The 42642-nt window shown below is 46.5% G+C and carries 33 protein-coding genes; 14 read left to right on the top strand and 19 right to left on the bottom strand.

Features of this window, described 5'->3' with window-relative positions:
• Nucleotides 1-331: 331 nt before the first annotated feature.
• Complete coding sequence (dacB, locus tag QN395_RS17205) at nucleotides 332-1765, top strand: D-alanyl-D-alanine carboxypeptidase/D-alanyl-D-alanine-endopeptidase (protein WP_322119741.1); 1434 nt, start codon at nucleotides 332-334, stop codon at nucleotides 1763-1765.
• Nucleotides 1766-1869: 104 nt separating this feature from the next.
• Here dacB and QN395_RS17200 read toward each other — a convergent pair whose 3' ends face one another.
• Nucleotides 1870-3408, bottom strand: coding sequence for a M48 family metalloprotease (locus tag QN395_RS17200; RefSeq protein ID WP_322119742.1), 1539 nt, complete (start codon nucleotides 3406-3408; stop codon nucleotides 1870-1872).
• Nucleotides 3409-3513: 105 nt separating this feature from the next.
• Between QN395_RS17200 and moaC the strand changes: the two genes are divergently transcribed.
• From moaC to QN395_RS17180, 4 genes are all read left to right on the top strand, one after another.
• A complete protein-coding gene (moaC, locus tag QN395_RS17195) occupies nucleotides 3514-4056 on the top strand; it encodes a cyclic pyranopterin monophosphate synthase MoaC (protein ID WP_322119743.1) in 543 nt (180 codons plus the stop codon).
• 624 nt (nucleotides 4057-4680) lie between these two features.
• The gene (locus QN395_RS17190; RefSeq protein WP_322119744.1) at nucleotides 4681-5433 is read left to right on the top strand and encodes a TonB-dependent receptor plug domain-containing protein; all 753 of its coding nucleotides are present in this window, start codon (nucleotides 4681-4683) and stop codon (nucleotides 5431-5433) included.
• A gap of 21 nt (nucleotides 5434-5454) precedes the next feature.
• Complete coding sequence (locus QN395_RS17185) at nucleotides 5455-6825, top strand: TonB-dependent receptor (protein ID WP_322119745.1); 1371 nt, start codon at nucleotides 5455-5457, stop codon at nucleotides 6823-6825.
• Nucleotides 6826-6834: 9 nt separating this feature from the next.
• On the top strand, nucleotides 6835-8397 hold the full coding sequence (locus QN395_RS17180; protein ID WP_323492848.1) for a histidine-type phosphatase: 1563 nt from the start codon (nucleotides 6835-6837) through the stop codon (nucleotides 8395-8397).
• Nucleotides 8398-8885: 488 nt separating this feature from the next.
• Here QN395_RS17180 and QN395_RS17175 read toward each other — a convergent pair whose 3' ends face one another.
• The 12 genes from QN395_RS17175 to recA all read right to left on the bottom strand — a co-directional run bounded on the left by QN395_RS17175 (nucleotide 8886) and on the right by recA (nucleotide 20504).
• Nucleotides 8886-10601, bottom strand: a complete 1716-nt coding sequence (locus QN395_RS17175; protein ID WP_322119747.1) for a PglL family O-oligosaccharyltransferase — start codon at nucleotides 10599-10601, stop codon at nucleotides 8886-8888.
• A 283-nt stretch (nucleotides 10602-10884) separates the two neighbouring features.
• Nucleotides 10885-11646 (bottom strand): TfpX/TfpZ family type IV pilin accessory protein, encoded by a 762-nt coding sequence (gene tfpZ / locus QN395_RS17170; protein ID WP_323492847.1) that lies wholly within the window; start codon nucleotides 11644-11646, stop codon nucleotides 10885-10887.
• A 200-nt stretch (nucleotides 11647-11846) separates the two neighbouring features.
• Nucleotides 11847-12293 (bottom strand): pilin, encoded by a 447-nt coding sequence (locus tag QN395_RS17165; RefSeq protein WP_323493113.1) that lies wholly within the window; start codon nucleotides 12291-12293, stop codon nucleotides 11847-11849.
• Between the two features lie 139 nt (nucleotides 12294-12432).
• The gene (locus tag QN395_RS17160; protein ID WP_322119749.1) at nucleotides 12433-12873 is read right to left on the bottom strand and encodes a prepilin-type N-terminal cleavage/methylation domain-containing protein; all 441 of its coding nucleotides are present in this window, start codon (nucleotides 12871-12873) and stop codon (nucleotides 12433-12435) included.
• A gap of 103 nt (nucleotides 12874-12976) precedes the next feature.
• Nucleotides 12977-13426 (bottom strand): pilin, encoded by a 450-nt coding sequence (locus tag QN395_RS17155; RefSeq protein WP_322119750.1) that lies wholly within the window; start codon nucleotides 13424-13426, stop codon nucleotides 12977-12979.
• A gap of 179 nt (nucleotides 13427-13605) precedes the next feature.
• Nucleotides 13606-14229, bottom strand: coding sequence for an FHA domain-containing protein (locus tag QN395_RS17150; protein ID WP_322119751.1), 624 nt, complete (start codon nucleotides 14227-14229; stop codon nucleotides 13606-13608).
• Between the two features lie 153 nt (nucleotides 14230-14382).
• Complete coding sequence (locus tag QN395_RS17145; RefSeq protein ID WP_322119752.1) at nucleotides 14383-15198, bottom strand: Stp1/IreP family PP2C-type Ser/Thr phosphatase; 816 nt, start codon at nucleotides 15196-15198, stop codon at nucleotides 14383-14385.
• 217 nt (nucleotides 15199-15415) lie between these two features.
• Complete coding sequence (gene sucD / locus QN395_RS17140) at nucleotides 15416-16297, bottom strand: succinate--CoA ligase subunit alpha (protein WP_322119753.1); 882 nt, start codon at nucleotides 16295-16297, stop codon at nucleotides 15416-15418.
• Nucleotides 16298-16315: 18 nt separating this feature from the next.
• Entirely contained in the window at nucleotides 16316-17500 is a 1185-nt protein-coding gene (sucC, locus tag QN395_RS17135; protein WP_322121623.1) for an ADP-forming succinate--CoA ligase subunit beta, read from the bottom strand.
• A gap of 66 nt (nucleotides 17501-17566) precedes the next feature.
• Complete coding sequence (locus QN395_RS17130) at nucleotides 17567-18169, bottom strand: DUF2889 domain-containing protein (protein ID WP_322119754.1); 603 nt, start codon at nucleotides 18167-18169, stop codon at nucleotides 17567-17569.
• A gap of 546 nt (nucleotides 18170-18715) precedes the next feature.
• Complete coding sequence (gene recX, locus QN395_RS17125; protein WP_322119755.1) at nucleotides 18716-19177, bottom strand: recombination regulator RecX; 462 nt, start codon at nucleotides 19175-19177, stop codon at nucleotides 18716-18718.
• A gap of 223 nt (nucleotides 19178-19400) precedes the next feature.
• A complete protein-coding gene (gene recA / locus QN395_RS17120; RefSeq protein ID WP_322119756.1) occupies nucleotides 19401-20504 on the bottom strand; it encodes a recombinase RecA in 1104 nt (367 codons plus the stop codon).
• 655 nt (nucleotides 20505-21159) lie between these two features.
• On the opposite strand from recA, the gene QN395_RS21660 reads away from it, so the two are divergent.
• Together QN395_RS21660 and QN395_RS21655 are read left to right on the top strand one after the other, a co-directional pair.
• Nucleotides 21160-21750: a DUF2252 family protein gene (locus tag QN395_RS21660; RefSeq protein ID WP_416200117.1), complete on the top strand. Its 591-nt coding sequence runs from the start codon at nucleotides 21160-21162 to the stop codon at nucleotides 21748-21750.
• Between the two features lie 21 nt (nucleotides 21751-21771).
• Nucleotides 21772-22368: a DUF2252 family protein gene (locus tag QN395_RS21655; protein ID WP_416200118.1), complete on the top strand. Its 597-nt coding sequence runs from the start codon at nucleotides 21772-21774 to the stop codon at nucleotides 22366-22368.
• 159 nt (nucleotides 22369-22527) lie between these two features.
• Here QN395_RS21655 and QN395_RS17110 read toward each other — a convergent pair whose 3' ends face one another.
• A complete protein-coding gene (locus tag QN395_RS17110) occupies nucleotides 22528-23139 on the bottom strand; it encodes a hypothetical protein (RefSeq protein ID WP_322119757.1) in 612 nt (203 codons plus the stop codon).
• A 186-nt stretch (nucleotides 23140-23325) separates the two neighbouring features.
• The gene (locus QN395_RS17105; RefSeq protein ID WP_322119758.1) at nucleotides 23326-24570 is read right to left on the bottom strand and encodes a diguanylate cyclase; all 1245 of its coding nucleotides are present in this window, start codon (nucleotides 24568-24570) and stop codon (nucleotides 23326-23328) included.
• A 249-nt stretch (nucleotides 24571-24819) separates the two neighbouring features.
• On the opposite strand from QN395_RS17105, the gene QN395_RS17100 reads away from it, so the two are divergent.
• Nucleotides 24820-27060, top strand: a complete 2241-nt coding sequence (locus tag QN395_RS17100; protein WP_322119759.1) for a S9 family peptidase — start codon at nucleotides 24820-24822, stop codon at nucleotides 27058-27060.
• A 117-nt stretch (nucleotides 27061-27177) separates the two neighbouring features.
• Here QN395_RS17100 and QN395_RS17095 read toward each other — a convergent pair whose 3' ends face one another.
• On the bottom strand, nucleotides 27178-28272 hold the full coding sequence (locus QN395_RS17095) for a DUF5694 domain-containing protein (protein WP_322119760.1): 1095 nt from the start codon (nucleotides 28270-28272) through the stop codon (nucleotides 27178-27180).
• Nucleotides 28273-28598: 326 nt separating this feature from the next.
• On the opposite strand from QN395_RS17095, the gene QN395_RS17090 reads away from it, so the two are divergent.
• Entirely contained in the window at nucleotides 28599-30356 is a 1758-nt protein-coding gene (locus tag QN395_RS17090; protein WP_322119761.1) for an alkaline phosphatase family protein, read from the top strand.
• Between the two features lie 254 nt (nucleotides 30357-30610).
• Entirely contained in the window at nucleotides 30611-31153 is a 543-nt protein-coding gene (locus tag QN395_RS17085) for a DUF3016 domain-containing protein (protein WP_322119762.1), read from the top strand.
• A gap of 322 nt (nucleotides 31154-31475) precedes the next feature.
• Here QN395_RS17085 and QN395_RS17080 read toward each other — a convergent pair whose 3' ends face one another.
• Together QN395_RS17080 and QN395_RS17075 are read right to left on the bottom strand one after the other, a co-directional pair.
• Entirely contained in the window at nucleotides 31476-34682 is a 3207-nt protein-coding gene (locus QN395_RS17080) for an efflux RND transporter permease subunit (RefSeq protein WP_323492600.1), read from the bottom strand.
• 1 nt (nucleotide 34683) lies between these two features.
• Nucleotides 34684-35937, bottom strand: a complete 1254-nt coding sequence (locus tag QN395_RS17075) for an efflux RND transporter periplasmic adaptor subunit (RefSeq protein ID WP_322119764.1) — start codon at nucleotides 35935-35937, stop codon at nucleotides 34684-34686.
• 419 nt (nucleotides 35938-36356) lie between these two features.
• On the opposite strand from QN395_RS17075, the gene QN395_RS17070 reads away from it, so the two are divergent.
• Complete coding sequence (locus QN395_RS17070; protein WP_323492601.1) at nucleotides 36357-37046, top strand: dienelactone hydrolase family protein; 690 nt, start codon at nucleotides 36357-36359, stop codon at nucleotides 37044-37046.
• 44 nt (nucleotides 37047-37090) lie between these two features.
• Here QN395_RS17070 and QN395_RS17065 read toward each other — a convergent pair whose 3' ends face one another.
• Nucleotides 37091-37789, bottom strand: a complete 699-nt coding sequence (locus tag QN395_RS17065; protein ID WP_322119766.1) for a 3'-5' exonuclease — start codon at nucleotides 37787-37789, stop codon at nucleotides 37091-37093.
• Nucleotides 37790-38005: 216 nt separating this feature from the next.
• On the opposite strand from QN395_RS17065, the gene cas9 reads away from it, so the two are divergent.
• The 3 genes from cas9 to cas2 are packed head-to-tail and all read left to right on the top strand — an operon-like array spanning nucleotide 38006 to nucleotide 42327.
• Nucleotides 38006-41059 carry a type II CRISPR RNA-guided endonuclease Cas9 gene (gene cas9, locus QN395_RS17060; protein ID WP_322119767.1) on the top strand — a complete coding sequence of 1018 codons (3054 nt, stop codon included), beginning with the start codon at nucleotides 38006-38008 and terminating at the stop codon, nucleotides 41057-41059.
• Nucleotides 41060-41064: 5 nt separating this feature from the next.
• Entirely contained in the window at nucleotides 41065-41994 is a 930-nt protein-coding gene (gene cas1 / locus QN395_RS17055) for a type II CRISPR-associated endonuclease Cas1 (protein ID WP_322119768.1), read from the top strand.
• Nucleotides 41995-42000: 6 nt separating this feature from the next.
• Nucleotides 42001-42327, top strand: a complete 327-nt coding sequence (cas2, locus tag QN395_RS17050) for a CRISPR-associated endonuclease Cas2 (protein WP_262835340.1) — start codon at nucleotides 42001-42003, stop codon at nucleotides 42325-42327.
• Nucleotides 42328-42642: the final 315 nt, after the last annotated feature.

Here is a 42642-nt window from a genome sequence, read left to right as displayed (position 1 = left end):
TCGCAACAGTGGCCACACACATGCTCGACTTTACTGGTTTGGGTATTTTGCAAGAAGCTCAAGTGTCACTAATTAAAATATTTTAAAACTTTTAAGTAATAAAATAACAAAATAATGGCACTACGATAAAGCAAAAAAGCCTTGGTATATCCAAGGCTTTTTTATTTTTTTTGATATAGCAATTAAACTTCTTTATTGCCAGCAAATGTAGATAGTAGCGCCGCCTAAATAAACTGTGACTCAAAAACAGTAAGACGTCAAACCCATTTCACCTATCCTAATGCGATACTTTTTCAATTCCATAGCAACAAACTCATTGATATTGCTCAGCTTGATAGCCACACATGCATTTGCGCAGAATGCTCTGCCGTCTTCCTTGGAGTTAGCTTTTAAAAAAGTCGGGGTACCTGCCAACGGCTTGAGTATGGTGGTCATGCCGGCAGATGGCGGACCTGCGACGCTACTACTATCACCCGATATCGCGGTCAGTCCAGCGTCTACCATCAAACTGGTAACAACATTAGTAGCGATGGAAGAATTGGGGCCGACGTTTCGTTGGAAAACGCAAATATTGAGTACAACCGCCATCAAGCAAACGGGTCTGCCATCAGATCTGAATGGTGGACAAAATGGTGAGCTACTCGGGGATATCTATCTACGTGGTGGTGGTGATCCAAACTTAACATGGGATAAACTTGGTTTAATGCTACGTACCTTACGTGGTCAGGGTATACGCAACATCATTGGCGACATTGTGCTTGATCGGCATTATTTCCAGCCGGATCGATTAGATGCGGACATCGTTCAGTTTGATGAAAAGCCGGATACCTACTACAACGTGATACCAGACGCCTTGCTGATTAACGCCAACTTATCTGGCTTTGAGTTTGAATCTACGTCCGATAACATCAAAATTCTTAGCTTTCCGCCGATGGCCCAAGTCATCATCAAAAATCAGCTTAGACTAAATAACAGCCCGTGTGCTAGTTGGGAAAATATCTGGATACCGCCTACGGTAGAAGTAGATAACAACCGCACTACGGTGACGTTGATCGGCAATTTCCCCCGAAACTGTAAGGCCATCAAATACACTAATATATTCGACCGAAACAGGTACATAGAACATCTGATACAGCAGCTATGGCAAGAAATAGGTGGTACTTGGATTGGTCATGTTAAAGATGGTTTTACGCCAGCGACTGCCAGCATCTTGGTGGAGCGCCAGTCGGACACCTTGGCCGACACCATCAAAATAATCAATAAGCAATCTGATAACGTCATGGCGCGCTTGCTCTATTTAAGTTTAGGGGCAGAATTCTCTGAAGCTAAAAATTACGCCACTACCCTGCAAGCCGCAGATGCGCATGTACGGCAATGGTTTAGCAAAAAAGGGATTACTGATGAAGGCTTGATTCTCGAAAACGGATCAGGCTTGTCTCGCACAGAAAAAATTACGGCAAGACAACTAGGCAAGGTATTACAATTAGCCAGCCATAGCAACTGGTTTCCTGAATTTGCCAGCAGTATGCCGATTGTCGCAGTAGATGGGACGATGCGAAAACGGCTCAAGGATAGTCCTGTGGAAGGACGCGCGAGGATCAAAACAGGCAGCTTAAAAAACACCCTGTCGATCGCAGGCTACATCAAAGACAGTCATGAAAAGCTATGGATCGTCGTCGCCATAATCAATGATGAAAAAGCCGGAAAAGCGCGACCGGCGATGGATGAATTGATCTTATGGATATCTGGAGACCAAGGCAAATAAGCGTTAATCCAGATTTTCCGTTTTACGGACAACAAATGTAGCTTAGGAGAGCTGATTGGCTAAATGAGAAACTGTCGTAAGCCAAATAAAGCCATCAGATATCTCTACCTTTTTTTCTCATCTTTTAATTCTTGCTTATGCTTCTCTTGCCATTCACGTTCGCGGGCATCGATTACCGACTGTTCGTAATATTGCGCATCGGGTGAGCGACGGGCGATGTCTAGCTGCTGCAAGGCTGGCGCTAAACTTCCCTCTAATGCATAACCTTCCGCCAGCGCAATATGTTGCAGCGCCTGCTTACCTTGCTCTGCATAGACTTTGCCCAACAAATTTTGCACCTTAATATCTTGTCGATACAGCTGCGCCTGATCGCGTAAAAACCGTGCTGCATCTTCCTCTTTGCCCGCAGCCAGCAATGCATCAACATACTGATAGGCCAAACCACGCGATAAAGGGAATTGCTGCATTGCCGCCTCAGCTGCCTTGACTGCGGCGTCGGCTTGCTTGTTGGCGATTTTAATATCGATATCCAGGCTGACAAACATACTGGTTTTATTGAGTGCCGTTTTTTGCGTTGGAGATTGATCTATCTGTTTGATCAAGCTAGCCAATAAGCTGGCGGCTTTAGAAAACTCTTTTTGTTTGTGGGCAATAAAAGCGAGTCCATATTGTGCGGCTAGTTTTTCATCTTTTTGATCGGCTTTTAATTGCGTATCAAAAAAAGTAGCCGCATCAATATAACCTTGAGTCGTATCATTTTGCAGCACTCTGACTCTGGCTTTGGTGAGCAAAAATTCTAAGCTGTCTAAATGCTGTTTATAACGCTGATCGACCATGCGCGACTGGATATCCGCCATGCGCTCGCTGGTGAGTGGATGGCTACGCAAAAAAGGGGGCGCATTGTCGTTGTAATTGCGCGTTGCGACTTGCAAACGTCCAAAGAAAGAGACCATGCCACCGGTATCAAAGCCAGCATCACGTAAGATCTGAAATCCAATACGGTCGGCCTCCCGCTCGGCCTCACGACTAAAGGTCAATTGGCGCTGGATCGCAACCCCCTGCCCGCCAACCACTAGCGCCATTGCTGCATCGGGACTGGACTTGGCGGCCAATGCTGCCAAAATAACCGATGCCAGAGGGATCAAGTAATCCAACCGCTGGCTGCCTATCATCCTGGCGATATGTCGCTGTGCTACGTGGCCAATTTCATGTCCCATGACAGACGCTAATTCTGATTCTGTTTGCGAGGCCAAAATCAAGCCGGAATGGAATCCGATAAAACCACCCGGCAAGGCAAACGCGTTCAGAACCGGATCGCGTACGACAAAAAACTGAAAATCAAACATTGTCTCGCCACGTGCATCAGGACGAGTTTCTAACATCAGATTACCTAGCTTATTGAGGTACTCTGCTACCGGTCCATCATCCATATAATCCGGATCACGGCGCACACTCTGCATAATTTGCTCGCCCAATTTACGCTCTAGCGAAGGGGATAAATCTTCCCTTTCGGTATCTCCTAAAGTGGGCAAATTTTGCGCAAAACTGGTATTTGATGAGCTGGATACCGAAAACAAACAGACGGCGGCCAAGATGGCGGCGTATAAGGTTTTAGGTCGGAATGATGGGCGTTTTAGTTTCACGATGCTATGATACTTTGCTAATCAATTAGTTCTTAAACTGTTTCAAAGAAAGTCTATTTTCGACGGCGAGATTAATCTCTAATACTCATTGCTAATACTAAATTCATGACTTCAAACAACAACGACGGCCTGACGCCGTCCTTAGCTCCCGCATTAACTCCTTCATTAACTCATTTTGATGCTACAGGTCAGGCACATATGGTCGATGTTGCAGAAAAAAAAGACTCCCACCGCATCGCCATTGCAAGCGGCACTATCCGCATGAAACAGGGGACACTTGCCATCATCGCTGAAGGTACAGCAAAAAAGGGAGATGTTCTCGGCATCGCCCGCATCGCCGCCATCATGGCAGCTAAACGCACCGCTGATCTGATTCCGCTATGTCACCCGTTGGCGCTCACCAGAGTCGCCGTGGATTTTAGCATTGACACTGATCAGTCCAGCATCCATTGCAATGCGCAAGTAGAAACTCTGGGTAAAACTGGGGTAGAGATGGAAGCGCTTACCGCGGTGCAAATCGGCCTACTGACGATTTACGATATGTGCAAGGCAGTGGATCGCGGCATGGTAATGAGCGACATCCGCGTATTAGAAAAACACGGTGGCAAATCTGGCGACTGGGTAAGTCTGGTGGATGGCGCTGCTTGATCAGCAAATTAATCCGGCAAATGGGTTATTTGAGGTGAAATTGAATTGAAATTGGACAGCGATAACAAACAAACTAAGCGCGGAGATTAAGTACCATTTTTTTCTTTAAAACTGGTAAATAGCTGCTGAAATAGAAGCCAATTTCAATATACTCCCCCTCATTTTTCATAAAATCGGTCTATTCTCTAGGTTATCTTTGGACAATAAAAAATACTACCTACGAGTATTTAAATCTTCTTATTGATTAAAAAGCAAGGAAGTCTAATCAACCAGTTAAAATGGACAGGCTAAATCGCCTGTCCCGGCCAAGAGTCTGCACTCAGCCACAAGCGATCTACAAACGATATAGAAGCGATCCACAGACCATCCACAATTGGCCGCAACAGCCTGTAAGTGCCGGCGGCAATATGAATCGTCCAAAACGCCTACTCTGCTCTGATATCAAAGCATCCTGCAAACTCTTCTCCTGACTTAAGCATCTCTTTGCAGTCACGGCATCAATTCATACCCCTGTCATATGTTTTGACTATATTGCACGTTCCAAAATAAGCGCTTGCCAAACTGAATTCATCATCGGGATTAGCCAACGGCGTGCTAACCACTTTACTGACTTTACTGACACCTATGACTTCTCATTCTGTTTCCATAAAAAATCTGCGTTACACGCGCATCTATCTGGCATTGGCACATATTGGTTTCTGCGCCGCCTCACTACAAACGACGATGGCTATCGCAGCTGAAAATACTGACAATAGTGACAACGGCACAACCGCTCAAGTAGTAATCAAGGCAAATGTTGAAAAGAAAAAATTAAGCGACAGCGTCAGCAGCGGCGCATTGGGACGCCGTTCGGAGCTGGACACGCCCTTCTCGACCAAAGCCGTCAGCAGTGATGAAATCGAAGATCGGCTGGCAACCAGTGTCTCTGAAGTATTTAAATATGACGCGTCAGTCACCGCGATCAGCCCACCTATCAGCACACATCCGGCCACCATACAAATGCGCGGCTTGCGGCTGGACGATCTGAACGGCTACAAAATCGACGGCTTGGCGAATATCAATCGCGGTACCGAAATGCCGCTGGAGATGTTTGAAAGCGTTGAGGCGCTGAAGGGTTTATCCGGCTTTATGTACGGCTTTGGTTCGCCAGGCGGCATTATTAACTATGTCAGCAAACGTCCGACCACCGAACGCAGCTTTAGTGCAACCCTGGGTTACCAGCAAGGTGGTGCAATCAAGGAACAGTTTGATATCGGCGGTCACGCTGGTGTGAACAACGAATTCGGCTATCGCTTCAACTTATTACACGAAGATGGCGGCGTGGCTGCAGAAAGCGGCTCTATCAATCGCACTGCAGGCAGCGCGAATGTGGACTGACGCCTGACCAATGATCTGACCTTGTCATATGACACGATTTACCAGCGTCGCCGGACTGTTGGCGGCACTGATGTGGTGATTTCACCGTTATTCGCTGTACCCTCGCCAATAGATGGCGGAAGTCGCTTAAATAGTGTCGGCGCGGCAAGCGATGTCGATTATTTAATTTCGACCACTGCTCTGGATTATCGTCTGGCGCCAAACTGGACTGCCAACGCCTCTTACCGTCTGTCGGACTCTACCCGTATCTACAAAAAAGATCAGTACTACATCACTAGCAACAGCGGCAATTACAGAGACCGGGTCACCTCAGAATTACACGGCTATCATTTTGATCAGGTGCAAGCCAGCATCAACGGCAAGTTTGATACGGGCTTCCTGCAACACGATATAGTCGCCGGAATCATGTCGCAAAACCTGGTATCGACATCATCGGTAGTCACTCCAAAAACCTATCTGGGCGTCGGCAATTTGTATTCCCCAACCATCCTTAACGTGGCCAGCGTCAACTACAGTGGCGGCAAGTACGAAGATGAGCATACCCGGCAAGAAGCAAGCTTCGCCAGCGACACCATCAAGTTCAGCGATGACTGGTCAGTACTTGCGGGTCTGCGCTATACACGATTTACTGACACCTCGTATAACACTAAGGGGATCTTCACTGCCTACTATCCAGTAAGTAAAAGTACGCCAACAATCGCGGTCATGTATAAGCCAATGGCCAATACCACCATTTACGCTAGCTATGTTGAAGCGCTAGAGCAAGCAGCTAGCGCACCAACATCAGCAATCAACGCCAATCAAATCTTTTCGCCATTGCAAAGTAAGCAGACCGAAATCGGCATCAAAACCGAGCAAAAGGTATGGAATGCCAGCGCGTCTCTGTTTCGCATTGATCGCAACGCACAGTACTCAAATGCCGCAAATATTTTTGTAACGGATGGGCAGAACCGCTATCAAGGTCTGGAATTTAATTCTGTGGTGCAAGCAGCTAAAAATCTATCGATAGAAGGCGGCATCATGCTGCTGGACGCGACTCTGCAAAATGCGGCACCTGGCTATAGTGGTAAGCTCGCTGTAGGAGCCCCACGCCGTCAGGCATCATTGCAGATGACATGGCGTCCAGAGGCACTGCCCGGTCTGGCGCTGCATGCAGGAACCCAGTATTTGGGTGAATTGCCGATGGACGCGGCTAATGTTAATACCTTACCAGCCTATGAATTGTTCGATGCAGGTTTAAATTACCGCACACGGATTGGCAAACAATTTCTTAGCTTACGTGCGAATGTATCCAATATTGCCAATCGTAAATACTGGACTTACTATCAGGAGAACTATCTGAATGTCGGCGCACCACGGACAGTCAGCCTGAGTGCCCGCGTAGACTTTTAAGCCAATAATATGATCATTAACTGTACTAAAGTAATCCTGTTATCCGCGCTTGCCCTCAACACGGCGAGCGCGCAGCCAGCGTATTACGGCACCAAAACACCCTACCAACCTCAGCAAGCCATTTCTAGTTATGAGGCCGCGCCACAGGGCTATCAGCCAGTTTATACACAAATGCTGGCAAGACATGGCTCACGGGGTTTGACTGGGATGAAGGTCGACCTCGCCTTCTATAACCTATGGAAGTTAGCTGAAAAGGAGCAAGCGCTGACATCATTGGGAGCAGAACTGGGGCCAGATATTCAGCGAGTCATGGAAGCCAATGCCTCGCTGGGATATGGCGTCGCTGGCATCAGCAAGCCAGGCTACGGCAATGAAACCCAGTTAGGTATCGCAGAACACACGCAACTGGCGCAACGCTTGCGCCAGCGTCTGCCAACGCTGTTCCAGAGTCTGGATTGTGCAACACCAGACAAAGCGCCACGCCAAATTGTGGTCGTTACGTCTGGCAAAGACCGCGCAGTGGATAGCGGTTATTTCTTTACCCAGTCTTTAATCGCGCAACAAGCGTGCCTCGCCTCCAGCGTGACCTATCCGGCGTCTCTTGCACCGGGTGCAGAACAAGATCATCGCAGCCGGCCAGCAGGTACAGACCGCTTCTTACACTACTTCCATAAACTGAGCCAAAAACAGGATCTGGTCAGCGATCCAGCCGATCCGCTATTTCCGACCTTTCAAGCAAGTCAGTCTTATCAGACCTATCTGGATAGTAATGAGTTAAGTAAAGCAGAAGCCAGTATATTGGCGCAACCGCGTCTGGCCGTCGCCGCAAAGACGGTACTGCAACGTTTATTCACACCCGCCTTTATTTCGGGGCTAAACCAGAATCGCTATCGCGCGAGCAACGAGGGCACGGTCACATACAAGAGTACTGATGGTAAATTTGTTAGCACGCTCAAAGGCGATGGCAATGAAGTAATCGCCTCAGCACTGGATGCCGCGCTGGCCTTGTATGACCTGTATGCTGCATCGGCCGATATGCCGGATGAGGCGCATACCAACTTCTCACAATACATGCCCGCCGAGCAAGCCGCAGTCTTTGCCTCTGTACAAGATGCACTTACCTTCTACAGTAAAGGCCCTGGCTTTACCGGAGCCAAAGGAGTCACCTGGCGGATGGCGCAAACGCTGCTCGATGACTTTTTCACTGAAGCCAAGCTCATCGCGGCGGGGAATTACGCACACGCAGCCAAACTAAGATTTGCCCATGCCGAAACCATTATCCCGCTAGCATCCTTACTCGGTGTACCGGGCATGGCGACACCACAGCCAAAAAATCTTGCTTACGATTATTCCAATAACTTATGGCGTGGTGAACAGGTCGCGCCGATGGCCGCGAATATTCAATGGGATCTCTACAAAAATGATGCCGGAAAAGTATTAATCCGGATGCTGTACAACGAGAAGGAGACTGGTTTCAAACCATCTTGCGACAAAGCCCGTGTAGCCAAAGACAGCTATTTTTATGATTACCAGCGACTGGCAGACTGCTATCAGCAATCAATAGCGAAGTGAAAAATTCTTAGTCGCTGATTGGGATTGATGGGATTTGGGGCGCGGAGATTTGGGGCGGAATTTTGGGCCGGTTTTTTAAAACTCTTATCCGATAACAAGCAGTTGGTTTCTTGGGTCATTCCGGCATGGTCTTAGCCGGAATCCAGCGTCGTCATTTTGACGCCGCATTGACAACCCGCTGACACCGCACCCACTACCTTTATGTTTGATATGTAAAGCGATCAACATCACTGGATTCTGGCTTAAAACCTGCCGGAATGACACCGTCTGATTTGAGAATGCATGAGTCGCGTATGAGATGCGTATGCGCCTCGCCTCAACGCTCACTGAAGCAAAAAACTAGACTCATATTTAACATACTCCCCACCATTTTTCGTAAAACCGCCCTATTGTCCAGACAATCTATGGACAATATTAAATACTACCAGCGAGTATTTAATATTACGCTTACTGAAAACAAAACTTCAAGTCAGTAAATTAGCATCTAACTATTGCGCATCCCGAGCCGGCATCGTCTTAAAAACCACCTCATAACGAGCATCTAAAGCTGCTTGGGCTTTCCAATAATCGTAGTATTCAGGATAAGAAATGGGATGTAGGCGCTGCAAGGTTTGCATCGTACGTGCCGCTTGTTCTGGCTTACCGTTTAAGGTATATACTTCTGCCATTTTGCTCAACACATGCACGTATCCAAAACGATGGCTCAAGCGCTCCGCGAATGCGATTTCGGTATCCGACATACCCTCGCGCGCGACCATTTTAGTCAATTTAAAATAATCAAAAAACTGCGGGAATAAAGTAAACGCGGGCCGCTCACTTGGGCTGATATCCACTACATACCCCGATTGCTGCCAACGCAAAACCCGAAAACCTGTCGTCACCCGCTGATAATCCCAGGTAATCAATGCCATGAATAAAAAAGCACCGCCAAGGATGACAGCAATCACACTTTTAGCAGGGCGCCCAAGCAATACGCCCTCAGAGGGCCAGCGCAGCTGATGCACCATACCCATCAATATGCCAACCGGTATCAGCACAAAGGCATACCAAAGCGGAAATTCAACCATGCTATGCACAAACACGGCGACAAAAAATAAACCCGCAAAACGGATCGGCACCGTCACCGCTTTGATAAAAAAGCATTGAACAGCCCACCAGGCCAAGCCTGAACATATCAATATCGTTGCAGGGAAACCTAATTCGGCGGCCAAATTTAAAATCAAATTATGTGAGTGCTCTGCATAAGTAGTCGATCCAAAATCCGCCGCAATCCTGACTTGTTCTGCACCAAAACCAAACCAGCCAACGCCCAACCAGGGATGCTGAGTCGCCATATGCCAAGCCTGCTGCATCAACACCATACGCTCAGAACGACCACCAATATGCTCAGCAACCGAGCCGCTAGCAAATCCAACATGCTGCCCCATGATAGGCAAACCAAAGACCAGCGCGGCATACAGCAATACCAGCACAGCTAAAAACCATCTGCTGACAGAGTGACCATCCTGAGTTTTAAACATACAAACTAAGGCAAAAGCCGGAACAATCATCCAGCCTATGCGTGACTGCGTCAGCGCTAGCCCTATCAGTAATACTAAAACCAATAAAACAGAAGCCCATTGATTGAAAAATCGTCGCTGATATAAGTACCAGACCGAAGCCAGAGAAAAACAGAATAGCAAAGCGAGTTGATTTGGCTGCGCGACATTGGCGTAAGGTCGCATAAAAGGCTGTGATTCACGTGCGATAAACATCACAGCAGGCGTAGCATCAATCCCCGTAATCTGTACCAATTGCATGATGACGGACAACAAACCTGCTAATAAGTGGGCGATCGCAAAGGACAAACAGATTAGCTCAACGTATTGTGTTTGAATCGCGAATGTCGCCCCAATAATAAATGCTACCGCGATTAATGCGATGTACAACAATGGGATTAAAGTATCGGGCAACGACGACGCTACATTTCCAGTGAGCTGTAAAAACACAAATCCAATCAATAAGATTGGTATCAATAAAAGTTGAGGAAAACTTAATCGAGGTGTGGTCGCAATCAAAATGCCGACAGACAAAACTAACAGACCAAAGATAGTCAAAAAATCATGGTAGTAAGTTCTGTAAGGATGAACATGATGTGGATGGATATAAGATACCAGCAACAACAGAGCAAAAATTGCGAGTGAGAGTTTAGTGGTTATTTTCAAAGTAATTACTATTGGTAATGCAATTAAATAGAATTAACCGTTTAGGCTGAAACAAAATATTCCTTAAATATATCTTTCCTACACACTCTCAGAAAAAATCCCTTGGCGTTAGTCGAGTAGCGAAAAACATTAACGTCGCTATCAATGCAAGAATCATCTTTTGCAAGTAACAATTATTGTTCAGATAGCGGCATGCAATTCGAATTTTTTGCGCCTCTCCGCAGGATTGAGGAGGTGCGGACTAAATGGAATTTGTTAACATCTTTAATTGCCATTTAAATAATTATAAAAAATCATCTATCGGAGCAAATCCTACAGGTTGAACGCTATTAACATCGATCAGAATGACCCAGCTCGCATTTTTTGAGATCAATGGCAAATAGCGAAGCTGTTGCCGCTTGACACCAGATTTAGCAACCGCCGCCTCTATTGTCTTGGACAACTTAGGATACTTGCTAAACAGGAGTTCAACAGGTTTGGATATTTTTATAATCTGCTCATACGATTTATCATAAGAGTCCCAGAGAGATGGATGTAATCCAGCGTCAAAGCCATTCATTGCTTTTGAAATATCATTCACATTCTCAGCTAAATTTTTACTAGTACTCATGCCGATTAATATAGGTCCAGTTTTTGAAAGAGTCCTAAACTCGGGCTTCGCATTCGACAATTCTTTTTGGTCCACCTCAAAACTGGTTACAACCCGAAAATATTTTGACGTAAAAACGAGTGCTACTGGTCTTGCAGAAAAAATAGTCATGACACCATAACCCAAGCCCATCATTTGAATGATTACAATAACAATCAAATCACGAGCCAAATGACGTTTATTTTTCTTCACATCAAAAACAACAAACGTAAGCAAGGGGCCTAATATGACATCAACCGATATCAATATATACAGTAAGGATAAGCCCCCACATATTTCGCTGTATGGCCAAGGAAACCATAAAAATAAAACTATACCAGTCACTGCCGCCGCTATCAGTGCAGATAAAACCAAATGACATCCTGCGGATATAAACCGATATTTAAAATGTCTCATAAATCTTAAGTAATCCAACGAAAGTTACCATCTAGACAAAATTAATATTTAAATTAATACTTACTTTATTAGTCAAAAAAAAACACCAATAACGGTGTGTTTTTTTAATTTCGACAATTTTGATTCTAGCATCCAAATAAATTGAAGGACAATCGGTAATTATTTTATACTTACTTTTGCATCTAAAAGCATGCCACAGATTAGCATAACCCAGCAGCTATACAAGTACTACTAACATCTTTTGACCATTTTATCGATCCATTAGCTATAGCTGGAGTCAGTATAAAAGTCTCACTATTAAAACTTTTTGTCGTATTTGCAGTACCCGTTACTACCGGAATTACGGACGAAATCACGACGGACGCAACAAAATTACCTTGTGCACCCGTATTGATAGGAGTAGCGCCTATTAATGCAGCGGTATCACAAGTGCCGGCCGCAAATGCTGTTGCACCTGTAGATTGAAAACACACATCGACCATTTCTCTTATAGCAGCAGTTGCCAAAATGATCTCCGTAAATCTCGACCGCTTTTGATAGTTTTGATACGCCGGTAGCGCTAACGAAGCCAATATACCAATAATTGCAACGACAATCATTAATTCGACCAGAGTGAAACCGCGTTGAACATATCTAAAAAATTGCATAATATTTTTACAAATCCATATTTCACGATTTTAACTATTAATATATTGCAAGGCGTAACGTATAAAAATTAGTTTAATGCTCACCACCAAACGTCCAAGTCCACAACCAATCGGTATTAGTTAATTTAACCGACAACCTTTAACATAATCCTGCTGTTACACAACTACCACTTTTTGCCCAAGTCTGCGATCCGTTAGCCACTGCCGGCGTCAAAATAAACGTTTCACTGTTTAAACTTTTTGCCGTGTTTGCAGTACCTTTAACCACTGAGGTCGCAGCAGTAATCGTGACCGATGATACGAAATTTCCCTGAGCTCCAGTATTATTTGTCGTCGCACCGACAAGCGCTGCTGTGTCGCAAACGCCAGCACCTAGAGCTGCAGAACCACTAACTTGAAAACAAATGTCAACCATATCTTTCACCGCACCTGTCGCTAAAACGACTTCAGTGAATCTGGATTTCTTAAGATATGTTTGGTAAGAAGGTAATGCTATGGAGGCTAAGATACCAATAATTGCAACAACGATCATCAGTTCAATTAGTGTAAAGCCGGCTTGAATAGATTTTTGGAATTTCATATAATTCCCATCTATGAATTTTCGTCAATATTTTTATATTTGGATGAAATTAAAATGGCGTGAATCATAGTCGATGCTCCACGCCAATCTCTACAATCTATTATTAGCAAATACCAGCAGCTACGCAAGTACCACTCTTTGCCCAAGTCAATGAAGCATTTGCTACTGTTGGCGTTAAAATAAATGTTTCACTATTCAAACTTTTTATCGTGTTTGCTGTACCTGTTACTACAGAAGTAGATCCAGTAATACCGACAGAAGCAACAAAATTACCTTGAGCGCCTGTGTTATTAGCAGTAGCGCCGATTAAAGCTGCAGTATCGCAAACACCAGCACCTAAAGCAGTTGCACCTGTTGTTTGGAAACAGATATCAACCATATCTTTAACAGCACCAGTTGCGAGAACAACTTCAGTGAATCTCGATTTTTTCAGGTAAGTTTGATAAGCTGGTAGTGCGATTGCAGCCAAAATACCAATAATTGCTACAACAATCATCAATTCGATCAAAGTAAAACCAGCTTGCGCGCGTTGTGTCATTTTTGTGGATTTCATTTTAAAACTCCTAGTTTAAAAAAATAAATTAATTTGTTCTGTCTTACATAAGCTGAATTAGCAAACCCTGTGCCACCCCTATATTATTTACTTTTTAAAAATAAACTGACAAAAAAAGTGTATGAGAAAATCAAAATATGACGAATTTTGTCAGGCAAAACAACTAGTTCAAATTTATGTCATTTATTTTTTGATGTAATTACAAAAATAAGCTTTGTTCCTGACATATCAATCACATCTCCGTCAGCCAATTTTTGTGGCTGCTTGTCAATTATTTTATTGTTTAGTTTGGGACTTGAGGCGCCATCGACGTGTGCAACATAAAAAGATTGTTCTTGTTGAGTAATTGCAATGACCTGGACAGTTGGGCTACCGATAGTCGTAACTGGTTTATTCAGAACCAACTCTCGACCAGCGTTAGCACCATTTTGTACTTGAATACGTGCGGATACCGTGGATACGCTCAGGGAGGACGGTTTTATTTTGAGTGCTGCGTCCGGCAAGTCATAATTTTCTGAATCATTTTGATATCGAACCTTATATTTACCAATATCAATAATGTCGTCGTTTTGTAAAAGGTGCTTCTTAATTGGCTGTCCGTTGACCAAAGTGCCATTGGTACTTCCTAAATCCAAAACAAAAGACCCTGTGCTAGTGGTGTCAATCGCCGCATGCTGACCGCTGACGGTCAAATGATCAATCACAACGTCATTACCCGGACGTCGTCCCACCGTTATGCGTGATTTTAGGATTGACAGTTCTTGCTGGACCAGTCCGTTGAAAGTAACGACGATTTTCGCCATAGTGCTCTCTATAAAAAACAAAATCTAACTATTTGGACTTACGCACAATTGTCCCCGCAAGGCTTAGCGAGGAGAGTCGTACTATAGTATGCCGTGTATAAATGGTATCTGCATCGCGGCTGGAGCATTTTTGCGTAAGTTCTTTCTATAAAACTAACTGAAAAAAAGCTGCTGTATATGCTGCATTGGCGAATGCTGTTTTAAGCCATTCACTTTTATTAGAATAATCGAGATATTGTCCCGACCACCTAATTCATTCGCTTTGTGTAGCAACAATTCGCAACAAAGCGCTAAATTATCTCTATGCAGACTAACTGTGGTTTCGATTTCATCATGCTTGAGCATGTCGGTCAAGCCATCGGAGCACATTAGATAAATATCCTCTTCTTGAATGACATGCTCGCTAATTTCCACCTCAATCTCACCTTGCACACCGATTGCTCTGGTAATCAAGTTCTTAATCGGAGAATACTGCGCTTGCTCTTCGCTAATCAGACCAGCGTCAATTTGCGCCTGTAATACTGAGTGGTCGTGCGTAATCTGCAGTAAACGGTTGGACCGGTATTGGTAGACACGCGAATCGCCCACATGCGCAACAAGGAGTCTATCGTGATGACAAAACGCAACGACAACGGTGGTACCCATACCAATAAATTCGGGATTATTCTGTGCTGCATCCCAGACACGAAAATTGCTCATCTCGATTGCTTCTTTAATCCACTTCGCGGCAACCGATGTCTGGCGCGCAAATAAAGAAGAAAAAGTAGATGTTTTTTTGAGGAGTAACTGCTGCGTAATAATGTCTACCGTCATTTTGCTAGCGATCTCACCAGCATTGTATCCGCCCATACCATCTGCTAATACTGCAAAATCCGCCTCGGCACATATCTCTATGGCATCTTCGTTTTGTGCTCGTACCAGTCCCGTATCCGAGAGACCCGCAAACTCTAATACGCGTTGAAATGACATGAATAGTGATTAAATATGAGAAATAAATCAGGTTCTATAAATATAAAAAGATATAAATCATAATAATCCCAAGCAATGCTGAAGATCATTATTCAAGCTTAACACCAAGCTGCGGAACTGTTGCATAAAGATAAGTAAAATGGGGAGCAAAGCTCCCCATTTTATGATGTAACCCCGAATAAGTTGCTCAAAATTGCAACTTAGTCCGACATTGAGACTACAACATCGCCTTCAACAAACGCGCCATTTCTGACGGGTTTTTAGTTGCTTTGATGCCGCACTCTTCCATGATGTCTAATTTAGCTTGTGCCGTATCAGCACCACCAGAAATCAAAGCACCAGCATGACCCATACGTTTGCCTGGAGGCGCTGTAACACCAGCGATAAAGCCGACGACTGGTTTCTTCATGTTGTCACGTATCCAATAGGATGCATTGGCTTCGTCGGGGCCGCCGATTTCGCCGATCATGATAACCGCGTCAGTGTCTGGATCATCATTGAACATCTTCATGATATCGATATGCTTCAAACCATTAATAGGATCACCACCAATACCAACAGCAGAAGATTGACCCAGACCTAATGCAGTCAATTGGCCTACTGCTTCGTAAGTCAATGTACCGGAGCGGGAAACCACGCCGATACGACCTTTACGATGGATATGACCTGGCATGATGCCGATCTTGATTTCGTCTGGTGTGATCAGGCCTGGGCAATTTGGTCCGAGCAATTTCGTTTTGCTGCCAGATTTTGCCATGCGGTCTTTAAGCATCATCATGTCACGGACAGGAATGCCTTCGGTAATGCAAATTGCCAGATCGAGGTCCGCTTCGACCGCTTCCCAAATCGCGGCAGCAGCACCTGCAGGTGGTACGTAGATAACAGAAACTGTTGCGCCAGTAGCCGCTTTTGCTTCAGATACGTTAGCAAAAATAGGAATGCCTTCGAAATCTTCGCCAGCCTTTTTAGGATTGACGCCAGCGACGAAACAGTTTTTACCGTTTGCGTAATCGCGGCACATACGAGTATGGAACTGGCCAGTTTTGCCAGTGATACCTTGGGTGATAACTTTTGTATCTTTATTGATCAGGATGGACATATCTGTTCCTTGCGATTATTAAGCGTGAGCTGCAGCAGCGGCAACAACCTTCTGCGCTGCTTCTTCCATCGTATCAGCGGCGATGATAGGCAGACCAGAATCAGCCAGCATCTTCTTGCCGATGTCTTCGTTGGTACCCTTCATGCGTACCACCAACGGTACTTGCAGGGAAACCGCTTTAGATGCAGTGATGACACCCTCAGCAATCACGTCACAACGCATAATGCCACCGAAAATATTGACCAAGATCGCTTTCAGACCTGGATTTTTCAACATAATCTTAAACGCTTCAGTCACTTTTTCTGCTGTCGCGCCGCCGCCTACGTCAAGGAAGTTAGCTGGCTCACCGCCGAACAACTTAATCGTATCCATCGTTGCCATTGCTAGACCAGCTCCGTTGACTAAGCAACCGATATTGCCGTCGAGCGAGATGTAAGCGAGGTCAAATTTAGATGCTTCAATTTCAGCCGGATCTTCTTCATCCAGATCGCGGTAAGCCACGATTTCTGGTTGACGGAACAAAGCATTCGCGTCGAAGTTGAACTTAGCATCGAGAGCAATGACTTTACCCGAACCGGTCAAAATCAAAGGATTGATTTCTGCCAGTGAACAATCGGTTGCCATGAAAGCTTCGTACAGACCTTTTAACTGAACGCGTGCGTCAGCGATAGACTCTTCTGGCACACCAATTTTGCGGGAGATATCATCTGCCTCTGCATCTTGCAGACCATTAGTCGGGTCGATAGCGATGGAATGCAATAGTTCTGGATGTGACTCAGCCACTTCCTCAATGTCCATACCGCCTTCGCTGGACGCCATCAAGACGACGCGCTGGCTGATACGGTCAGTCACCATACTGACGTACAGTTCTTTTTTAATATCAGCGCCTTCTTCGATCAGTAAGCGACGGACTTTTTGGCCTTCTGGCCCAGTCTGATGCGTTACCAATTGCATACCCAGAATCGCAGTCGCGTATTCGCGCACTTGCTCAAGGGATTTAGCTACTTTGACGCCGCCACCTTTACCACGACCACCAGCATGAATTTGCGCTTTGACAACCCAAACTGGGCCGCCTAAAGTTTCGGCCGCTTTAACGGCTTCATCTACGGACAGGCATGGAATACCGCGTGGTACTGTCACTCCGAATTTGCGGAGGATTTCTTTACCCTGATACTCATGAATTTTCATACGACTTCCCTTCAGACACTGAGGTATTAGTTGATAGGCAAAACAAAATAAAACAACAAAAATAAAAACAGTAAAAACGAACTAAGCAGATGATTTTGCGTCAGGCGGCGAACTACTTGCCACCGCCCATCGCGGGTAATATTGCACAACAGCTGGGCCATCTAGCCTTAGCGCATGGCAACGATTAAGTTGAAAAGGTTGTTGCTGGTTGTCAGAAGTGCGGTCAGAACTGCTGGCGCCATCGCGGGTATCAATCACATCACCGGCAAAAGCTTGCACCGCAGCGGTCGGGAGAATTTGGGCTAGCTCGGTAATATGGGTGCAGCCATTAATGCCAGACATTCTTTCTTTAACACCTTGCCGGAACTGCATCATCAAGTTAAGCCCAATTAACTTTTTATAATCTGGGCCTATCGTGTTGCAAAAGCCTGGGTACGGTACCGCATCCGAGACCGCCATTGCATCAACAATGGTCAAGTTGGTATCGATCGTAATCCGCAAACTAAGATCATGCAGCGGTGAGCCAACCGGCCGGATGCCAGAAGCAAGTTGAATGTCGCGGGTTTTGGTGTCGGTAATGTGAGCGTCAAGATCCCACAATCCATCATCGCGAGCGAATGCGTCGATTTGGATTGAGCGCGTGTGCTTAAGTGCACGGCGAGAAGTGGATATTGGTAAGGGCATATGCCTGATGGCGGCTATTTCAGTGTAAAGAGCCACAATTGCGCGTCGTCACCGCAGTTTCTACGATAACAGCCGCTCTTGCGGCCCTGCAAAAATCCCGAGAAGTGTAGCACAAGTCGATGCGTAAGCTCCTGCGTTTTGCGTCAAAGATCGTAGCTACAATTTAAATCGGTTCTTTTTTTGTGGCTTGCGCTACAGATTAATTGCCTCATGCCAAAGATAAATTCACACGAGCTCAACATACAGATGAAGCGATAACTAAGTAATTCGTCTCGACAAGATGAGAAGCCGTCATGAAGTATTTTCTCCTTGTCAGTGAAGGTTAATATTTCTGAGTGCGGCTCAACAGCAATACACTCCCCATTTCTTTAAATAAAAATGGCTTATAGCCCAATGAATATATGGACAATTAAAATATACCTACCCAGAGTATTATTTTCAATAATATCAACGGAGAGGCTTTACCGAAATTATAGTTGCTGAATATTGCTTAATATTTCTTAGAGAAAATCTTTATTATTTCCAAAAAACTCCATATATAGACGCTTATTCATCAGTATCTTCGTCACGGGGAGCGCGCATTGCGGTCTGAATTGCTTTGGAAGAAAATCCTCGCTGCTGCATGAAACGCGCCTGCTTTGCACGCTCAAGATGGTCTGCAGGGGAATGAGGGAATTTTCTGTGCAGCACATCGATCGCACGACTCAACTCTGATTCCGCCAACTCAGCTTTAACGCGATCAATTTCTTGCCCGTCCATCTGGTGGCTCTGTAATTCGGCGAGTATCCGCTGATTGCCGAAACGTGCTACACGGCGATTTACTAAGGAATCTGCAAAGCGTTCGGCCGACAGATATTTGGCAGTTTCTAACCAATCCAGAAGCACCGAGATATCTTCGCCTTCTCGCGCATGAGGCTGGAGCTTATGCTCCAACTCCATCCGGCTATGTTCTCGCATAGAAAGATAGCGCAGTGCTCTAGCTTTTAAACTGATTTTTAATTTAGCCATGGTTAAGTAAATATCCCAAAATATCTGCTCAATAAAAAACCGGAATATGCTTGTATTAGAAGCGTATTCCGGCTTGGACTTTTTGACTTGAGTTTTTGACTCAATGGCCGCCGTCGTAATATGGCTTGTTTAGGCTATTTCGCCAGGCGCTTAGTGAGTTTGCAACTAATAAGTTTGCGAATAATCAATTTGCGGCATCAGAATGACTCAACTTACATTAAGCCTATTCAGCCTTCTCCGCTTTTTCAGCTTTTTCTGCCTTCTCCGCTTTTGCTGGCTTTGATTTAGTTTTTTCTGTCACCAACTCTTGCAGCGTCGGCACTTTTAAATGCACACGAACTTTGTTTTCAATCTCATGCGCGAGTGCCGGTCGCTCGCTCAGGAAACTCCGTGCATTATCTTTACCTTGTCCGATACGTTCGCCATTGTAGCTATACCAGGCACCGGCTTTTTCTACAATCTTAGCGTCAGCGGCCAAATCTAAAATCTCGCCTTCGCGGGAGATACCTGCACCGTACAAGATATCAAAATGCGCTTCTTTGAAAGGAGGCGCTACTTTGTTTTTGACTACTTTAACTTTCGTTTCATTACCGATGACTTCGTCACCGGCTTTGATGGAACCTGTACGACGAATATCCAGACGAACCGATGCGTAAAACTTCAATGCGTTACCACCAGTTGTGGTTTCTGGGCTACCAAACATGACACCGATTTTCATACGGATCTGGTTAATAAAAATAACTAGTGTATTCGTACGTTTTATGCTGCCAGTAAGTTTGCGCAGAGCTTGTGACATCAGACGCGCTTGCAAACCCGGCAAAGAATCACCCATATCGCCTTCGATTTCAGCCCGTGGGGTGAGCGCAGCGACCGAGTCAATAACGATTAGATCGACGCTGCCTGAACGTACCAGAGCATCGGTAATTTCTAATGCCTGCTCGCCGGTATCCGGTTGTGAAATCAGCAAATCAGATAAGTTAACGCCTAGTTTTTGCGCATAGCCCACATCCAAAGCATGCTCCGCATCAATAAATGCGCAAGTGCCGCCCAACTTTTGCATCTCTGCAATGACTTGCAATGTCAGCGTTGTTTTGCCGGAAGATTCTGGACCATAAATCTCAACGACACGACCGCGTGGCAAACCGCCTACGCCCAAGGCGACGTCCAGCCCCAAAGAACCCGTGGACACAACTTGCACTTCTTCTACCACTTCACCATCGGCCATCCGCATGACGGAACCTTTGCCAAATTGTTTTTCAATCTGTGCAAGTGCGGCTGCTAAAGCTTTGCTCTTGTCTGAGCCGGTATCGGATTTTTTGTCGTCCATAATTTCTTTCAGGTATGTTGCGCTTTATGATTTTTTGAAATGTGCCGATGGGTTTTTTACAAAAATCAGCAGGTTTTCTACATCTGACGACACTGTATAAAAAATCAGTGATTTATGCAAGCAGGATTTTAAAGAATTTATTATTACCTAAAACTGCCAACTGTCGATTTTCATTTAACTTTGACCTTTTGGGAGTGCGCATCAACATTTCTTATCTTGGCTATTAATTAATTTGCACAATTTGGTTATCTGAGAAAATCGGATCTTTAATGATTAGCTCACATCCATTTTCGTCGAATAGCGTTTGAATGACCTTAAGACTTGATAGCGATTATCACTTTTGTCGCGCTGCAAGCTTTTGCTTAGGTCTGTTAACATTGAAACTTGCAAATGAATTGATGCCAAAATGCAAGAATGCGCCATGGCGCTGCTTGCTTGTGGCTTTGTGCTTGTTTAGACCCAATCCCTTACTCGGTTTATCTCGGTTTTGTGTTAACGGGTTCCGGCTTCGTCAGTTATTCTAGGGCAAGTATAGTCGTTCTGGAGAATCGGCTTGGCTCCTTGTCACAAGAAAAAGAACAAACAATACCTGTTCATTAGTCAAGTTCATTAGTCAACTTTTGTTATCCCCATTTTGAAAACATATCGGCTACTTATGAAACGAAAGCATCAATTCCCTCAAACTTCTGATCGGGCGACGGTCTTAGCCCACACCCGGAATCTCAAAATGACCAGCTCCGCGAGTGCGTACGTGCGCGGTAGCACATCAAAATTTTACGAATGGCTTGAAACATCCAGTATGGGGAAAATACCCGAAGGGCCACCTATATGGATTTGCGGGGATTGCCACATAGGCAATCTTGGACCGGTCGCTGATATTGACGGTAAAGTTGATTTTCAAATCCGAGACTTTGATCAAACGGTGATCGGCAATCCTGCCCATGATCTGATCAGGCTGGCGTTGTCTCTTGCATTCGCCGCTCGAGGTTCTAACCTTCCTGGCATTATGACGGCGCATATGCTAGAGGTGTTAATGGATGGATACACATCGCAATTTGTGATCGGCGATGAGACGCCGATCCCAGTACCGGCGGTGGTCCGGGCTTCAATGAAAGTAGCACGGAATCGCACCTGGAAGCATCTCGCACGGGAACGTATTGCGGATGTCCGGCCGCATATTCCGCTAGGAAAAAAATATTGGCCAATCCTAGCCAAAGAACAAAACGCCATCCGATCTGTATTTTAGAAAGGAAGGGCTATCGATCTGGTGAACAAGATTCGCAGCAGGAATCTTGAAGATAATGTCAGTCTTTTGGATGCCGCCTATTGGGTCAAAGGGTGCAGCTCACTAGGCCTGTTGAGATATGCTGTACTTTTGGATGTTGATGATGTGAAGACTAAACGACAAGAAATTTGCTTGATGGATATCAAAGAAGCGGTAGCAGCAAAAGCTCCGCGGTATCCAGATAGCGGCATGCCATTGGTCAATGCAGAACGTGTCGTAAAAGGTGCCAGAAATCTCTCTCCCAATCTTGGCGAGCGCATGATGACCGGACGCATATTAGGCAAATCGGTCTTTGTAAGGGAACTTAGGCCAGAAGATCTAAAATTGGAAATTCAGACTTTATCTCCGCGAGAAGCGGTAAAAGTTGCACGTTATGTTGGCGCCATAGTTGGTAAGGCTCATGTACGACAAATGGATGAATCAGTTGCACTGGATTGGTTTAAAGAATTGACACGTAACCCGTCTAGTAAAGAGGCGCCCAATTGGCTGTGGAAGTGTACGGTAGAGTTAGCTGCGCTACACGAAGCGGCCTATTTAGATCATTGCAGGCGTTATGTCTCGACTCAAATTGATGATTAAATCGCCGCAAGCTCATGAAGGATCGATCCTTCTGCCTTTTCTGGACTATATTCACTGAACAAAAAATAAGGCGAATAAAAAACGGGAAATTTAAAATTAAAAGAGGGAAGCCTTTAATTTGACTTGTTCAGTTCAAGGCTCTAAAAACACCAATTATTTTTATTTAATATGTATTTTCAGCCCGCTCAACAAACCATCTTTAGCTGAATACAAAATTGGGCAGTTGACGACAATTTTGGTGGGTGTCAGGTCGACTAACTGCTTCTCTGTTGCATCCAAAACTTCTTCTTCTGATTTCAGCACATGGGCTTTTGTTGTATCGCGCCAGGTGACCATGTAGACGACCCATAATGGCGTGTATGCCTCGCTTTTATTGCGGTAGCCGACGCTCTCTGGTGCAGAGGGAAATACGCTGCCTTGCTCAAAATTGCTCAATTTATAGACGCGGTCTACTGCCGATGGCTGACCCGGCACTGGCGCACGCAACACATTAGATAGGCGCGATACGTAATTGGTATCAGCCTGTTGTGCCATCTTTTGATCGGACATGTCTGTCGAGATGTAATGCACCAGATGGCCTTGATACCAACCCGCTAGTAAGGGGATTTCTACCGTGGCGACCGATTTTTCATTGAGCTTGCTGAGATCGCTGTTTGTATCCGGTGCAGCGTAGCCAGCCTGGCTGGAGAACATCATGCTAAGCGCAATCGCACATGTGGCGATGCCGAGCTGGTTGAATTGAGTGCGGACGGATTGGAAACGACTTTGCATATGCTACTCCTCCATTGGTTTGATTTGGATATTAGCAGAGTATAGAAATTAGATGCGGTAGCGACAACAGCATTGTTTGGCGGAATAAAATTACTAAATTCAATCGTCCATATAAAATGCGGCTCCTGGCACGATATTGGCCTGAGAGCCGCAGAAGTATTGGACATCTAAAATATCAGTTCAATATCAAAGATCCAGCATCACCCGATTTCTACCGCTGCGCTTGGCCTCGTATAGCGCTTTGTCTGCACGCTCCAGCAGCTTACCTAGTTTTTTATCGCTTTCTAAATTTGTCGCTACGCCGATGCTGACTGTCAGGTGAAACTGCTCGCCCGATGTCGCATGTAGTACTAGGTCTTGCACGTGCTGACGTATCCGTTCTGCTGCGCTGATGGCGTCTTCGCGGCTGGCTTGTTGCAGCAAAACGCAAAACTCTTCGCCACCTAATCGTCCAAATACATCTGAATCGCGTAGCTCCAGCGTGACGGTTTGGGCAAATCGGGTCAGCACTTTATCGCCACTGAGATGTCCGTATTGGTCATTGATGGCTTTAAAGTAGTCCAGATCCAACATTAGCAAGGTCAAACTATTGTTGTAGCGCTGGCTAGTCTTAAAAATATGTTCCGCTTGCTCCAGAAAAGCACGCCGGTTCAATATACCGGTCAGCGTGTCGGTGGTTGCCAGCAGTTGTAGCTCTCGCTCCAACATTTTGCGTTGAGTCACATCGCGGTAAATGCCCTCTACCCCGGCATAAGCACCAGCGTCGTCGTAAATCGCTTTGCTGCTGATAGAGATATCAATCACTCGTCCATCTTTGCGCACCATCTGGCCTGGGAAGTCAGATACTTTGCCATCTTTGATAATTGCCGCTTTAAATGCATCGCGGTCTTCGTTATGCGGATAATACGATTCGGCATTTTTACCAACAATTTCTTCTGGCTCATAGCCCAATACGGTGCGCACACCGGGGCCAACCATTTGCACTATTCCGGCCGCATCGGTGCGGTAATACACGTCCTGCATATTCTCAAAAAGATGGCGGAAATTTTTCTCACTGATGCGAAGTTGCTCGGAGATTTCGCTCTGCGCTGTCATGTCCATCCCCACCAGCAATACTGCGCCCTCGCCGCCAAACTGAATAGACGAGCTTGCGACTAAGAGCATGCGCAAGTTATTTTTGCAAGTCCGCAGACGAAATTGGGTAGGATCATTAGCCCAATTGGCACCTTGTTTGTTTAAACGTTGATTCGATCGGTTGGCATCCAGAGGATGAACAAAATCACTGACCGGGCGCCCGATCAGGCTGGTGGCACTCTCTGCCTCTAGCAATATCGCAGCGGCCCTGTTGGCATAGACGATTTTGTTATTAATCAATACCGTCATCGATACCGGAATAATATTGATCAAATCACGAAGAAATGTATCGGACACCACTGCAACCTCTTTTTCTTTCCAGTACGACGATGCACAACAAATACAAAGCAAACACAAACTAAGTAGTAACACTGATGCACCTTAATTCTAGTCTAGCATTCTGACAAACCAAACCCAAAAATTGATTTGAAGCAAAATAAGTCATTATTTGCTATCTTGTTGCCTTCTCAATACTCTGCAGTGAAAAACTCAAGAGTTCACCAGTTTGTGCTGGCTAACGACCTTATCCAGTTTTCTAGGATTTTTATGCGCCCCTTATTATTCCCTTTACTCGCAGCCTTGGCCCTCCCCGCATCGGCAGAGCGTCTTACTCTGGAACGTATTTTTGATAACGCCAGTTTGGCTGGCAGCAGTCCCAGAAATTTGCAGGTATCGCCCGACGGCCAGCGAGTAACATTTTTGCGTGGGCGCGACGACGATCAGTTTCAGCTCGATTTATGGGAGTTGACCGTCAAAGATCAAAGCATGCGCCTGCTGCTGGATAGCAAAGTGCTGCAAGCCAACGAGCAGATTTCTGATCAGGAAAAAGCCCGCCGCGAGCGTGAACGGATTGCCAATCTGCGCGGGATAGTTGACTACGACTGGTCGCCAGATGGCAAACAATTATTAGTCCCCTTAGCCGGTGATTTGTATCTGGTTGAGTTAGCGCATACCGACAAAGCGCGCAAGATCGCATCTGGCGCGGTGATGTCGGCACAAATTTCGCCCAAGGGCCGGTATGTCTCGTACATCCGCGATCAAAATTTATTTGTGCTTGACCTCACCACCAACACCGAGCGCCAGCTGACTAAAGACGGCGGCGGGACGATCCACAACGCAGAAGCCGAATTTGTCGCCCAAGAAGAGATGGCGCAAACCAGCGGCTATTGGTGGGCACCGGACGATACTGCGATTGCGTTTAAACGCTTTGACGAAAGTCCGGTCCCGATTGCCCGCCGCTTTGAGATTTATGCTGACCGCACTGATGTCATTGAACAGCGTTACCCCTACGCGGGTGCTGCCAATGTGCTGGTGAGTTTGGCTCTGGTCAATCCGGAAAATAGCGAAATTAAACAAATTGATATTGGCAAAGACAAAGATATTTATCTGGTACGCGCCGACTGGAGTGCGGATGCAAAAACACTGGTATATCAACGCCAGACCCGCAACCAGAAACAACTCGATTTAATCGCTGTCAATGCCAGCAGTCTGACGCAAACAACTATGCTGACAGAGACCTCTGCAAGCTGGGTCAGCATTATGGATAAGCCTTATTTTTTGAAAGAATCGCGGCAGTTTATCTGGACCTCTGAGCGCAGTGGGCGCAAGCATATCTATCTGTACGATCTACAAGGCAAACTGATCCACCCTATCAGCCAGGGTGAATGGGGTATCGACAACATATTGGCAGTCGATGAGAAGGCACAAAAAATATTCGTTAGCTCCAACCGTGATGCAGTCACCGACAAACAAATCTATGCATTGAACTTAGATGGCAGTACTGCCGATACCCCAGTACGCGTCAGCAAAACCGATGGCTGGCACGAAGCCAAATTCTCAGGCAAAGCGGAGGTCTTTATTGATACCTGGTCTGATCCCAACACGCCGCCGCAAGTCAGCCTGCGTCAGCCAGATGGCACGCTGATCGCCTGGATAGAACATAACGAAGTCAATGCTAAACACCCGTATGCGCGTTACGCCAGCAGCCATGTGCCTACTGAATACGGCACGCTGACATCGGATGATGGTCAGACTCTGTATTATTCCATCAAAAAGCCGCTGGACTTTGATGCGAGCAAGCGTTACCCCGTGTTTTTGCAAGTGTATGGCGGCCCCGGCGCGCAAACCGTGCAACGTCATTGGGGTAGCTTGTTTGAACAATATATGGCGCAGCAAGGTTATATCGTTTTTAAACTAGACAACCGAGGATCTGCACGTCGTGAGCGCCGCTTTACCGACGCCATTTATCAAACGCTGGGTAAAAATGAAGTCGCCGATCAGGTCACAGGGATCAACTGGCTGGCGCAGCAAAGCTTTGTTGATGCCAAACGGATAGGCGTGTTTGGCTGGAGTTATGGCGGCTTTATGAGTCTGCGTTTATTGTCCGCTGCATCCGACAAAATCGCGGCGGGTGTATCGGTCGCGCCGGTGACTGACTGGGCCTTGTATGACACGCATTATGTTGAGCAATTTATCAACAGCCCAAAAGACAATCCGGCAGGCTACCGCCAAAGCGGTGTGTTTGCTCATCTGGATGGATTGAAGTCACCATTATTACTAATACATGGTATGGCCGATGACAACGTGTTGTTCACCAATACCACCAAGCTCATCGATGATTTAAGCAACCGTGGCATCTTGTTTGATCTGATGACTTACCCGGGTGCAAAACACGGAATATCCGGCGCAGCAAAGCAGAAGCATGTGTTTCGCACGATTGCGACTTTTTTTGATAAGCATCTGGCGAACACTCAAGGAAATAAAGGTGGCGCAACGCAGCTGAAATAGGCTGCCGCGCGCCATCAATTCTGCGATATCGGCGATGTGGTTTTGCTTGAAATTTCCTAGTGACAGTTGCGTGTTGGTTCTGCAACAGTTCAGCTATAACTCAGTAACAGTTCAACATTATTTCAGCACCGCTGCCACATCGACGATATCCACACCTTGCAGTTGTCCTAGCCAGGCATCGAACCACGGCTTGTGTGTGGCGCCGACAATCGACAAGACGCGGGCACCGAGGCGTTCGCGGAAGGTTTCGCGGATGTTGGCGACCATACGCAGATTACGGATTTCCCAGCCCGCAACCCACATTTGCGGATGGCCTTCTGGCGACTTTGCCCGTAAGGCTGCGCTGACATTGGCTTCGGCGCGTATCCGCAGGCCTTCCGGGTCGTTGATGGAACGGTATAGCGGCAGCAGATCGCTTGCCTTCGATAAGACATCTTCCCGCTTTTCACGCTCGCTCAACACCACACCGCCCGCGACCCAGGCCGCCTCGATCGACTTAACAAAGGCCTTAATGTCTGGCACATCGATACGATCACCAGTGTGATTATCTACTGCATAAACCTGCTGTAAGCCTAAGCGTGCGGCAAGACGCGCGGCTAACTGGTAGCTCTCGTTATTCACCGTCTCCATCCGTCTAAGTTTTGCGATTAATGCAGTGTCCAGACTATCGCCGACATGACGCTCCGCCTCTGGAAGCTGTCGCCACTGCACGTAGGCCGAGGCAAGTTCATTTGACGCCAGAAATAGCGCGGCCAGACGTCGCCGTTGCGCTGGGGTTGGAGCCTGATTCCTTACGGATTGAGCAGCCCAGGCCTTGAGCGTCTTATCCACTTCGGCCATAGCGGCAGGTACATCTAGCCCGGTAGCCGCTTTCGCCACGTCAGTAGGATCGCAGTACTCGGCACCGTACTTTGCAGGATGGCGGGCAGCAAGATCGCACTCTTCACCGGACTGGTCCTCAACAGTGATGATGTCAGGCTTAAACGCCGCCAGCCGGTTTAATACGCCGTCCAGTGCCGCAGGGTTGAAGTCTTTTGGCAGACTGTTCAGATGCATGGTGCCGAGTACCAGTATCTGCGAGCGTGGCCCGACCATGTCGCGGTCAAGCGTCGCCAGATCGCCTTGCGCCTGCGCTGCAAACGGCAGTGCCACGATGGCTGTTGCAGCGAATGTTGACACTAAACCCCGAATCCAATTTATCTTTTTACGCATGTCGTATTTCTCCAGGTGCGCATCGTTAAAATCTGACAGTGTAAGAAAGCACGAAAAAAGCTCAAGCGCATTTGGGACAGGATGCATATTCACAGGCTTAGGATGTTAAAAATACGGTATGTATTTTTACCGATCGTCAAACATACCAAGCCGGGCATATAACATCAGACAAGTAAGCGCGTCATCAACATGTAATTCTGCTCTGTGATGATATGAGTTTTTCTATTATTCTTACATGCTGCTCAGAAGCTATTCACGATTAAATCGAAAGATTACTGTTAATAGTCCTTGGCAAAATATCTGCCATCTCAACCATCTCATATGCCATGACCAAATCCAATTCACTCAGTAGCAGCAAGCTTCCGCATCAAGGTTTACACCGTTTTCAGCGGGCATTGATGGCGACATGCGTTGCTGCCAGCGCAGCCGCCATCGCGCTGTCCATTTCCGGCACGGCTGTAGCAGCCGACAAAATCCCTGCTAACAATGTCATTAAACCGAAACTGGTGGTGGTATTAGTCGTCGACGGATTACCGCAAGAACAGGTGCAACGTTATCGCGATCAGTTTGGTCAAGGTGGCTTTCGCCGCTTGCTGGATCAGGGTGCATGGTTTAGTGACAGCCATCAGGCACATGGCGTCACCGTGACGGCGGTTGGTCATGTAGCGGTGCTGACGGGCGCTTATCCTTATCAACACGGCATTATCGGCAACGAGTGGATAGATCGTGCCAGCATGAGCTCGATGTATTGCACACAAGATGCCGCTTACACTTACCTGAACGAAGAAACCAAACCCAGCGATGGCACCTCTCCTGCAAATTTACGGGTAAGTACGCTAGGCGATGAGCTGCGTTACAGCAATGGCAATTTATCTAAAGTGGTGACAGTATCAGGCAAAGATCGTGGTGCAATCCTGCTCGCTGGCAAAACTGGCACGGCATACATGTACATGGGCAAATCAGGTAATTTTGCCACCAGCACTTATTACCAGAAAGAGAACCCGGATTGGCTTAAAACTTTTAGCGCTGCCAAGCCGCAAGACCGCTTCTACGGCAAACAATGGAAACCCTTGTTACCTGCACCAGCCTATGCCAGCGATGCGCCGGATAATTCGCCAGGTATGGCAGCGGTGGTAGATAACCGCAGTGGTTTTCCTTTTATTTATGGCAGCGACTCAGGTCAGCCAGACGCTAATTATTACGGCAAACTGCCGTACAGCCCTTATCTCGATGAGCTGACGCTGGACTTTGCCCGCGCTGCCATTGATGGTGAAAAATTAGGTCGCAATCCGGCGGGCGTCCCCGATGTGCTGGGCATCAGCTTGTCTAGCCACGACTATATCAATCATAGTTTTGGCCCAGAAAGCCGTATGTCGCACGACCATCTGCAACGCCTTGACCGTCTGCTCGCCAGCTTTTTTGATGATGTAGAAAAACGTGTAGGACTGGAGAACACACTGATTGTGTTAACCGCCGATCATGGCTTCCCTAATGTGCCAGAATTTTCTCAGTCACAGAAGCGCGATGCGCAGCGTCTGAATACCGCCAAACTGATGAGCGACGTCAACGACCATTTATCAGAAAAATTTGGACTAAAGAATCTGGTCCTCAAATTTTCGTTTCCTAGCTTGATGCTGGATTACCCAAGCATCGATCAAAAAGGCCTGAAGCGGGAAGATGTAGAAAACGCGATCGCCCGCTTTTTATCTAACTACCCTGGCGTAGCAAATACCTACACCCGCACGCAGTTGAGTAACGGCAATTTACCTAACTCGCGCCAAGCCAAGCTGATGCAACGCGGCTGGAATCAGCAAGTGTCTGGCGACGTCATGATCGTTACCAAACCATATTGGTACTTCGGCAGCGGCACCACCGGCACATCACATGGATCGCCTTATAACTATGACACCAACGTACCATTGATGATCATGGGTAAGCGCTGGATTAAACCGGGTGCTTATGCGGAATATGCCGAAGTCGTCGATATCGCCCCAACACTGGCGCACCTGTTACATGTGCGCCCGCCTAGCGGCAGCGAGGGTCGGGTTTTAAACGAGATTATCAAGGCCGATGCCGTTAAATAAACGGCAGCGTTGCCAAGGTCTGGTCGCTAGGGTCTGTTGACAATTAAATCGTGAGATTTATTTGTCAACAGACTGACAGACCCTAGCCATTTGCATGGATGATTCTTACGATTCATATCAATTTGTAAGCAAGCTTTTAGAATTGATGCGAATGGCTACAATGATGTTAAGCCCCGAATATCTGGGCGAAATGCAGGGAGTGATTAAGGATGAATCCGTCCCTCTTTTCAACATCAAACGCAAGGAGAATTAACATGCTTCCAGCAAGCAAAGTAAGCAACGCAGCTACAGCGATCTTGGGCGCGCTAATGGCGATCGGTCTGATGTTGACGGCGCAAACTGCCATGGCAGGCGAAGCCAAAGTCAATTGGATAGCACCAGAAAAATTTACCGACATCCGCAGCGCCAACGAGACGCAAGAGAACGCACAAGCCAACCTGATTAAAACATTTGATGGGATTTTTGCCGATCTGGCAAAACGATTACCCGATGGCTACCAGCTAGAAATCAATGTCACTGATCTGGATCTGGCAGGTGAAATCAGACATGGCTTTGCAGGTGGACTACAAGATGTGCGGATAGTCAAAGCCATCGACTGGCCAAAAATGTCATTCTCTTATTCACTCAAAAATGATAAGCAGGAAGTCGTCGCCTCTGGCAAAGAAGATTTGCGCGACATGGATTTTCAGTCCAAACCTGATTTCAGTTATAGCGGCTTTAGATATGAAGAGCAGATGCTGAAAGATTGGTTTAAACATCAGCAAAGAAAAGATGTGTTCCCGACCCGTGATAAGTGAGCCGCTACCTTTGTCATCGGGATTTCTTTGACATTTTATGATCACTTTCAATATACTCCCCCTTATTTTATGAAAATATGGTCTATTGTCCAATGATTCTCTGGACGATTAAATATACATATCAGGAGTATATAAATATCAGATTTATGCAAAGCTGACTTCCATTGAGAGAATCCAGTCCTGCAGCAAACTCAAACATCAGCAATAACACCAGCAACAGCGTCATCAAAAGTCAAAGCCAAAAACAAAAGCCGTTCAGTCTAAACTGAACGGCTTTTTGTTTTTCAATAATTCGGATTAGCTTTAATCCAAATCCATTGTGCTAAACACTAGCGCGTTTGTGATGTACCAGGTACGCAAACCCTTTGAGCAAAGAGCGGAACACAAAGCGCAATAAGGTCAAGGTCAACAAGGCTTCGATCAAGGTAACAAAGAAAGCAAAAATAGGATTCCAACGACTATTTCTATCCGCAAACTTGGCAAACATGCGGTCGCGTGCGATCTCAATACTGTCGTAGAAAGTCGGCACCACCAATAAGGTCAGCAAGGTGGAAGTGATCGTGCCGCCGATGATAGAAATTGCTAACGGACGATAAAACTCACCACCCTCACCCATGCCTATCGCCACCGGCAACATGCCTGCGATCAGGGCGAATGTCGTCATCAAAATAGGACGCAAACGCATACGGCCTGCGTACATTAATGAGGCTTCTCTATCATCACCGGACCCTTCTTGCTCATGTTTGCGGGCGCAGTCCAGCAACAAGATAGCATTTTTTGCGACCAGCCCCATCAGCATAATGATACCGATCATACTCATCAGATTGATGGTGGAGTGCGTCAACAGCAGCGCAATCATGACGCCGATCAAGCTTAAAGGGAGAGACAACATGACGGCCAAGGGCGCGGTAAAAGAGCCAAATTGCATGACCAGTATCAGATACATCAAGCCGATTCCCATGATCAGAGCAGTGATCATTTCGGTGAATAATTCTTTCTGATCTTTGGTCGAACCAGTTAATTCCAAGCCAAAGCCCGGCGGGAAGTTGATCGCTTTCGCAATCGCCAAGGCATCTGTCGTGACTTCACCAGGCGAGCGCCCTTGTGTATTGGCAGACACGGTAATCGTCCGTTTGCCGTTGGAGTGCTCAATCTTGGCCGGTCCTTTACCCATTGTAATTTTAGCGATCTGGTCGAGTGGCACCATCTTGTCGCTACCGCTGACTGCTACCGGCAAATGCTCGATGTTTTCGGCGCTGACTCTGTCATCTGGATGCAAACGCACTGCCACATCGCGCGCCTCGCCAGTGGGATCTACCCAGTCGCCTACCTCAACCCCGGCAAACGCTACACGCAAAGCCTGTGCGGTGTCGTTGACAGAAATCCCCAAGGCATTGGCAAAGCCACGATTGAGTTCAATCTGCAATTCGTCCTTAGGATCTTGCTCAGACAAACCGACGTCGACCGCGCCATTGACTGCGCGTAATTTCTCAATAAAGTCACCGGTAATCTGGAGCAATTTACGAGAATCCGTGCCGTAAAAATTGATCTGAACAGGCTTACCGCCGCCATTGCTCAAGTCTTCTTGCACGACATATTCTGCACCGATCAGGCTACCAACTAGCTTACGCAGTTCGGCACCGATTTCAACTGCAGATCGTTTACGCAGCGTACTTTTGCCGATATCCACATACACACGTCCACCGGCTGAATTGACGTTGCTATTGGTGGCAACTGTCTCTTTAATCGTGCGTGCCAGTGTCGCTGCAGCTTCTACTTTTAAGCGGGCATAATCAATACTGGAGCTCGATGGTGTGCGCACATTAATGATAATCGTACCGTTGTCAGAGGCAGGGAAAAAGCTGGTGCCGCCGTATTTTCCAAACAAGCCGATTGCCAGTACCAAACTCATGATAGCGATCAACGCCATCCAGATCCGGTGATGTAAAGCCCAGGCAATGATGCGGCCATAACGATCTGCCTGATGATCAAACCAGGTATTAAATTTGGCGAGTTGCAGACTCAATCCTGTCTTCGGTTTCTCATGATGACCGATAGGATCACCCCAATACGCCGACAACATCGGGTCCAGCGTAAAGGAGATAAACAGACTGACCAGAACGGAACTGGTCACAGTTAATGCAAATGGGCGAAACCATTCGCCAGACACACCCGGCATAAACGCTACAGGGATAAATACGGCAATGATAGAGAATGTCGTCGCAGCAACGGCAAGACCAATTTCACTGGTGCCGTTGAGCGCAGCAGTGCGCCGGTCTGATCCCATCTCCATATGCCTGACGATATTCTCGCGTACCACAATGGCATCATCAATCAAGACCCCGACCGCCAGCGACAGACCCAGTAAAGTCATAAAATTCAAAGTAAAGCCGCACAGCCAGATCGCAATAAAAGCAGCAATCACCGAGGTCGGTAAGCTGAGCGCCGTGATCAAGGTAGAGCGCCAGGAATTTAAAAATACATACACCACAAAAATCGTTAAGACCGCACCAAACATCAGTGAATCGATCACGTTGTTGAGGCTATTCTCCGCGTTTTTACCACCGTCCTGGGTCACTTCAAACTTGGTACCGGCAGGCAGAGTTTTGCTGATCTCGGTCGTCAGATCGCGGATTTTATTCGCCACGCTCACCGTGCTGGCATCGCGTGAGCGGGTGATCGCTATACCAACGTTGGCATTACCGTTGCGGATACTAAAGCCGTTGATCTCTGCAAAATCATCTTTAATCGTGGCGACTTGCGCCAGTCTTACCACTTCGCTACCGCGCTGCTTGATCACGATTTGTTCAAACTCGGCAGGCGACTCAATACGGCCAATCAGACGGATACTTTCTTCATTGAGTTTGCCGCGGACTTTACCTACTGGCGCAGTGGTGTTTTGGTTACGTAAAGCGTTGACGACCTCTGCTGCGGAGACGTTGTACTCACGCATTTTTTGTGCACGCAATAAAATACTCAGCTCACGTTTTAAAGACCCATTTACCGTGACCACGGAGACGCCATCAATGGCACGAAACTTATCAGCCAACTGATCTTCTGCCATCCGCGATATCTCAGCATGATTTAAGGTACTGGAGGACAAGGCCAATTGCATGATCGGTTGTGCATTCGGATCAATCCGCTGCAAAATCGGTTCACGCATTTCGGTCGGCAACTTGTAGCGGACTGCACCAATTGCATTGCGCACTTCTTCCGCTGCTTCGATCATATTTTTGGTAAAAGTAAATCCCAGCACAATAGTGGCACTGCCTTCATTAGCAGTTGAGCTGATGTTGTCCACGCCAGAAATACTTTGCAGTGATTTTTCTACCCGGTTAATAATCTCGCGCTCGACGGATTCTGGTGATGCACCAGGATAAGGGAAAGAGACAATCAAAGCGGGGATTTCTACATTGGGACGCTCGTTGACCTTGAGCTTTTTTAGCGCCAGAAAACCGATGCACATCAAGCCGACAATGATCACGATCATCGCAATCGGACGTTTAATACTGAAGTCAGATAAGAACATATTATTTCTCCGACGCTTTAGCTGCGGTTGCAGTCGTGCTTGAGGCTGCGGTTGAAGCTGAAGTTGAGGCTGAACTTGCGACTGGTTTCAGCTCGACGCTCGCTGGCGCAGCAATCAGATCAACCTTTTGACCCTCACTTAGCGTAGATAAAGGACTGCGGATGACTTTGTCGCCAACCACCAGACCTGAGCGAATTTCGTAATCACCGTGACGTGGATCACGGGTACCCAAGATCAGGCTGACTTTTTTAATTGCGCCATCTTTAATCTGCCAAGCATAGGCTTTGTCGCCATCCAAGACCAAGGCAGAACGTTGAATCATCATCGTTTGAGTGCTACCGGCCTCGATACGACCTTCTGCATACAGACCTGAGACGCGTGGCTGCGTTTCGCCAGTCAATGCAACCAGTACCTCAACCTGACGCGTAGTCGGGTTGGCGGCGGTATCAACCCGCTTTACTTTTCCGCTGAACTCTTGGTCACCGTAGCCATTCATATGAAAAACGACTGCCTGGCCGATCTTGACTTCATTCACTTTATCGGCAGACACCAGGCCTTCCAGTCGCATGCTGGTCGGGTCAATGACCTTCAGTAATTCTTTACCGATCTGCGCCGTGTCACCAGCAGACACTTTGCGCTCGCTGACGATGCCGTCAAATGGGGCGCGCACTTCGGTACGTTGCATTTGCTGTTTGGCCTGAACTACTTTTGCCTTTGCGGCGACCAGATCGCTCTGTGCATTATTGCGGCGGATTTCGGCATCTTCTAAAGATTGGGTCGATACCATGCCAGATGCGCGCAAAGTTTTTAAACGCTGAAACTGCCGCTCCGCCTGATCAAACGATTGCGCAGATGCCCGCGCCGCCTCTTCTGCAGAATGCTGGCTGTCGCGGATCGAGGTGTCATCCAGGCGCACCAGCAAATCACCACGTTTTACGACTTCGCCATTTTCTTTTAGCACCTGCAAAACGACTGCGGATAACTCTGCACGCAAATCCGCTTTGCGCTCAGGCTGGACCGACCCGGTAATCACTGGACCGGAGGACAAGGCGCTATTTTGTATCAACAACATATCTTCGGGAGAAATCCGCAAACGACTTTGCTCAGCCGCCCCAGAGCTAGTGCTGGAGCTTGCGCTGGCCTTTGCACTTGCGCTGGCTTTAGCTGCATCATCTTTTCCATTTTTATCGTTCTTGCTGCAAGCCGTAACAAGAGTTGAGGCGAGTGCAATGACGATCAGCGTTTGACGCAACATAGAAGAATCTCCCTAGAGTAGTAGCTTTTGATTATTGATTTTGACTGTTTGGTGTGAACCTCTTATGTTTCAGAAGTTCAACAAAATGTAACGGAGTATTACCAGACCAGATCGTGGTGTCAATCACTCAATGAGGATAATTTTTTACACTGCCAGGAATGACACATTTTTTGTGTTTGACTTGCCAAATTCGCCGCAACTCCGTGCAAAAATCAATGCAAATATAGACGAGCACTGAACTCTTAACTTCAATACAGGCTTCAATAAACACTTGTGGTTTTAAGACGAGTCCAGTAGTCTGCGCCTCTTTCTTATTTTGCTTATCCAATTGGCAGTCAGGGACTCATCGCGAGTCAACTGCAAACCGGGCGCAAACGCTCAGTGCAAACAATACCTGCTGCCAAAGCTGTTTAAAATTTATGACCGTATTAATCGCCACAGATGTCTTTGGCAAAACCCCAGCGCTGGCAAGCCTGGTTCGTAGTCTGGGACAAGATTGTCTGGTGATCTCACCTTTTGATGACGAGCAAAGTGATTTCCGTTCAGAGCAAGTCGCTTATCAAGCGTTTATTGCGCAAGGCGGATTGACGCGCTATGTAGAAAAGATCATCGCGCTTTTAGAGGCGCAGCAGTTTGAGGCTAAACATAACGCCGAACATAACGCCGAACGTAATACAGAACAAAATTCAGCACACAATCCAGAAAATAAGCTCGACGTCATCGGCTTTAGTGTCGGCGCCAGCGCATTGTGGATGGTTGCTGCTAGCAGCTTAGCCAGAAAAATAGCTTCGGCACACTTATTTTATGGATCACGCATACGCGAATACACACATCTACAAGCGCTCTGCCCCACCCGATTGATTTTGGCCGAACGGGAAGCCGCGTTTGATCCTGCAAAACTCCTACAGCAGTTGCGCCAGAACAAAACAGCAGAACTTTTAGTGGAGTTAGCCCCTAATACTAACCACGGATTTATGAATCCATATTCCGGCGGTTTTTGCGTTAAGGCACAGGCAAAATATACGCAAGAGCTGGCTCTGAGGCTGCAAAGCAAGGCTGCCCAGCATACGCCTCAAATTAGTCGAAGCGAGGCAGCACTCGCGGCATAAACATACTGAATATTAGAAAAAATTAGTGTCGATTAAGGCAAAGGCTACGACTGCAATGCCAACCAATGTCGGTAAGTCAGCAAAGCCACTTGGGCATCATCTGCGGCATACTTGATTTGGCGCTCAGTCAATGGCACTAATGACCAGTTAGAGGTGGATATCTTTTTCGACTTTTGTAGCTTCGTCCCGAAGAACAAGGCCACAGCCGACTTCGCGCCCATGTCACTGCCCTTTTTCTTACGCATTGCACGCGACAGATCAAGCACATTTTGTGGCGCGATCCCCAGACGAGAACGCAAACGGCTCTGATCGTCACCCAGACCAAAACCTACTTTTAATATATGACTGGCTTCCAGCGCCTGTTTGGCCGGCTCTAAATAAAGCGAATCCAAAACCGGAAATAAAAACGCCTGCGTATCGGTCGCCAGCTGTATCAAATGCGGCCCGCTAGAATGTTGACCTTTAACAAAAGTCGGGCGCGATTCCGTATCAAAGCCCAGCACATCCGCTGCCATTAAAGCAATTCGCGCCTGCTCAGCCAGTGCGGCAGTAGTAATCACGAAAACGTTATTTAAGGACACGCCCTCGTAAGGCGGCAACATTGGTTCGGGTAAGTCATCCGGCTCTGTAGCCTCGGACAAAATGGTATCGGTTGCTGAAGACGACACAGGGGAAACGCTAGTGAGAGACACTGCATCACCCGAATTATTCGGATCATCAGCGGAGTGAGTAGGTAAGTTCATTCGGGAATCATACACGCCATGTTATTAGGGGTAAATTGCATACCCAAAAGAGAACGCATCGTGCAAAAAGCAAAAGACCGCATATAGCGGTCTTTTCATTTGGTGCATCTTTCAGCTTGTTAGCGTCCAAAGCACATATCCCAATCTGATAATGCTTGAATAATAGTCGCATATTATTGTAGAGTCAATGTGTTATAAAAAAACAAAGGAACTAGGATGCTCGGCAAAATGGCGTATCGGTTGGCATTAGATTTAGGATCAACCTCTTTAGGTTGGTCAATGATAAGACTTGATCAAGAAATTCCGCCGTCTCCGATAGCAGTTATCAAGGCGGGAGTACGAATTTTTTCAGATGGACGAAATCCAAAAGATGGTTCATCACTTGCCGTTACTCGCCGAGAAGCACGTGCTACGCGTCGCCGTCGCGATCGTTTATTAAAACGAAAAGCGCGAATGACTAAATCACTTATAGAACATAATTTTTTTCCTGTTGACGCACAATCACGTAAAGAACTAGAACTACTCAATCCCTATACGCTACGAGCCAAGGGCTTGGATGAAATGTTGACGCCACAAGAATTCGCTCGTGCACTCTTTCATATCAACCAGCGACGTGGCTTTAAAAGTAATCGTAAAACCGATAAAAAAGATAATGACAGCGGCGCCCTAAAAACCGCAATTAGTAAGTTGCGATCGGCTCTTATTGAAGAAAACTGTCGCACAGTAGGTGAATGGCTACATAAACGAGACAGTTCAGGTAAAACTGTGCGTGCCCGTTTCCGTGAAAGTAAAGTTACTAGGGATGACGGAAAAACTCGCATCGATAAAAGCTACGATCTATATATCGACAGAGCAATGATTGAGGCTGAATTTGAAGCGTTATGGCAAAAACAAACCACATTCAACCCGACACTTTTCAACGAAACAGCCAAAGTAGATTTGAAAGATGCGTTGTTATTTCAACGTCCACTCAAACCTGTCACACCCGGGCGCTGTACGCTACTCCCAGACGAGATGCGCGCGCCGCTCGCACTACCAAGTACGCAGCGCTTCCGTGTCTACCAAGAAGTAAATAACCTCAGAATACTGCGTGCTGGTCTCAAAGAAGAATCTTTAACTATTCAGCAGCGAGACATTATTGTCGCGGCTCTCGAAGAGAACAGCAAACGTTCATTCACTCAAATAACGAAATTACTCGGTTTAGGATCCATTACATTTAATATTGAAGATGCGAAACGTCAGGAGCTTAAAGGCAACACGACAAGCGCGATTCTGAGCAAACCAGATCATTTTGGGAAATCATGGTTTTCATTCGACGAAAGCAAACAAGACGCTGTAGTGCATCAATTAGTAACAGAAGAAAATCTCGCAAAATTAATGCGCTGGCTTGTTACTGAAACGGGTATAGACGAAGACCAAGCGGAAGTCATTGCCAACATTGGGCTACCGGAAGGATATGGAAGCCTAAGTATACAAGCGCTGAACCGCATACTTCCAGAGCTAAGAAAAAACGTTATAACCTACGACAAAGCCGTACTGGCAGCAGGCTTCGCACACCATAGCAATATTAGTGCATCAGCGACAGGTGAGATTTTATTAGAGCTTCCTTATTACGGCCTGCCGCTACAGCGCCATGTCGGATTTGGTACAGGCAACCCAAATGACACAGATGAAAAACGTTATGGACGTATAGCAAACCCAACTGTTCATATCGGACTGAACCAGGTTAGATTAGTCGTAAATGCGCTGATTAAACGCTATGGACACCCTAGTGAAATTATCGTAGAAGTCGCACGAGATCTTAAACAAAGTAAAGATCAGCGGGACGATGCGAATAAACGTCAAGCAGAGAATCAAAAACGCAACGCACGCTTGCGTACCGATGTGGCAAATATTCTACAAATCAGCGAAGAGCGGGTAAAAGCGGCAGATGTGCAAAAAATGATTTTATGGGAAGAACTCAGCTTTAACCCAGCAGATCGTCATTGTCCATACTCTGGGATTCAAATCAGCGCGCACATGCTGCTCAGCAACGAAGTAGAAATTGAGCATATATTGCCATTCTCTATAACGCTAGATGATAGTCTCAACAATAAGACGGTGGCACTTCGCAAAGCGAACCGAATTAAGGGTAACAATACTCCTTGGGATGCGTTTGGAAAGCAAACGGTAGCCGGATTTTCTTATGCCGAAATACTCGCCAGAGCGGAGCAAATGCCTAAAGCTAAGCGATACCGCTTTGCGGAGGATGGCTATCAAAGATGGCTTAAGGACGATGCAGGTTTTTTAGCCAGAGCACTTAATGACACTCGCTATCTAAGCAAAATAGCACGTGAATACGTTCAATTGATTTGTCCAAAAACACGCGTTATCCCGGGACAAATGACAGCAATGTTGCGAGCCAAGTTTGGCTTGAATGATGTACTTGGGCTCAATGGTGAAAAAAATCGTAACGATCATCGACATCATGCAGTTGATGCTTGTGTCATCGGCGTTACAGATCAAGGTTTAATGCAACGGTTTGCGCAAGCAAGTGCCAGCGCAAGAGAAAAACAACTTAATCGACTTGTCGAGAATATGCCTTTACCTTGGGAGACTTATCGCGAGCATGTAGAGCGTGCGATACAAAGAATTTGGGTGAGCCACAAACCAGATCATAGCCACGAGGGTGCGATGCATAATGATACTGCTTACAGTTTGCTCGGCAATGACAAAGTTAGCGTGCATAAGATAGTTGATGGCAAACGTACTCGCGTTGAAGATAATCTCAAGGTCATTGAATTTACTGATGGCAAAGCAATTGATCGGCACGGACTAAAACCTAATGGGGAACCGAAGCCTTACAAAGGATATAAAGGCGACAGTAACTATTGTATTGAGATTGTCCGCAACGAAAAAGGAAAGTGGGAAGGAGAGGTTGTATCAACATTTGACGCTTACCAGCTTGTACGTAGTTCAGGAATTAAACGATTGCGTGACTTGACTCAAAGTCTTTCCGGAAAACCGTTGGTAATGCGGTTAATGATAGATGACTTTGTTAGGCTAGAAGTAGACGGCATTCAGCAATCGACTAGAGTTGCAACCATTAGTACTAATGGACAAATTTTTATGGCAGGTATTAATGAGGCCAATGTCGATGCTAGAAACCGGAGCAAAGAAGAGGCTTTTGGTTATATATCAAAAACTGCAGGCTCTCTACAAAAAGCAAAAGGACGAATGGTAAAAATATCTCCACTAGGTGAACTACGTGATCCCGGTTTTAAGGAGTAAACTCCATGATAGGCCGCATAGTAGAAATAGCTGATGACCGCCGCCATTTATTCCTATCACGCGGTTTTATGGTGGTGCAGGATACTGAAGGTCTACGCAAGGAACTAGGGCAAATACCATTAGACGATATCGCTGCGGTCATCGCTAACGCACATGGTTTGAGTTATACCAATAATTTAATCATCGCTCTAGCGGAACGCTGCGCACCTTTTGTGCTGTGCTCTGCGAATCACAATGCAGCCGGCATGCTACTACCAATCGAAGGCAATTTTCAACAGGCAAAACGTTTTGATGCGCAGCTAGCGGCATCTCAACCCACTATCAAACGCCTTTGGGCCGATATTGTTAAATCAAAACTCCAACAACAAGCGGCAGCGTTAGAGGCAGCTAACGTTGCCAGCATTCCTTTATCGTCCTTGGTACGCAAAGTACGCTCTGGTGATCCAGACAATTTTGAGGCACAAGGAGCACGACGGTATTGGAGTCTTCTATTTGGCGACGACTTTAGGCGTGATCAACAATCTGGCGGATTAAACTCGATGCTTAATTACGGCTACACCGTGTTGCGTGCGACAACAGCACGTGCTGTTGTCGCTGCAGGTCTGCATCCGACGATGGGGCTACATCATAGTAATCAAGGTAACGCAATGCGCCTAGTCGATGATTTGATGGAGCCATTTCGCCCAATGATTGATCTCAAAGTTTGGCAGTTGCATAAGCAAGGTGAGAGTTCTATCACACCGGAAAGTAAGCGCGCATTAGTTCGCACCATGTATGACGATATGCAAACAAATGTCGGTGTCACACCTGTTATTGTCTGTACGCAAAAACTTGCGACATCGTTGGCTCAAATATTTATTGGTGAAAAAGATAAACTGGATTTACCTTTACCTGGCTTACCCCTCAATTTGGCTTCAGCTCTGCAAGAAGAGTAATGCGCCATGCTTACCGGATATCGCATCATGTGGATTGTAGTGATGTTTGATTTACCTGTGATAGAAAAATCTGAACGCAAAGCAGCAAGCGAATTTCGCAACTCCTTACTCGATATGGGATTTGAAATGTCGCAATTTTCTGTATACATGCGCTTTTGTACTAGCCAAACTCAAGTAGATACGTATTGCAAACGAGTCGAGCAAAACTTACCCAGCGGCGGCAAGGTGAATATCCTACAATTTACGGACAAACAATACGAACGTATCATCACTTTTCGTGGAAAAGCGAAACAAGCCCCTAATAAATCCCCAGATCAATTCGACTTATTTTGATGAAAAATCCCGTTTTTACCACCTCAAAAAAGCATAAACCCCTGAATAATCAGGGGTTTATGGTGTTACTAGTTTAGCAGATTGGGATATGTGCTCTGACCGGAACACAAGTAGCTAGCGCACCCAATCAGCTACAAGTTTAGCAGATTGGGATATGTGCTCTGACCGGAACCTTTGCGCGCAGTGGATAAAACATGGGATAGTTTAGCAGATTGGGATATGTGCTCTGACCGGAACATTAGCCAGTGACATAACTGTGGAACATAAAGTTTAGCAGATTGGGATATGTGCTCTGACCGGAACACTGGACTGGTG

The organism is Undibacterium sp. RTI2.2 (genome assembly GCF_035018705.1).
Taxonomy (GTDB): domain Bacteria; phylum Pseudomonadota; class Gammaproteobacteria; order Burkholderiales; family Burkholderiaceae_D; genus Undibacterium.
This window is presented reverse-complemented; position numbering and strand designations above follow the sequence as displayed.

Bases quoted from the DNA above. Each gene is read 5' to 3' on its own strand.
- QN395_RS17085 (WP_322119762.1), top strand. From the start codon at position 30,611: ATGCTTCCAGCAAGCAAAGTAAGCAACGCAGCTACAGCGATCTTGGGC.
- tfpZ (WP_323492847.1), bottom strand. From the start codon at position 11,646: ATGAGACATTTTAAATATCGGTTTATATCCGCAGGATGTCATTTGGTT.
- QN395_RS17155 (WP_322119750.1), bottom strand. From the start codon at position 13,426: ATGAAATCCACAAAAATGACACAACGCGCGCAAGCTGGTTTTACTTTG.
- QN395_RS17110 (WP_322119757.1), bottom strand. From the start codon at position 23,139: ATGCAAAGTCGTTTCCAATCCGTCCGCACTCAATTCAACCAGCTCGGC.
- moaC (WP_322119743.1), top strand. From the start codon at position 3,514: ATGACTTCAAACAACAACGACGGCCTGACGCCGTCCTTAGCTCCCGCA.
- cas9 (WP_322119767.1), top strand. From the start codon at position 38,006: ATGCTCGGCAAAATGGCGTATCGGTTGGCATTAGATTTAGGATCAACC.
- recA (WP_322119756.1), bottom strand. From the start codon at position 20,504: ATGGACGACAAAAAATCCGATACCGGCTCAGACAAGAGCAAAGCTTTA.
- QN395_RS17145 (WP_322119752.1), bottom strand. From the start codon at position 15,198: ATGTCATTTCAACGCGTATTAGAGTTTGCGGGTCTCTCGGATACGGGA.
- cas1 (WP_322119768.1), top strand. From the start codon at position 41,065: ATGATAGGCCGCATAGTAGAAATAGCTGATGACCGCCGCCATTTATTC.
- QN395_RS17100 (WP_322119759.1), top strand. From the start codon at position 24,820: ATGCGCCCCTTATTATTCCCTTTACTCGCAGCCTTGGCCCTCCCCGCA.
- QN395_RS17090 (WP_322119761.1), top strand. From the start codon at position 28,599: ATGACCAAATCCAATTCACTCAGTAGCAGCAAGCTTCCGCATCAAGGT.
- QN395_RS17075 (WP_322119764.1), bottom strand. From the start codon at position 35,937: ATGTTGCGTCAAACGCTGATCGTCATTGCACTCGCCTCAACTCTTGTT.
- QN395_RS17095 (WP_322119760.1), bottom strand. From the start codon at position 28,272: ATGCGTAAAAAGATAAATTGGATTCGGGGTTTAGTGTCAACATTCGCT.
- QN395_RS17180 (WP_323492848.1), top strand. From the start codon at position 6,835: ATGATCATTAACTGTACTAAAGTAATCCTGTTATCCGCGCTTGCCCTC.
- recX (WP_322119755.1), bottom strand. From the start codon at position 19,177: ATGGCTAAATTAAAAATCAGTTTAAAAGCTAGAGCACTGCGCTATCTT.
- sucD (WP_322119753.1), bottom strand. From the start codon at position 16,297: ATGTCCATCCTGATCAATAAAGATACAAAAGTTATCACCCAAGGTATC.
- QN395_RS17065 (WP_322119766.1), bottom strand. From the start codon at position 37,789: ATGAACTTACCTACTCACTCCGCTGATGATCCGAATAATTCGGGTGAT.
- cas2 (WP_262835340.1), top strand. From the start codon at position 42,001: ATGCTTACCGGATATCGCATCATGTGGATTGTAGTGATGTTTGATTTA.
- QN395_RS21660 (WP_416200117.1), top strand. From the start codon at position 21,160: ATGAAACGAAAGCATCAATTCCCTCAAACTTCTGATCGGGCGACGGTC.
- QN395_RS17165 (WP_323493113.1), bottom strand. From the start codon at position 12,293: ATGCAATTTTTTAGATATGTTCAACGCGGTTTCACTCTGGTCGAATTA.
- QN395_RS17160 (WP_322119749.1), bottom strand. From the start codon at position 12,873: ATGAAATTCCAAAAATCTATTCAAGCCGGCTTTACACTAATTGAACTG.
- QN395_RS17070 (WP_323492601.1), top strand. From the start codon at position 36,357: ATGACCGTATTAATCGCCACAGATGTCTTTGGCAAAACCCCAGCGCTG.
- QN395_RS17150 (WP_322119751.1), bottom strand. From the start codon at position 14,229: ATGGCGAAAATCGTCGTTACTTTCAACGGACTGGTCCAGCAAGAACTG.
- QN395_RS17080 (WP_323492600.1), bottom strand. From the start codon at position 34,682: ATGTTCTTATCTGACTTCAGTATTAAACGTCCGATTGCGATGATCGTG.
- QN395_RS17130 (WP_322119754.1), bottom strand. From the start codon at position 18,169: ATGCCCTTACCAATATCCACTTCTCGCCGTGCACTTAAGCACACGCGC.
- QN395_RS17190 (WP_322119744.1), top strand. From the start codon at position 4,681: ATGACTTCTCATTCTGTTTCCATAAAAAATCTGCGTTACACGCGCATC.